48 protein-coding genes and 1 other RNA gene (2 of these 49 cut by a window edge) are annotated in these 57,671 nt (G+C 31.4%); 25 read left to right on the top strand and 24 right to left on the bottom strand.

All coding sequences use genetic code 11. The features are described from left to right. From ACFQ1O_RS02020 to ACFQ1O_RS01955, 14 genes are all read left to right on the top strand, one after another. A protein-coding gene (locus ACFQ1O_RS02020) for an ion channel (protein ID WP_377712780.1) crosses the window boundary here: on the top strand, nt 1-256 show its 3' portion. 662 nt of this gene lie to the left of the window's left edge; the window shows 256 of its 918 coding nt (coding positions 663-918); its start codon lies off the left edge, out of view; it ends in the stop codon at nt 254-256. Between the two features lie 163 nt (nt 257-419). Continuing rightward, nucleotides 420-1,241 (top strand): outer membrane protein assembly factor BamD, encoded by an 822-nt coding sequence (locus ACFQ1O_RS02015; protein WP_377712778.1) that lies wholly within the window; start codon nt 420-422, stop codon nt 1,239-1,241. A gap of 4 nt (nt 1,242-1,245) precedes the next feature. Continuing rightward, a complete protein-coding gene (locus ACFQ1O_RS02010) occupies nt 1,246-1,569 on the top strand; it encodes a DNA-directed RNA polymerase subunit omega (RefSeq protein WP_377712776.1) in 324 nt (107 codons plus the stop codon). Between the two features lies 1 nt (nt 1,570). Then, on the top strand, nt 1,571-2,779 hold the full coding sequence (gene coaBC / locus ACFQ1O_RS02005) for a bifunctional phosphopantothenoylcysteine decarboxylase/phosphopantothenate--cysteine ligase CoaBC (protein ID WP_377712774.1): 1,209 nt from the start codon (nt 1,571-1,573) through the stop codon (nt 2,777-2,779). Further along, nucleotides 2,772-3,659, top strand: a complete 888-nt coding sequence (porD, locus tag ACFQ1O_RS02000) for a type IX secretion system protein PorD (RefSeq protein WP_449301287.1) — start codon at nt 2,772-2,774, stop codon at nt 3,657-3,659. The genes coaBC and porD overlap by 8 nt, the downstream gene beginning before the upstream one ends. Before the next feature lie 60 nt (nt 3,660-3,719). Further along, a complete protein-coding gene (gene recN / locus ACFQ1O_RS01995) occupies nt 3,720-5,375 on the top strand; it encodes a DNA repair protein RecN (protein ID WP_377712771.1) in 1,656 nt (551 codons plus the stop codon). Between the two features lie 83 nt (nt 5,376-5,458). Beyond that, nucleotides 5,459-6,274 carry an enoyl-ACP reductase FabI gene (locus ACFQ1O_RS01990; protein WP_377712769.1) on the top strand — a complete coding sequence of 272 codons (816 nt, stop codon included), beginning with the start codon at nt 5,459-5,461 and terminating at the stop codon, nt 6,272-6,274. A gap of 185 nt (nt 6,275-6,459) precedes the next feature. After that, nucleotides 6,460-8,391: a choice-of-anchor J domain-containing protein gene (locus ACFQ1O_RS01985; protein WP_377712767.1), complete on the top strand. Its 1,932-nt coding sequence runs from the start codon at nt 6,460-6,462 to the stop codon at nt 8,389-8,391. A 254-nt stretch (nt 8,392-8,645) separates the two neighbouring features. Further along, on the top strand, nt 8,646-9,791 hold the full coding sequence (locus ACFQ1O_RS01980) for a T9SS type A sorting domain-containing protein (protein ID WP_377712766.1): 1,146 nt from the start codon (nt 8,646-8,648) through the stop codon (nt 9,789-9,791). A gap of 71 nt (nt 9,792-9,862) precedes the next feature. Then, entirely contained in the window at nt 9,863-10,864 is a 1,002-nt protein-coding gene (locus ACFQ1O_RS01975) for a glycosyltransferase (RefSeq protein ID WP_377712764.1), read from the top strand. Between the two features lie 18 nt (nt 10,865-10,882). Further along, nucleotides 10,883-11,809, top strand: a complete 927-nt coding sequence (locus tag ACFQ1O_RS01970; RefSeq protein ID WP_377712762.1) for a CdaR family protein — start codon at nt 10,883-10,885, stop codon at nt 11,807-11,809. Beyond that, entirely contained in the window at nt 11,806-12,387 is a 582-nt protein-coding gene (coaE, locus tag ACFQ1O_RS01965; protein WP_377712760.1) for a dephospho-CoA kinase, read from the top strand. Before ACFQ1O_RS01970 ends, coaE begins: the two co-directional genes overlap by 4 nt. Before the next feature lie 82 nt (nt 12,388-12,469). Further along, nucleotides 12,470-14,047, top strand: a complete 1,578-nt coding sequence (locus ACFQ1O_RS01960) for a sensor histidine kinase (RefSeq protein WP_377712758.1) — start codon at nt 12,470-12,472, stop codon at nt 14,045-14,047. A gap of 3 nt (nt 14,048-14,050) precedes the next feature. Beyond that, on the top strand, nt 14,051-14,755 hold the full coding sequence (locus ACFQ1O_RS01955; RefSeq protein WP_377712756.1) for a response regulator transcription factor: 705 nt from the start codon (nt 14,051-14,053) through the stop codon (nt 14,753-14,755). Between the two features lie 32 nt (nt 14,756-14,787). Here the strand turns inward: ACFQ1O_RS01955 and miaA are convergent, their stop codons facing one another. From miaA to ACFQ1O_RS01910, 9 genes are all read right to left on the bottom strand, one after another. Next, on the bottom strand, nt 14,788-15,699 hold the full coding sequence (miaA, locus tag ACFQ1O_RS01950; protein WP_377712753.1) for a tRNA (adenosine(37)-N6)-dimethylallyltransferase MiaA: 912 nt from the start codon (nt 15,697-15,699) through the stop codon (nt 14,788-14,790). A 34-nt stretch (nt 15,700-15,733) separates the two neighbouring features. After that, on the bottom strand, nt 15,734-16,525 hold the full coding sequence (locus ACFQ1O_RS01945; protein ID WP_377712750.1) for a hypothetical protein: 792 nt from the start codon (nt 16,523-16,525) through the stop codon (nt 15,734-15,736). Between the two features lie 22 nt (nt 16,526-16,547). Beyond that, a complete protein-coding gene (locus tag ACFQ1O_RS01940) occupies nt 16,548-17,366 on the bottom strand; it encodes an ion transporter (RefSeq protein WP_377712748.1) in 819 nt (272 codons plus the stop codon). Nucleotides 17,367-17,377: 11 nt separating this feature from the next. Continuing rightward, on the bottom strand, nt 17,378-19,327 hold the full coding sequence (locus ACFQ1O_RS01935; RefSeq protein WP_377712746.1) for a DUF3858 domain-containing protein: 1,950 nt from the start codon (nt 19,325-19,327) through the stop codon (nt 17,378-17,380). Further along, nucleotides 19,324-20,685, bottom strand: a complete 1,362-nt coding sequence (locus ACFQ1O_RS01930) for an exonuclease domain-containing protein (protein ID WP_377712744.1) — start codon at nt 20,683-20,685, stop codon at nt 19,324-19,326. The genes ACFQ1O_RS01935 and ACFQ1O_RS01930 overlap by 4 nt, the downstream gene beginning before the upstream one ends. 61 nt (nt 20,686-20,746) lie before the next feature. Then, a complete protein-coding gene (locus tag ACFQ1O_RS01925; protein WP_377713218.1) occupies nt 20,747-21,418 on the bottom strand; it encodes a YggS family pyridoxal phosphate-dependent enzyme in 672 nt (223 codons plus the stop codon). Between the two features lie 16 nt (nt 21,419-21,434). Then, nucleotides 21,435-22,667, bottom strand: a complete 1,233-nt coding sequence (locus ACFQ1O_RS01920; RefSeq protein ID WP_377712742.1) for a DUF1015 domain-containing protein — start codon at nt 22,665-22,667, stop codon at nt 21,435-21,437. 85 nt (nt 22,668-22,752) lie between these two features. Further along, the gene (locus ACFQ1O_RS01915) at nt 22,753-23,640 is read right to left on the bottom strand and encodes a 3-hydroxyacyl-CoA dehydrogenase family protein (protein WP_377712740.1); all 888 of its coding nucleotides are present in this window, start codon (nt 23,638-23,640) and stop codon (nt 22,753-22,755) included. Between the two features lie 16 nt (nt 23,641-23,656). Further along, nucleotides 23,657-24,622, bottom strand: a complete 966-nt coding sequence (locus tag ACFQ1O_RS01910; protein ID WP_377712737.1) for a Gfo/Idh/MocA family protein — start codon at nt 24,620-24,622, stop codon at nt 23,657-23,659. Between the two features lie 191 nt (nt 24,623-24,813). Between ACFQ1O_RS01910 and ACFQ1O_RS01905 the strand changes: the two genes are divergently transcribed. Further along, complete coding sequence (locus ACFQ1O_RS01905) at nt 24,814-25,458, top strand: protein-L-isoaspartate(D-aspartate) O-methyltransferase (protein WP_377712734.1); 645 nt, start codon at nt 24,814-24,816, stop codon at nt 25,456-25,458. A 7-nt stretch (nt 25,459-25,465) separates the two neighbouring features. Here the strand turns inward: ACFQ1O_RS01905 and ACFQ1O_RS01900 are convergent, their stop codons facing one another. Together ACFQ1O_RS01900 and smpB are read right to left on the bottom strand one after the other, a co-directional pair. Beyond that, entirely contained in the window at nt 25,466-27,946 is a 2,481-nt protein-coding gene (locus tag ACFQ1O_RS01900; RefSeq protein WP_377712732.1) for a DUF5686 and carboxypeptidase regulatory-like domain-containing protein, read from the bottom strand. Between the two features lie 70 nt (nt 27,947-28,016). After that, nucleotides 28,017-28,475, bottom strand: a complete 459-nt coding sequence (smpB, locus tag ACFQ1O_RS01895; RefSeq protein ID WP_377712730.1) for an SsrA-binding protein SmpB — start codon at nt 28,473-28,475, stop codon at nt 28,017-28,019. Between the two features lie 429 nt (nt 28,476-28,904). Between smpB and ACFQ1O_RS01890 the strand changes: the two genes are divergently transcribed. Together ACFQ1O_RS01890 and ACFQ1O_RS01885 are read left to right on the top strand one after the other, a co-directional pair. Continuing rightward, a complete protein-coding gene (locus ACFQ1O_RS01890; RefSeq protein WP_377712728.1) occupies nt 28,905-33,923 on the top strand; it encodes a CUB domain-containing protein in 5,019 nt (1,672 codons plus the stop codon). Between the two features lie 2 nt (nt 33,924-33,925). Continuing rightward, entirely contained in the window at nt 33,926-34,048 is a 123-nt protein-coding gene (locus ACFQ1O_RS01885) for a hypothetical protein (RefSeq protein WP_377712726.1), read from the top strand. 83 nt (nt 34,049-34,131) lie between these two features. Here the strand turns inward: ACFQ1O_RS01885 and clpB are convergent, their stop codons facing one another. Beyond that, nucleotides 34,132-36,714: an ATP-dependent chaperone ClpB gene (clpB, locus tag ACFQ1O_RS01880; protein ID WP_377712724.1), complete on the bottom strand. Its 2,583-nt coding sequence runs from the start codon at nt 36,712-36,714 to the stop codon at nt 34,132-34,134. Nucleotides 36,715-36,868: 154 nt separating this feature from the next. Here clpB and ytxJ point away from each other — a divergent pair, with 154 nt between their 5' ends. Further along, nucleotides 36,869-37,258 carry a bacillithiol system redox-active protein YtxJ gene (gene ytxJ, locus ACFQ1O_RS01875; protein ID WP_377712722.1) on the top strand — a complete coding sequence of 130 codons (390 nt, stop codon included), beginning with the start codon at nt 36,869-36,871 and terminating at the stop codon, nt 37,256-37,258. Nucleotides 37,259-37,594: 336 nt separating this feature from the next. On the opposite strand, the gene ACFQ1O_RS01870 is transcribed toward ytxJ, so the two are convergent. Beyond that, nucleotides 37,595-38,779: a hypothetical protein gene (locus tag ACFQ1O_RS01870; protein ID WP_377712720.1), complete on the bottom strand. Its 1,185-nt coding sequence runs from the start codon at nt 38,777-38,779 to the stop codon at nt 37,595-37,597. 135 nt (nt 38,780-38,914) lie between these two features. Then, complete coding sequence (fahA, locus tag ACFQ1O_RS01865; RefSeq protein WP_377712718.1) at nt 38,915-40,195, bottom strand: fumarylacetoacetase; 1,281 nt, start codon at nt 40,193-40,195, stop codon at nt 38,915-38,917. Between the two features lie 208 nt (nt 40,196-40,403). Here fahA and glyA point away from each other — a divergent pair, with 208 nt between their 5' ends. Continuing rightward, nucleotides 40,404-41,678 carry a serine hydroxymethyltransferase gene (gene glyA / locus ACFQ1O_RS01860; protein WP_377712716.1) on the top strand — a complete coding sequence of 425 codons (1,275 nt, stop codon included), beginning with the start codon at nt 40,404-40,406 and terminating at the stop codon, nt 41,676-41,678. Between the two features lie 53 nt (nt 41,679-41,731). Here glyA and ACFQ1O_RS01855 read toward each other — a convergent pair whose 3' ends face one another. The 6 genes from ACFQ1O_RS01855 to ACFQ1O_RS01830 all read right to left on the bottom strand — a co-directional run bounded on the left by ACFQ1O_RS01855 (nt 41,732) and on the right by ACFQ1O_RS01830 (nt 47,809). Continuing rightward, the gene (locus tag ACFQ1O_RS01855; protein WP_377712714.1) at nt 41,732-43,102 is read right to left on the bottom strand and encodes a hypothetical protein; all 1,371 of its coding nucleotides are present in this window, start codon (nt 43,100-43,102) and stop codon (nt 41,732-41,734) included. A 17-nt stretch (nt 43,103-43,119) separates the two neighbouring features. Continuing rightward, the gene (locus ACFQ1O_RS01850; RefSeq protein ID WP_377712712.1) at nt 43,120-43,680 is read right to left on the bottom strand and encodes a hypothetical protein; all 561 of its coding nucleotides are present in this window, start codon (nt 43,678-43,680) and stop codon (nt 43,120-43,122) included. Beyond that, entirely contained in the window at nt 43,664-44,215 is a 552-nt protein-coding gene (locus ACFQ1O_RS01845; protein WP_377712710.1) for an RNA polymerase sigma factor, read from the bottom strand. Before ACFQ1O_RS01845 ends, ACFQ1O_RS01850 begins: the two co-directional genes overlap by 17 nt. A gap of 139 nt (nt 44,216-44,354) precedes the next feature. Further along, a complete protein-coding gene (locus tag ACFQ1O_RS01840; RefSeq protein ID WP_377712708.1) occupies nt 44,355-45,863 on the bottom strand; it encodes a hypothetical protein in 1,509 nt (502 codons plus the stop codon). Nucleotides 45,864-45,934: 71 nt separating this feature from the next. Next, the gene (locus tag ACFQ1O_RS01835) at nt 45,935-46,660 is read right to left on the bottom strand and encodes a carboxypeptidase-like regulatory domain-containing protein (RefSeq protein WP_377712706.1); all 726 of its coding nucleotides are present in this window, start codon (nt 46,658-46,660) and stop codon (nt 45,935-45,937) included. A 114-nt stretch (nt 46,661-46,774) separates the two neighbouring features. Beyond that, nucleotides 46,775-47,809 carry a glutaminyl-peptide cyclotransferase gene (locus ACFQ1O_RS01830; RefSeq protein ID WP_377712704.1) on the bottom strand — a complete coding sequence of 345 codons (1,035 nt, stop codon included), beginning with the start codon at nt 47,807-47,809 and terminating at the stop codon, nt 46,775-46,777. 89 nt (nt 47,810-47,898) lie between these two features. On the opposite strand from ACFQ1O_RS01830, the gene ffs reads away from it, so the two are divergent. From ffs to fsa, 3 genes are all read left to right on the top strand, one after another. Then, nucleotides 47,899-47,997, top strand: an RNA gene (gene ffs / locus ACFQ1O_RS01825) — signal recognition particle sRNA small type. A 121-nt stretch (nt 47,998-48,118) separates the two neighbouring features. Further along, a complete protein-coding gene (locus tag ACFQ1O_RS01820; RefSeq protein ID WP_377712703.1) occupies nt 48,119-48,925 on the top strand; it encodes an SDR family oxidoreductase in 807 nt (268 codons plus the stop codon). Nucleotides 48,926-48,954: 29 nt separating this feature from the next. Further along, nucleotides 48,955-49,611 (top strand): fructose-6-phosphate aldolase, encoded by a 657-nt coding sequence (gene fsa, locus ACFQ1O_RS01815; RefSeq protein ID WP_377712701.1) that lies wholly within the window; start codon nt 48,955-48,957, stop codon nt 49,609-49,611. Between the two features lie 71 nt (nt 49,612-49,682). Here fsa and ACFQ1O_RS01810 read toward each other — a convergent pair whose 3' ends face one another. Together ACFQ1O_RS01810 and fumC are read right to left on the bottom strand one after the other, a co-directional pair. After that, complete coding sequence (locus tag ACFQ1O_RS01810; protein WP_377712699.1) at nt 49,683-51,557, bottom strand: T9SS type A sorting domain-containing protein; 1,875 nt, start codon at nt 51,555-51,557, stop codon at nt 49,683-49,685. Nucleotides 51,558-51,653: 96 nt separating this feature from the next. Then, nucleotides 51,654-53,051 (bottom strand): class II fumarate hydratase, encoded by a 1,398-nt coding sequence (gene fumC, locus ACFQ1O_RS01805; protein WP_377712697.1) that lies wholly within the window; start codon nt 53,049-53,051, stop codon nt 51,654-51,656. A gap of 160 nt (nt 53,052-53,211) precedes the next feature. Between fumC and ACFQ1O_RS01800 the strand changes: the two genes are divergently transcribed. Continuing rightward, a complete protein-coding gene (locus ACFQ1O_RS01800) occupies nt 53,212-53,382 on the top strand; it encodes a hypothetical protein (RefSeq protein WP_377712695.1) in 171 nt (56 codons plus the stop codon). Nucleotides 53,383-53,450: 68 nt separating this feature from the next. Here ACFQ1O_RS01800 and ACFQ1O_RS01795 read toward each other — a convergent pair whose 3' ends face one another. After that, nucleotides 53,451-54,083: a YceI family protein gene (locus tag ACFQ1O_RS01795; protein WP_377712693.1), complete on the bottom strand. Its 633-nt coding sequence runs from the start codon at nt 54,081-54,083 to the stop codon at nt 53,451-53,453. Between the two features lie 383 nt (nt 54,084-54,466). Here ACFQ1O_RS01795 and ACFQ1O_RS01790 point away from each other — a divergent pair, with 383 nt between their 5' ends. Continuing rightward, nucleotides 54,467-54,961 (top strand): nucleotide exchange factor GrpE, encoded by a 495-nt coding sequence (locus ACFQ1O_RS01790; protein ID WP_377713216.1) that lies wholly within the window; start codon nt 54,467-54,469, stop codon nt 54,959-54,961. A 56-nt stretch (nt 54,962-55,017) separates the two neighbouring features. After that, nucleotides 55,018-56,133: a molecular chaperone DnaJ gene (gene dnaJ, locus ACFQ1O_RS01785; protein WP_377712691.1), complete on the top strand. Its 1,116-nt coding sequence runs from the start codon at nt 55,018-55,020 to the stop codon at nt 56,131-56,133. Nucleotides 56,134-56,208: 75 nt separating this feature from the next. Here dnaJ and ACFQ1O_RS01780 read toward each other — a convergent pair whose 3' ends face one another. Next, on the bottom strand, nt 56,209-57,671 hold the 3' portion of the coding sequence (locus ACFQ1O_RS01780; protein WP_377712689.1) for an alpha-ketoacid dehydrogenase subunit alpha/beta. The gene runs 946 nt beyond the window's last position; the window shows 1,463 of its 2,409 coding nt (coding positions 947-2,409); the start codon falls outside the window, past its right edge — the gene reads right to left on this strand; the stop codon is at nt 56,209-56,211.

Genomic DNA, 57,671 nt, shown 5'->3' with positions numbered 1-57,671 from the left:
GGTTGTTCATGAAATAGATGAAAAAAGTCCGTTAAAAGATTATACAGATGAACAAATTTTAGCATTAAATGCTGAATTGTTAATATTAATAGAGTATTACGAAGATGATTTTGCCCAGAACGTTTATCAAATGCATTCATATAGTTTTGACGATTTAAAAGGAAATAGCAAGTTTGTTCCAGCGTATTATTTTGAGGAAAGTGGGCAAGCAATATTAGACCATAGTAAATTAAGCGAAATAGAAAAATATAATTAAAAGTTAAACTTTCTTAAAATAAAATATTGACTTGAAAAGGAAATGTATATTCGTTAAATCAAGTTCAAATTAGAATACTTTTCAATGTTTTATATGGGTTTGAAAATAAATAGTTTCAAGTTCAACTTAAAATCACTAATTTTGCAAAATCGTTTGATTTAATATGAAGAAATTACTTTACATTTTAACCGCTGCAATTTTTCTTATTTCTTGTTCAGAGTACCAAAAGGTATATAAGAATGAAGAGGTGGCTCCCAAGTACGCATTAGGAGAAAAACTGTACAATGAAGGAGATTACAAAAGAGCTCGTAATTTATTTGAACAAATAGTACCAGGTTATGCTGGAAAACCAGGAGCAGAAAAACTAATGTATATGTACGGTAATACCATGTTTTTAATGGAAGATTATATTACCTCATCTTATCAATTAGAACGTTTTGTAAAAAAGTATCCTCGAAGTGAAAAAATTGAAGAAATGTCTTTTAAGTCTGCAAAGAGTTATTATATGTTATCTCCAAGATTTAGCTTAGATCAAGAAGATACAAATAAGGCTATTTTAAAATTGCAAAATTTTATGAATACCTACCCTAAATCAGAGTACTTCAAAGAAGCTAGTGATTTGGCCTTAGAATTAGATGATAAATTACAATTAAAAGCGTACGATATAGCAAAAGGGTATCACCATAGAATTAGTAGTGGCACTCAATTTAGAGATGATTATTATGCAGCTATAGCAGCATTTAATAATTTTTTGAATGATTACCCAGGTAGCAAATACAAAGAGAAAGCTTTGTACTATAAATTCGATACTGCTTATTTGTTAGCGATTAACAGTACAGAAAGAAGAAAAGAAGAACGTTTAAAAGACGCTATAAAATATTATAATAAATGGAAGCAGTCTGCTGCCGAATCTGAATTTACAGAAGAAGCAGAAAAGCATATTGCAGAAGTGAATCAAGAATTAGAAAAATTCAACAATCAATAATAGTATGGATATTAAAAACAGTAATGCGCCAGTAAGTACTACCACTTACAACAGAAATCAGGTTGATGAGCAAACAGGTAATATTTATGAAGCAATTTCAGTAATCTCTAAGCGTGCTACGCAAATTAATACAGAGATGAAAAAAGAGTTGATTGAAAAGTTAGATGAATTTGCTACTTATAATGACAGTTTAGAAGAAATTTTCGAAAACAAAGAGCAAATAGAAGTATCTAAATTTTACGAAAAATTACCAAAGCCACATGCAATTGCAGTTCAAGAGTGGTTAGAGGAAAAGATTTATTATAGAGATACAAACAAAGCAGAATAATATGTCTGTTTTAAGTGGCAAAAATATATTGCTTGGTGTTACCGGTGGAATTGCTGCTTATAAAGCAACGTATTTAGTACGACTTTTTATAAAGGCAGGTGCTCATGTTAAAGTTATCATGACACCTGCTTCAAAAGATTTTGTAACACCACTTTCTCTTTCTACCTTATCTAAAAATCCAGTTTTGTCATCTTTTACAAATGAAGAAGATGAAAACGAAGTATGGAACAATCATGTAGATTTAGGTTTATGGGCAGATATTTTTATAATAGCCCCAGCTACCGCAAACACTTTGTCTAAAATGGCGAGTGGTAGATCCGACAACTTTTTGTTAGCAACTTACTTATCAGCTAAGTGTCCAGTATACTTTGCTCCTGCGATGGACTTAGATATGTATAAACACCCATCAACCAAAGCGTCTTTTACTACTTTAGAATCTTATGGAAATGTTATGATTCCTGCTGGTTCTGGAGAGTTGGCTAGCGGATTAGTTGGTAAAGGAAGAATGGCAGAGCCAGAAGAGATTATTTCTTTTATAGAGGCTGATATTATTCATAAATTACCTTTAAAGGGAAAAAAGGTTCTTATTACTGCAGGACCTACATATGAAGCAATAGATCCGGTTAGGTTTATAGGTAATCACTCTTCTGGAAAAATGGGGTTCGAGATAGCTAAGGTTGCAGCTAATCTTGGTGCTCAGGTTGTATTAATTTCTGGTCCGACTAAAGAAACTATTTCTCATAACTTAATAGAAGTTATTTCGGTGGTTTCTGCTCAAGATATGTATGAGGCAGCTCATCAGTATTACAATGAGGCAAACATAGCTATTTGCGCAGCAGCTGTTGCAGATTATAAACCAAAAAATGTTGCTAGTCAGAAAATAAAAAAGAAGACAGATACGTTTACTATAGAGCTAGAAAAAACAAAAGATATTTTAGCCTCACTAGGAGAGATTAAAAACAACCAGTTTTTGGTAGGATTTGCATTAGAAACGAATAATGAAATTGAAAATGCAAAAAGTAAATTAAAGCGTAAGAATTTAGATTTTATTGTTTTAAATTCGTTACAAGATAAAGGAGCTGGTTTTGGTAAGTCTACCAATAAAATTACCATTATCGATAAAAGTGAGAACTTAAAGTCTTTTGAGTTAAAATCAAAATCAGAAGTTGCTCAAGATATATTTAATGAAATCATCAAACTATATGCGTAAGTTAGTTTTCTTATTAACATTATTATTTACAAGTGTTATTACAGCACAGGAGTTAAACTGTTCGATAGTAATTAATGCTGCTCAAACTGGAAGGCAAAATGAGCAGATATTCAAAACTTTAGAACAATCATTAAATGATTTTGTTAATAAAACTACTTGGACAGACAAAGTTTATAAGCCCCAGGAACGCATTAGTTGTGGTATGGTAATTACAATAACAGAAAGAGATGTAGATCGTTTTAATGCGAGTATTCAAGTGCAATCTTCTCGCCCTATTTATGACTCTACTTATAGTTCTCCGGTATTTAACTATAACGATAAGGATTTTAATTTCACTTATGTTGAGTTTCAAAATTTAACTTTAAATCCCAATCAGTTTGATTCGAATTTAGTTTCTGTGATATCTTATTATGTATATATAATTTTAGGTATTGATGCAGATAGCTTTCAGAAAAATGGGGGAACAGAGTATTATAACAAAGCAAAGAATATAGTTAATGTTGCTCAAGGACAAAACTCTAAAGGATGGAACCCTACCGATGGGCAACAAAACAGGTATCAGCTTATCGATCAGTTATTATCACCAACGTTTAAAGAGTATAGAAACGTTATGTATGCTTATCATAGAAGTGCCTTAGATGAGATGAGTAAAAGTCCTGTTAGGGCAAAAGAACGTTTGGTATTAGTGTTAAATCAATTCAAGCGAATGCATGCTAAAAGGCCAAATTCGTTTATACAGAGAATATTCTTTGATGCTAAGTCTGATGAAATATCTCAAATTTTTAGTGAAGGTCCAAATGTAAGAATTACCGAATTGGTTGAAACTTTAAATAGAGTTTCACCAAATAACAACTCTAAGTGGAGTAAGATTAAGTTTTAACAAATTAGTTATTATTTAATACTGAATTAGTTTAAATTTGGGTTTCTAAAAAAGAATACATTGCTAACCCAACTTTCCATACAAAATTATGCATTGATAGATAAGATGTCTGTTTCATTTCAGAACGGATTTTCTATCATAACTGGTGAAACAGGAGCTGGTAAATCTATATTATTAGGCGGGCTAGGGTTAATTCTTGGTAAACGAGCTGATACATCTGTTATTAATGATATTACAAAAAAGTGTATAGTAGAAGCAGTTTTTCAGGTAGAGAACTATAAACTTCAAAAAATATTTTCTTCAGAAGATATTGATTATGAAGAAGAGACTATTATTAGGCGTGAAATACTCCCGTCTGGAAAATCCAGAGCCTTTATCAATGATTCACCAGTATCATTAAATTCGTTAAAAAGAATTAGTGAAAATTTAATAGATATTCACTCTCAACATCAAACTCTTCAATTAACAAATAATGACTTTCAATTTGAAGTAATTGATGCTTTAGCAAAAAACGATAAAAACTTAGAAACTTATAAGTCTCAACTTATGAGTTTAAGAAATGTTAGAAAAGAATTTGATGAGTTAAAAATTACTCAATCTAATTTTGGAAAAGAAGAAGAGTATAATAATTTTTTATTACAAGAATTGTTAGATGCTAATTTAGACGATATAGATCAAGAGTCATTAGAGCAAGAACTAGAGCAATTAGAAAACGTAGAAACAATTCAGGAAAAATTATTGCAAGCAAATCAGTTGTTATCAGATGAACAAATAGGAATTACTACTTTACTCCTTCAATTAAAGAATAGTTTAAAAGATATTTCAAGTTTTTCATCATCATATGCACAACTATATAATAGAGTTGAAAGTTCGCAAATAGAGTTGAATGATGTGTTTTCTGAAATAGAATCAGAACAAGAAAGAGTAGAGTCAGATCCTGAACGATTGCATGTCGTAACCTCTATTTTAAATCAGTTAAATAGTTTGCAGCAAAAACACCAAGTTAGTTCTTTAGAAGAATTACTTGTTGTTAGAGATGAGTTAGATAAAAAAGTGGGACAAGTAGCTAATTTATCTGAAGCAATTAAGTTATTAGAAGAAAAAATAAAAACGCTAACAGTAGAGTTAGATCAAATAGCGGGTATAATTCATGAAAATAGGTTAAAATCTATACCTAAATTAACACAGCAATTAGAAAAAATTGTAAAAAATTTAGGAATGGAAAATGCTCAGTTCAAGATAAGTCTTAAATCTGTTGACAGCTTTTTGAATAATGGTAAAGATGAATTGGCTTTTCTTTTTACAGCTAATAAGGGAGGTAGTTTTAATGAGTTGAAGAAAAGTGCTTCGGGAGGTGAATTATCTAGAATTATGTTAGGAGTTAAAGCTGTTTTGTCTAAATACAAAAAGCTTCCGAGTATTATGTTTGATGAAATTGATACAGGAGTCTCTGGAGAAGTGGCCGATAAAATGGGACTGTTAATGAAGTATATGAGTGAAAATATGCAGGTGTTTAGTATCACTCATTTACCTCAAATAGCTAGCAAAGGTCAACAGCACTTTAAGGTGTTTAAAGCAGATGAGGGAGGAGTAACTAAGTCTAATTTAAAAGAATTAACTCCTGAAGAAAGAATTGTGGAGATAGCAGAAATGCTGGGTGGTAAAGACTTGTCGGAAACCGCTTTAAATCATGCAAAAGAGTTATTAAAGATTTAAAAAATATTCTATTTGATTAACCATTTATTGAATAAGATATTTGTTACATTTGAATATTGAAAAATTAAGTAAAATAAGCAACTATGTATAACTTATTAAAAGGAAAAAGAGGAATCATATTTGGAGCTTTAGATGAAAATTCTATTGCTTGGAAAACCGCTGAACGTGTTCATGCAGAAGGAGGTAAGTTTGTTTTAACTAATGCGCCTATTGCTATGCGTATGGGGAAAATAAATGAATTGGCAGAGAAAACAGGATCAGAAATAATTCCTGCAGATGCTACTAATTTAGAAGACCTAGAAAACCTAATTGTTAAGGCTCAAGAGGTTTTAGGAGGTAAGTTAGATTTTGTACTGCATTCAATAGGTATGTCTGTAAACGTTCGTAAAAAACGTCATTATACAGATCAAAATTATGATTGGACTCATAAAGGTTGGGATGTTTCGGCAGTTTCTTTTCATAAAGTAATGCAAACCTTATACAAGCAAGATGCTATGAACGAGTGGGGAAGTATAGTTGCATTAACTTACATGGCAGCTCAAAGAACTTTTCCTGATTACAATGATATGGCAGATAATAAAGCATATTTAGAGTCTATTGCTCGTAGCTTTGGTTATTTCTTTGGTACAGATAAAAAAGTACGTGTGAATACAATTTCTCAATCTCCAACACCTACAACAGCAGGTCAGGGAGTTAAAGGTTTTGATGGATTTATAGCTTATGCAGATAAAATGTCGCCTTTAGGTAATGCTTCAGCTCAAGACTGTGCAGATTATACAGTGTCATTATTTTCTGACTTGACTAGAAAGATTACTATGCAGAATTTATTCCATGATGGAGGTTTTTCAAATGTTGGAGTGAGTAATGCTGTAATGGAGCAATTTGTAGGGGAAGAATAAAAAAATATTTTATTAAAAAAAAGCTCGATATGTTACATGTCGAGCTTTTTTGTTTTTAATCGATAATAAGAGAAATATTCTATAAAATAAGAGCTAGGACTGTATATTTGCCGGAAATTTAAAATACTCCCCTTAAAAAAAAATCCCAATTATTAATTTTTTAATCACAATTTTAAACCACGTTTATGAAGAAAATTACGTTTTTAAGTGCAATGCTATTATTTAGCATTGTAGGATTCTCACAATTTAATGAAACATTTGAAAGTGCTCTGCCAGCAGGATTTACCGTTGTTAATAATGGTAGTACAAACGGATGGGTATTTTTAGACAACCCAACTGGAGGAGCTCATGGAGGGACAGGTGTAGCAAGTATTACTTATGATGCATCTGTAGCACATGATGATTATTTAATAACATCACAAATATCAGTTACTGCTGGAGTAAGTGACCAATTAAGTTTTTGGATAAAATCTAGATCTGGAACATTTTTAGAACCATATGAAGTTTTATTATCTACTACAGATACAGCTCCTGGTTCTTTTACGACAACTTTGCAAGCATCTGAAGATGCTGCTGCAACTTGGGAAGAAAAAATATTTGATTTAACGACATATGTTGGTCAAAATATTTATATAGCTATTAGAGCTACAGGGACAAATGAATGGCAACTTTTTGTTGATGATATGGTTAATTCAGCAATACCAGCTTGTCCAAATGTTATGAATTTAGCTGCTGGTAATTTTACAAGTCCAGATTCTGCTGATATCACATGGGATGCGGTAACTGGAGCAACAATGTATAATTGGGAGGTACAGCCTCAAGGTGTTGCTCAAGGTACAGCAGGAGAGATTGCATCTGGCTCTGTTGCAGGAACTACAGCAACAACATCTGGTCTAGTAGGAGGTACAACTTATACAGTTTATGTACAGTCAGATTGTGGTGGAGCAGCTGGTGTTTATCAATCATTTGATTTTACTTTTATATTGCCACCTGCAAATGATGAATGTGCTAACGCAATTGCTTTAACAGTAAATTCTGATTTTGCTTGTGCTACAGTAACAGCTGGTACTACAGTAGGGGCTACAGCTTCCTCTCAAGCTGATGATGTAACTGGAACACCTAATACAGATGTTTGGTTCTCTTTTGTAGCTACAGGAACAAACCATAGAGTTACTTTAACTAATGTTGTAAATCAAGGGGGAGGAACTTCTACAAGTACAGATATGGGAATGGGTGTCTATGATGCAACAGGTGGTTGTGCTGGTTTAGTGTTTTCAGCAGATAGTGATCCTAATACATTAGATTTAACAGGTTTAACACCGGCAACAACTTATTATGTAAGAGTTTATGGATGGTTAACAACTATCCAATACAATAATTTTGATATTTGTGTAGGAACCCCACCAGCAGCACCAGCTAATGATAATTTATGTAACGCTATTTCATTAACAATAGATACGGCTGCTGTAGCTGGATCTTATACTAACGACTCAGCAACAGAAGAAGCGAATGAGCCTGCAGGGGCTTGTTATAGTGGTGGAGCCCAAGGTACTGTATGGTTTTCTTTTGTAGCACCAGCTTCAGGAGAAGTGCAAGTAAGTACAGATTTTGGAGGAACAATGACAGATTCTGAAATTGCAGTTTATGATGCAACAGGTGTTACATGTTCAGATTTATCAACTCTTTCTGCAGCAGTAGGTTGTGATCAAGATAGTGGAACAGTAGTTACTTATAACTCTATATTAAACTTAAATGCAGCAAATGGTAATGCACTTACTCCTGGTAATACTTATTATATTCAAGTTAGTGGGTATAATAATAACAGAGGAACATTTGGTATTCAAGTATTTGATCAAGTTACTTTGTCTGTTGATAATTTTGATATAGATGAAAACTTTAATTATTATCCAAACCCTGTACAAGATAAATTAGTGGTTTCTGCCAAAAACCAAATTGAAGTATTGTCTATTATAAATATGTTAGGTCAGACAGTAAAAACAGTTACTCCAAACATCAATAATTACGAGTTAGATTTTTCTGATTTAAAATCAGGAGTTTATTTTGTAAAAGCTACAATTAATGGTATTGATGGTACATTCCGAATCATAAAAAAATAATTAGTAAAATAATTTCTTTAAAGCCTGTGCTACTAGCACAGGCTTTTTTGTTAGAAAGATAGATAACTGCACTTAGTCTTTTTAATGAGCTTTTTGTCGTATTTATATAAGTATAGTTTAACAAATTGTTAAATTTGTATAACCGCCCTTCACGTCTTAATCGACAAATCTATTGTTTACTCATTTCTTAATTATTGTACTGGTAAAGTTAAAGTCCCAAATTGATTAAATTAATTAATTTAAAAATTATTATTATGAGAAAAATTACATTTTTATTATTTAGTATTATTAGCTTTAGTGTTTTTTCACAGGCAAATGATGATTGTGCTAATGCAATAGCATTAACATGTGGAACAACAACAGCAACCGATACTAGTGCTGCAACTTTAGATACAGATGATACAATTAGTTGTGGGCCAGCTTCAGCAGCAGGAAACATTTGGTATACTTATACAGGATCTGGAGCTGCCGAAGATATAGAGCTTTCTATGTGTAATGATACAGGAGCTACACCTGGAGATGCTGCTTATGATTCAAAACTTTATGTTTATGCTTCAGGAGATGGAACTTGTGGTACATTAACTTGTGTTGCTAATAATGATGACGGACCAGGTTGTTCTGGTTTTTCTTCTATTCTAAACTTTACATCAGATGGTACAACTACTTATTATATAGCGGTTAGTGGTTATAATACTAGTACCGGTACAGGTAATTTATCAATAGCATGTACTTCAGCTGTTCCACCAAATGTGGCTAATCAAGATTGTGGTACAGCAATAGCTGCATCTGTAGATGGAGTTGCCTTTGGAACAGATAATGGAAATGGTACTGCCAATGTAAATAATCCAACATGTGATGCTTTTGGAGTGATTCAAGACGTTTGGTTTACTTTTGTTGCACCAGCATCAGGAACAGTAACAGTAGATTCAATACTAGATGGTACAGCAACAGATGCTAATTTTGTTGTTTATAGCGGTACATGTGGAGCTTTAACAGAAGAAGGAACTTCTTGTCAAGATGTTGCTGCCTCAGCCAACACAGTAGATTTAACAGGCTTAACAGGAGGAAATACATATTATTTACAAGCTTGGAACGGTGGAGGTTCAGAAGAGGGAACCTTTAGTTTAAGACTATCAGATACATCTTTGAGTATTAGTGAATTGCAATTAGATGAAAACTTTAATTATTATCCAAATCCTGTACAAGACAAATTAATGGTTTCTGCTAAAAATAGCATAGAAGCATTAAATGTAGTTAATATGTTAGGGCAAACTATAAGAACAGTTTATCCAAATATGAATAGTTATGAATTAGATTTTTCTGACTTAAATTCAGGAATCTACTTTGTAAAGGCTACAATTAACAATGTAGAAGGTACATTTAGAATTGTTAAAAGATAATTTTATAATTTAACTTTATTTAAGAGCCTGTGCAACTAGCACAGGCTCTTTCTTTTTAGTATTTTTGTTGTATGCAGATATCCTACTCTTTTATTGTACCTGTATACAATAGACCCGATGAAATTGATGAATTACTTTTTAGTTTAACACAATTTTCTAGTACAATACCTTTCGAGGTTGTTATTGTTGAAGATGGATCTAATTTATCTTCAGAAGCTATATGCAAAAAATACAATAAGGACTTAAATATTAGTTATTATTTTAAATCTAATTCTGGCCCAGGTGACTCAAGGAATTATGGAATGAGAAAGGCTAAAGGCAACTACTTTTTAATATTAGATTCTGATTGTATTCTGCCTCCTGAATATTTAACAGAGGTAGATAAATCTCTTCAAGCAAATTACGTAGATTGTTTTGGAGGACCAGATAATGCTCATGAATCTTTTACAAACCTTCAAAAGGCTATAAATTATGTAATGACTTCTTTTTTTACAACAGGTGGGATTAGAGGAGGAAAAAAAAGTGTAGATAAATTTCAGCCTCGAAGTTTTAATATGGGTTTATCTAGAAAAGCGTTTGAAGCAACCAAAGGTTTTGGGAAGATTCACCCAGGAGAGGATCCTGATGTAACTATTCGTTTATGGAAAGCTGGATTTGAAACTAAATTAATACCTACAGCATATGTTTATCATAAAAGAAGAATTTCATGGAGTAAGTTTCATACTCAAGTACAGAAATTTGGTAAGTGTAGACCTATTTTAAATTATTGGCATCCAGAAACAAAAAAAATTACATATTGGTTTCCAACGTTATTTGTTATTGGTGTTTTACAATCGATTATATTTTGGGTTTTAGGAGTAAAAATATTTTTATATCTTTTATTAGCATATTTAGGACTAATATTTATTGATTCTAGCTTAAAAAATAAAAGCTTACTTATTGGATTTCAATCCATAATAGCTTTGTTTATTCAGTTTTTTGGATATGGGTTAGGTTTTCTAGAATCAACTATAAAAATCAATTGGTTGAAACAAAAACCTCAAGAGGCTTTTCCTTTTTTATTCTTTAAATAAAGTATCTTTATAAGGTCAATGAAATTTAAAAGTTCTTCATATAAAATAGTAAAGGAAAAACGTTTCAGAATGTTTATGTTAAGCTTATTAATAGCTGTAATTGCCTGGTCTATTATAAACTTGTCTAAAGAATATACAAAAACAGTAAGGGTGGTTTTACAACTAGTAAATATTCCTAAAGAAACACTAGTTAAAAATGAAAAAACAGTATTAGAAATAGAGGTTAAAGGAAGTGGTTTTTCATTATTAAATAATAAATTAGATGGACTAGTTTATGAAGTGAATATGAATTCTTTCCCAGAATATTGGATGTGGAGTAATAATGAGAGTCAATTTAAATCAATAATTTCTGAACAATTAAAAATAAAAAGTGTCATACCTAATAGGGTTGTATTTGATAAGGTAAAATTATTTAAGAAAAAAGTAAAAGTTTTGCCAAATATTAACGTTGATACCGAAACAGGGTTTGGAGTATCTGCAATGAAAATTGCTCCGAAAGAAGTTACTATTTACGGAGAAGAAACAATTATTAAAGAGATAGATAGCGTTGTTACAGAAACAATTACACTTAAAAATGTAAAAGATTCGATTAGTGGTGAATTACGCTTAAAAAATAATTTTAAATTAAAATATTCTACAAATAGTATTAAGTATAGCTATAAGGTAGAACGTTTCACTCAGGGAGAATTTACGGTGCCTATTTTAGTTAAAAACGCACCAAAAGATAAAGAAATAACTATTTTTCCAAAACATGTTACAATTCAGTTTCAATCCCCCATTTCTAAATATAGTTCTATAAAGTCTAATCAGTTTCAGGTTTATGTAGACGCTAATGAAATGGTGGGTGGAAAACTGTTAAAAATTAAATTGGCAAATACTCCTAGCAGCACAACCAATGTTAGAGTACTTAAAAAATCAGTAACATATTTACTTTTAAATAAATGATAGTTGGTTTAACAGGAGGAATAGGTAGTGGTAAGACTACAGTTGCTAAGTTGTTTTATAAATTAGGAGTGCCTATTTATGTAACAGATATTGAAGCAAAAAAATTAATGGTGACTGATTTAGGGCTTGTTCAAAAAATTAAATTCCTTTTAGGAGAACAGGCCTATGTAGACGGCGAGTTGAATAGAGCTTATATTTCAGATAAAGTATTTCTAAACAAAGAGTTATTAACTCAGTTAAATCATATTGTTCATCCAGCAGTAGCTTTAGATTTTTATAAATGGTATCAGCAGCAAGAATTTAATTATGTTATAAAAGAATCGGCTATTTTATTTGAGTCTGGTAGCTATAAAAAATGTGATTTAATAATTACAGTTACTGCCCCCATAGAAGAGCGTATAAAAAGAGTTGTGGCTAGAGATCTAGTTACAGAAAAACAAGTAGAAGCTAGAATAAAGAATCAGCTTAGTGAACAAGAAAAGATTTTAAAGTCTCATTATGTTATTTATAATGAAGATCTAGAAGAAACTAAACGTCAGGTTGTAAAAATTAACACGACCATTCTTAATAAAATGTGAAAGAATCATAAATTTTAACATTTTTGTTAAGTTTTGGTTAAAAAGAATTCACCCTGTTTCAGAATCTCTTATTTTTGAATCAATGAACAAGAAAATATTTATTGCATTAGTGGTGTTAATGAGCTTATCTCTTATAGGGATAATTTTTGTTCAAAGTTATTGGATTAATGCATCTGTAGAAGATAAAGAAGAGCAATTCTCTTTGCAAGTAAACCAAATTTTAGGAACTGTATCTAAAAAAATAGAAAAGCAAGAAAGAGTAAAGTATTCTCATCAATTACAAATGTTAATTGATAGCTTGGGACAGTTACCTAGCCAAACTGTTATAACAGAAATGTTTTTGGTTCAAAAAGATGCAGAAGCTAACGCAGCATTTCTGGTTAGAAGTGGTGTTGTTGAACAAAATTATAATGTTACAACAGCTGCAAAGTTCTTAGACATACCTGAAGGTGAAAATATTAATTTAACAAGTTTTGTAGGAAAAAGCGAAACTACATTTTTTGACGAATTAGGGTTAGATGAATCTCAGTTTACTTTGCAAGAGCAAATAGAAAGGGTCAACCAACTACCTCAGTTTAGTCAGATTGAGTTGGAGAAAGTTTATAAAAAAGTAGCAAAGAAAAAGCCGATACATAAGCGTTTAACCAATAAACAAATAGAACTTTTATTAGCAAATGAATTTAATCATCAAAAGTTAGATTTAGACTATGAGTACGCAGTATATAGTAAAGGTTTGGCTACTTCTGTCCATTCTGAAGATTATGAGTTGTTAAAAAATAGAGAGTATGATTATCCGCTATTTGAAGGAGACGGAGATAGTAAATTCCAACTAAGAATTACTTTTCCTAACAAGAAAAAATACTTATTATCCTCTATTTTGTCAATGGCTAGTTTATCGTTTATATTTACTATTATAATTGTTTTAGCCTATGCTGGGGCCTTATATCAGCTAATTAAACAGCGTCAAATATCGCAGATAAAAACAGATTTTATTAATAATATGACGCATGAATTTAAAACACCTATAGCTACAATTAATTTAGCTTTAGATGCTATTAAAAACCCTAAAGTTTTATCAGATGACGAAAAAGTAAAACGTTATTTAGGAATGATAGGTGATGAAAATAAAAGAATGCATGCTCAAGTTGAAAATGTTTTAAGGATATCTAAACTAGAGAAAAAACAGTTAGATATAGAAAAAGAACATTTAGATGTACATGATTTAATTGAAGACGCTATTCCACATATAGAGCTATTAGTAGAAGATAGAGGAGGATATGTAAAAACGCACTTAAATGCAAAAGAAACTTCTATTTTGGCTAATGAAATACATTTTACAAATATACTAGTTAATGTGTTAGATAACGCAATTAAATATTCACCTGAAGCACCAGAAATAGATGTGTACACAGAAAATGTTAAAAATTTCGTTCTTCTTAAAATAAAAGATAAAGGAAGCGGAATGACCAAATCTGTACAAAAAAAGATATTTGAAAAATTTTATAGAGAACATACCGGTAATATTCATAATGTTAAAGGACACGGTCTAGGGCTCGCTTATGTAAAGCAAATTGTAGATGACCACCAAGGAGATATCTATGTAGAGAGTGAGCGAGGAAAAGGAAGTACTTTCATTATTAAAATACCTTTAATTTCATAAGCCATGGAAAAAGAAAAGAAAAAAATACTATTAGTTGAAGACGATCCAAATTTCGGAACTGTGTTAAGAGATTATTTAGCACTGAATGATTACGATGTTACTCATGCTAAAAACGGAATGGAAGGATTCGAAAAATTTAAAAAAGACAATTACCATTTGTGTATTTTAGATGTAATGATGCCTTATAAAGATGGATTTACATTGGCAAAAGAAATTAGGGCTAAGGATGCGGAAGTACCTATTATATTCTTAACTGCTAAAGCCATGAAAGAAGATGTAATAAAGGGCTATAAAGTTGGTGCAGATGATTACTTAAACAAGCCTTTTGATTCTGAAGTATTGTTAATGAAAATTAAAGCAATAATGCAAAGAAAGGTAAAAGATTCTGTTGCAGATAGTGCAACATTTGAATTTAAAATTGGTAAGTTTCATTTAAACTCTAAATTGCGTTTTTTATCTATAGGTGACGAAGAGCCAATAAAATTATCTCCTAAAGAAAATGAATTATTACGTTTGTTAGCCTTGCATGAAAACGATTTAATGCCTAGAGAGTTAGCATTAACTAAAATATGGAGAGATGATAATTACTTTACATCTCGTTCTATGGATGTATACATTGCTAAATTGCGTAAATATTTAAAGAAAGATGAAAAAGTAGAAATATTAAATATTCATGGAGAGGGTTTTAGGTTAGTTGTAAACTCTTAAACTTCTGCATGCGTAAAAGAGTAAAAAGAGGCTTAATGGCCTCTTTTGTTATTTATATATTCAATAATATCATTTAAGTTGTATAAATAATCAAACCATTTTGTAGATTCATCTCGTTTAAACCAGGTAATTTGTCTTTTAGAAAATCTTCGGGTATTTTTTTTAATTTCAGAAACTGCAAAATCTAAGTTCCATTCGCCATCTAAGAATTTAAAAAGTTCTTTGTATCCAACAGTATTTAAAGCGTTTAACGTTTTGTATTTATATAAACTTTTAACCTCGTTTAACAAACCTTTTTCCATCATTATGTCTACTCGTTGGTTAATACGGTTGTACATTAATGCTCTATCTGCAGTTAGACCGATTGAAATTGGGGTAAAGTTGCGTTTACTGTCTTTTTTATTAAGAAAAGACGAATACGGTTTGCCAGATCCAATACAAATCTCTAGTGCTCTTGACAGGCGTTGCGGATTATCAATTGCTATTTTTTCATAGGATACAGGATCTAACTCTTTTAATTGCTTTTGCAAAGATTCTATACCTTCTTTCTCTAATCGTTGAGTTAAATTTTCACGAATTGAAGTATCTATTTTCGGAAAATCATCTAACCCGTTAATGACTGCGTTTACATATAAACCAGAGCCACCAACCATAATAACAGTATCGTGTTTTATAAAAAGTTCATTGAGCTTGTTTATGGCCTCTCTTTCAAAAGTGCCAACAGAATAATTTTCAGTAATCGAAATATTTTGAATAAAATGGTGTTGGGTAGCTACCAACTCATCAGGTTCTGGTACTGCAGTTCCGATAGTCATTTCCTTAAAAAACTGGCGTGAATCACAAGAAATAATTTCTGTATTATAATATTTTGCTAACTTAATACTTAAAGCTGTTTTACCTATTGCCGTTGGCCCTACAATACTAATGAGATATTTATTGTTCAAGAGTTGAGTTTTAAGTTGTCAAAGATATAAAAGATTATTTCATTTGTATATGAATGTGGTCATCATGTCTAACCGCTTTACACCCATGATACCTAATTTTAGAGCTGTTAATTTGTAAGCGTTGTTTTATATGTGGTTCGATAAAAACCTTTTCGATATTTTGATTATCTATGATAGCTTTAACCAGTTTTTTTGTTCCTTTTTTTGAGAATTTGAGGTGTTTGTTGATATGACCAAGCTTTAAATATTTAGTGAAATCATATTGAATATATCCTTTGGCTTTGCAATACTCTGTTTGATTTAATTCATTCTTGGTAGGCTTTTCAAAAACACCATAACCGCTAAAAGATTTTTGTTTTGATGAAATTACCCCCTTAGAGTCTTCGTAAACAAAGCTGATATCTAACTTTTTTCCATCATTATGACTTAAATGAGGGAGTAAAGGAAACGCATTTATAAAAGGAAAGTTTGCGTCTAAGTAATTTATATGAATATTTGTATGTGCTAATTCTTTCTCTACATTCAATAATAAAGAGTTTATTTTAGGTTTTACATAATTTCTGTTAAAAATAACTGTAAAATAATTTACAGGTTGTATTTTTTTTGAGTGAATAATAGGTTCTCTCCCAAAAAGGGGAGCGGTAATAGGAACAATTATAAAAGTAAAGAGTATATAAAGAACTAAGAAAGATGTTATTTTTTTAAACTTAAAATTAAGCTTTAATTTATGCAGAACGATAAGGTTTAAAATGTAAACAATTCCTCCTACTTGAGTAAGTAAAGTTAGAAGTATAAAGAGAAAAAAGTGTTTTAAAACACGTTTCATTTTTTTAACGGTTTATGTATAATTACATTTTATGGCCGCATTCATAACAAAAAATAGCATGATCTCTATGATTGTTAGCCGTGCAATTGGGACAACTTTGCGTATTTAAATGTACTTTTTTTTGATCTTTAGTCATTTCTGCAGAAACGATTCCGGTTGGAACAGCAATTACAGCATATCCTAAAATCATAATTATAGAAGCTATAAATTGTCCCAATGCTGTAACTGGAGCAATATCGCCATATCCAACTGTGGTCAAGGTTACAATTGCCCAATAAACACTACGTGGAATACTACTAAATCCGCTGTCTGCACCACCTTCAATCATATACATAATTGTGCCTAATATTATACAAAGCATAAAAATAGCTAATAAGAACACCGAAATTTTAGCTCTACTTGCTTTTAAAGCATTGATTAACTGGTTGCCTTCTCCTATAAATCGAGCAAGTTTTAAAATTCTAAAGACTCGTAATAAACGTAGAGCTCTTAAGGCTACAAAGGCACCTGTAGAACCAACAAGTATCAACGATAAATATTTAGGTATAGTAGAAAAGAAATCTACTAAACCATAAAAGCTAAAAATATATTCGCTAGGTTTTTTTATGGTGATAACTCGTGCAAGATACTCTATTGTAAATAAAATAGTAATAATCCATTCAGCAAGTCCTAATTCATATTCATACTGATCGCCAATTTCTGCCACGCTTTCTAGCATTACAACAGCAATACTTGTAAGGATTAATATAAGTAATATAATATCAAACCATTTACCAGCAGGAGTGTCTGCTTCATAAATAATTTCGTGTAATTTACTTTTCCAAGATTTGTTTTTATTCAAAATAAATTGATTTAAATTTCTTTTAATATTATTGGGTTTGAGTTAGTAATTGAAATTAATTTGTCAAAGAAAACCTTAAGTTCATGATAATTTTCTGGAGAAAAATTATACTTATTTATAGTAATTCTTAATGATATATTTATTGAATGTTCCTTTTCTTGAATATTCAGGTTAATACTCCCAGCGTTATTACTAATTGAATGTTGTTGGCTTTTTGGTAAATCAGTCACTTTTACTCCTTTAGGGATTTGAATATTAGTAAGATAATTAAGCTTGAAAGGATAACCAAAATCTACAGGATAGCTACGTTTTTTTAATTTAAAAGGATTGGATTTAAGAATGTCTATTAAAAATGGATAAATAATTATGAAATCGTTCTCTTGTTCTTCGAATTCAAGAGAAATTTGTTCAATAATATTATATTTTTCAGTAATATTATTTTCAAATGAATAAGAAGTTATGTTGATATCATTTTTAGGGTTTTTTAAGAACTCAAGATATTCTTCTCGAGTATTATTTTTAATATTCTTAAACTGATTGGTAGCATAATAACCAGTATTAATATTTTTTATTTCTGCTAATATGTTATTTGTTGAATCGATAACTATTTTACTAATAACATTAGTAGAACTTTTGGTGTAAGGAGGTATATTTATCCAATAACTACCTTGGTCAAAATCCATGACTCTTCCCATATAATTTAAACATTTATAAGGTAATACTCCAAATTTGTTATGTTTTGAAGAGGCATCTAAAAGGTAGTTTTCATTGTTTATTTTTAATAAAACTATTAAATAATTAAAATCTGTAATTACCGGATATTTTTCAGTCGGTAAACCATTATTACGGGTAGATAACAAAACAAAGTTAGTTTGTAAGTTAGCGGCAGCTAAGGCATTTAGTAAAGAAAGGTTAATTTCACTACTATTACCTGTTTTTTCTTCAAAAGCTTTTTTTACTCTTGAATTTTTGAAAACACCATTATTACCATTCCAATTATAATGGCTTTTAATATACTCATAAACTTCTTTAGCTTTTTCTAGTTCATTAGAATTATTAAGAATTTTTTCGGGGATTCGTTTTTTAAAATAACCTTTCTTATTTGATTGTAAACCTATATTCTTATCATTCTTAAATTCTTTATCAACATCTTTCCAAGATTTAGAAAAACGAGTTTTTTCGCCAATAAAATTCATATATTCAGAAAGCTCGAATTTAATGGTAGATATATAATTACTGCTAGCTAACATATGATCTTCTTTTATAAATGCTGGAACATTATTCATCCCATATTTCAAAACTTCGCAGTCTGCAGAATTTGAACTATTGGGTAAATAGAAGCAATTTTTTTTAAGCGATGCATCATTTAAGTCTAGACTTAAATAACCTTTTAACTTTCGATTGTATTTATAATTACCAGGTATTTCTGCTGTAAATAAAGTTTTTACTTTTGGAATATCAGATTGAAAATCCCAACCAGATAGATTAAAGAAAAACGGAGATGTTATAGTGTATTCATATTCTATAATAGAGTTTTCTTTAATATTTGGAAAGGTAAAAACGATTTCTTCCCAATTTTCATTAATTTTTTTTGAATAAACATTTTTTTGATCAAGGTAAGTCTTTATAGCTCCATTATGTGTTATTGCTCTAAGATCAGAAATTTGTTCTCTACTATTTTTACCTACATATAAAGGAATGCTAATGTTACTTTTATTAAAAGCTTCTTTATTAAAAATCTTAATTTTAAAGTAGTTCTTTTTTATAAGTCTAACGTAATTATTAACAACTTTAAAGTAGTTTCTCCCTTCTTCATATAAGACAACAGCATTAGCTGTTGTATCTTCTTTATATTTTATTAGAGAGGTTTCTTTAGTACTAATTTTTCCAAACTCATATTGTTGCTTTGTTTGTGAAAATATTATTATTGGAAATATTAGAATGAAAAGGTTAAGTTTCATAAATCGATAATTTTCTTTACTTTTTTACGACGTAAATGACTTTGGATAATATGTTGAGTATCTCTGTTATCTTCCATAGGAACTATAATATCTTTTAAAATATCGATATTGGTTACCTGATAGTTTAAATTGTAAAAACCATAACCTTTGTACTCTCCGTTTTCAATTAAAATAGCCGAACGCTCATCGTGGTTCCTACCTCTATCTATAATAATTTTATTACTATTTTTATAAGAGTAGTTGGTAATAAAATTATTAACTCTTTTGTTGTAATCTTTACTTGTTTCTTTACCACAACAGGCTCCTTTGCAACCTTTTGTTTCATATAAAAAACATGGTTTTTGCTCTAAAGACAAACCATTTATATATTGACATAAATGAAATTGCTCGGTAATTTTAAATAGAAAATTTTTCGCTTCATTTATAGATACAAATGAAGTAAGCGCTTTTTTTCGGGCATCTAATTTTCCAATGTATAAACTATTGTAACCATTATCTTTTTTTCTTTGATATAAGGCAAATTGAAAATGTTTGTGTTTTTGTGATCTATTGTATTTTGGGTTATTGTGTTTTATTTCTTGACTTTCTTTTAACAAGGCAATAAGTTCACTGCCGGTTTCTTCATAAGTTACAGCAGCTACTTCTCTTTGTATGCTTTTAGACTTTCGGTTTTTACCTGTAAAGTGCTGATTGATTCTTTTTTTTATGTTTTTACTTTTTCCAATATAAATAATTGTACCGTCTGTTTTATGTATATAATATACTCCGGTTTTAGTTGGTAAAGTATCTAATATATCTAAAAATTTTTGAGGTAGTTTTCTTTTTATCTCAGCCTTTATGGTTTGAGTAACTATTTTCTTGTCTAAATCTTTAGTAAGTAAAAGCTTGAATAATTTTACAGTAGCCATGGCATCTCCAGAGGCTCTATGCCTGTCGCTCATTGGTATACCTAATGCTCTAACCAATTTCCCTAAACTATACTTTTCTTGTTCTGGTAATAGTTTTTTACTTAATTCAACTGTACAGAGGTTCTGACGTTTATAATCGAAACCTAATCGTTTAAATTCTATTTGTAAAATTCTATAATCAAAGCTTGCATTATGTGCTACAATAATACAGCCTTCGGTAATTTCAACAATACGTTTTGCTACTTCGTAAAACTTTGGAGCATTGCGAAGCATTTTGTTGTTAATACCAGTTAATTTAACAACAAATGGTTGAATGTCTTTTTCTGGGTTGACTAATGAAATAAATTGATCTATTACTTCATGGCCGTCAAATTTGTATATGGCAATCTCGGTAATACCCTCTTCATTGTATTTACCTCCTGTGGTTTCTATGTCTATAATAGCGTACACTAAATAGTATTTGAGTTTGGCTTATGTTTTAAAGATAGTAGTTTCATCTGATAACTAAAAGTTATATATTATAATTTCTTGAGCCAAAAATACTACTTCCTACTCTTATCATATTACTGCCATTTTCTATGGCTAATTGATAGTCTCCACTCATACCCATAGAAATGGTTGTTGGGTTAAAGTTTAGAGTAGTATAATTTTTAAGTTTGTTAAAAGTGCTTTTCAGAAGTTTAAACTCTTCATCAACTTGTTTTTGGTCATCTGTAAAAGTAGCCATTCCCATTAAGCCTGTAATGTTAATGTTTTTTAATGAAGCTGTTTCTTTTGAGTGTAGCAACTGATAAGCTTCCTCAGGTGTCATTCCTGCCTTAGTATTTTCTTGAGCTATTTTTATTTGTAACAAACAGTTAATAACACGACTATGTTTTTCGGCTTGTTTATTAATTTCTTTAAGTAACTTAAAACTATCAACCCCATGTATAAGCGAAACATATTCTGCCATATACTTCACATTATTGCGTTGTAAATTACCAATCATATGCCATTCTATATCTTTTGGTAATTCTTGCCATTTCTGAGTCATTTCTTGGACTCTATTCTCACCAAAAATACGCTGTCCAGCATTATAGGCTTCTAAAATATCCTCTACAGGTTTGGTTTTAGAAACGGCAACTAAAGTTACGTTTTCTGGGATTTCCGATTTTATTTGTTGTAAATTTTGAGCAATACTCATTGTTTTCTTTTCAGAATTAGAATTCATAAATGGTTAAACCACTTCTTAGTTTAGGTTCTATATAAGTACTTTTTGGAGGCATTTGCAAACCTTCATCGGCAATTCGTTTCATTTGATTTACATCTATAGGTAACATACCAAAAGCTACTTTAAAATCACCGTTGTCCACTTGATTTTTTAACTCAACTATTGTTTTATTTCCAGGTAAATAATCTATTCGTTTATCATTACGCAAATCAGTGATTCCTAATATAGGTTGTAATACTAAATTATATAGAATTTGAGCATCTAAAGTATCTAAAGTATTATTAAATTCTTGGTAGCGAGAGCGTAAGTGTAATTGATAAAACTCACCATCTAAATACATATTAAAATGGTGTAATTGTTTCAGGTTTTGTGGTTGTAAACCACAGTTTTCAATAGTAAACACTTCGTCTAAAGCAATTAAGAACTCTTTTTTACTTAAGCCATTAAGGTCTTTTACGAGTCTAAAGAATTCATAAATTTTTAAATCTTCTTCAGGAATTAAAAAGCTCATAAAATAATTTTGTGAAATGCCTTGAACGAATTGCCCATTCTGTTTATAATCTTGAGCTAAAAGTGCAGAAGAAGCACATCTATGATGTCCATCAGCTATGTATAAGCTATCTATTTTAGTAAATTCATTCTGAATGGTATTTAAGATATCTTCATTATTAATAAGCCATACATGATGAGCAATTCTATCTGTAGTAGAAAACTCATATTCAGGACGCTCTTTCATAATGTCTAGAAATAATTCATCTAAAATATTGTTCCTAGGGTAGGTTAGTAATACAGGTTCTGTATTGAATCCAACAGTGTCTATATACTCTTTAAAAAGTTGTTCTCTTTTTTCTAGAGTGTTTTCATGTATTTTAATGACATTTTTTTCATAATCTTCTACAGCTGTAGCACCTACTATACCTATGAAAGTATGTTCTCGGGTAATCATTTTATAAAGATAAAAGTTGGGTGTGTTATCTTGAGTGAAAAAACCTTCATCTTTAAATTCTAAATACCTATTTCTAACTAAATTAAATTCTTTTTTTCCGTTAATTTCTTGATCGTATTTATAACCAGGGTTTAAAATTTGCAAAAAAGAATACGGATTGTTTTTTAATCTAAACTCTAAACCTTCTTTAGAATAGATATGATAAGATCGAGAAACAACTAAATTAGCTTTATCTCTAGTAGGTCTTACTGCTTTAAAAGGTTTTAGGATAGCCATAAATTTGTATAATCTAGTTACAAGGTACTAAAAGACCTCTAAAGTATAAAAACTAGAGAGGTCAATATATTTTTTTTATTAAATGTTAAGCAAACATTTTTGCTACTTTCTCTGCTTTTCTGCTTTCTGAGTAATCGTAGAAACCTTCTCCAGATTTAACTCCTAATTTACCTGCCGCAACCATATTTACTAGTAGCGGACAAGGTGCATATTTGGGGTTTTTAAATCCGTCATACATTACATTTAAAATTGATAAACACACATCTAAACCAATAAAATCAGCTAACTGTAATGGTCCCATTGGGTGAGCCATACCTAACTTCATTACTGTATCTATTTCTTGTACTCCAGCTACACCATTGTACAATGTCTCTATAGATTCATTTAACATTGGCATTAAAATTCTGTTTGCCACAAAACCTGGATAATCATTTACTTCTGTAGGAATCTTTTTAAGATTTCTAGACATTTCCATGATCGTATTGGTAACTTCATCTGTAGTATTGTATCCACGAATAATTTCTACCAATTTCATAATTGGCACTGGATTCATAAAATGCATGCCAATTACTTTTTCTGGTCTAGAAGTAACTGCTGCTATTTGAGTAATAGATATGGATGAGGTGTTAGTAGCTAAAATGGCATTAGCTGGGCATAATTCATCTAAATCTTTAAATATTTTTAATTTTAAATCTAAATTTTCTGTAGCAGCTTCAACAACTAAGTCAATGTTAGATACTCCATCTTTTAAAGAAGTATAAGTAGTAATGTTTCCTAAAGTTTCAGCTTTATCAGCTTCAGATATTTTTTCTTTAGCAACCATTCTATCTAAATTTTTAGAAATAGTAGCCATCCCTCTATCAATAGCTGCTTGAGAAATATCTATTAAGTTTACATTGTATCCGCATTGAGCAAATGTATGAGCAATTCCGTTACCCATTGTTCCAGCTCCAATTACTGCTATATTTTTCATAATTATAAGTTAAGGTTTAGTTTTTAAAACAATCAATTATTTGGTGAGCTATTCTTAGTGCTTCTGTGCCATCTTCAAGAGTAACTATTGGTTGAGTATTATTGTTAATAGCATCAGCAAAAGTTTCTAATTCATCTAGAATAGCATTGTTAGCTTTTACTTCAGGATTGTTAAAGTAGATTTGTTTTTTAACTCCTTCGGCATTTTGTAAAATCATATCAAAATCTCCAGGGTTTTCTGGGGCATCTTTCATTTTAACCACTTCACATTTCTTAGTTAAGAAATCTACAGAGATATATGCATCTTTTTGGAAGAATCGTGACTTACGCATATTTTTTAATGAGATTCTACTCGATGTTAAATTTGCTACGCAACCGTTTTCAAACTCGATTCTTGCATTGGCAATATCTGGTGTGTCGCTAATAACCGAAACACCACTAGCAGAAACAGATTTTACTTTAGATGGTACTACACTTAAAATAGCGTCTATATCATGAATCATTAAATCTAAAACTACTGGTACATCAGTTCCGCGTGGGTTAAACTCTGCCAAACGATGTGTTTCAATAAACATAGGAGAATCAAACTGATCTTTTACAGCTGTAAAAGCCGGATTGAATCGTTCTACATGTCCTACTTGCCCTTTTACGTTGAATTCTTTTGCCAATTGAATAATTTCTTCAGCTTCTTCAACAGAGTTAGAAATAGGCTTTTCGATAAAAATATGTTTTCCAGATTTAATGGCTTGTACAGCGCAATCATGGTGAGAAAGTGTAGGAGTAACAATGTCTACTACATCTACAGCATCAATTAAATCTTGAATAGAATCAAAAGCAGTATAACCATATTCAGCTGCTACTTTTTTGGCATTTTCTTTGTTAGGGTCGTAAAAACCAACTAGTTTATATTTATTAGATTCGTTTAGTAAACGTAAATGGATTTTACCTAAATGGCCAGCGCCTAAAACACCTGCTTTTAACATATTAAAGTCTATTTTTTGTGATGCAAACAAAAATAAGATTATTTAGTAAAAAAACAGATAAATTAAATATTTTTACAACCGTTAGGTAATTAGATAAGGTTCCGACTGCGCTCGACCTGACACGAAATATTAAATTTATCTCTTCGAGTGCAGTCGAGAGGTTTTTAAACTACTTTTTTAAAGATTAAAACATGTTTCAGGATACGTTTAAACATCAGGGTTTGCGACAGCAATTAATTAATTTGTTGAGAGATAAAGGAATTAAAGATGAAAACGTACTGAAAGCTATGAACAAAGTACCTAGGCATTTGTTTTTAGATTCTAGTTTTGAAGCTCACGCATATCAGAACAAAGCTTTTCCTATAGGAGCAGATCAAACTATATCTCATCCTTTTACAGTGGCTTTTCAGACTGAATTGTTACAGTTAAAACCTGGACATAAAGTATTAGAAATTGGTACTGGGTGTGGATATCAGACAGCAGTTTTATTAAATCTAGGAGCGAAAGTTTATTCTATTGAAAGACAGCAAGAACTATTTAAAAAAACACAATTGTTTTTGCCTAAATTAGGTTATAGGCCTAAACGCCTCATTTTTGGAGATGGCTATAAAGGGTTGCCTAAAGAAGCCCCTTTTGATAGTATCATAGTTACAGCTGGAGCACCGTATGTGCCGAAACCTCTTTTAGCTCAAATAAAAATAGGAGGTAGGTTGATTATACCTGTAGGCGATGACCCTCAAATAATGCACTTATATATTAGAACTTCTGCAACTGAATTTAAAAAAGAAACTTTTGGAGAGTTTCGTTTTGTACCGATGTTAGAGGATAAGAATTGATAAATTCTTAATTCAAATTCAATAAATCTAAAAACTTCAATCCAAAAAGAATTCCGTGATCGGTATTTCCGCTATAATTACTCCAAGTATAGTCTAGTCTAAAAAATCTAAATTTACCCCAGCCCAAGTTTTCTAAACCTACACTGTATTCTGTATAAGGTTTGTTATTGTGAGTAGCAGCTATATGTGCGCCTACAACTAAGAAATAGTTTAATTTTTTGAAAACCGGAAGCCTGTTTAAAACATAACCTTGAAAGTTGTGTTCTACATGTCCTTCAAAATAATTTTGATTGGTACTAAATTGGTAATAAGGCATAATGTTAAACCTATTTACATATATATCGTCAGAACCAATATGAGTAAGGTTACCGTTAAAATGTTTATAATCTACAAAAGAAATATTTTCTGCATTTAAAAATATTCCTCCTTTTAAATTGTACACAAAACGTCCTTTATTTTTAAAATTTACATTTTGAAAAACTCTAGCTTTTAATAGTCCATATTGGTAATTTTTATGAGAAGCAGTTAAAACAGATTCTGCCCCTAAATACAATTCGGGTAGTTTTCTTGAATACTCGTTAAACTTACCATCTGGATATGTGTAATACTTTTGATTAAAGCGAATTCTAGAACTAAGATTTAATCTTAAGACAGAATGATTATCTATTATACTGTTATTGTAATTGTTTTCAAATATTGGATTATTAGCTGTGTAAACATCATCTTCTTGATTCATTAAAACATAATCTGTAGTATTAAATACGGGAGATCTATCTTCATAAGCTATTTTGGAATATAAGTGAATACCATTCCAGAATTCGTTACTAAAATCTAATTGCACAAATTTCTTATCAAAAAACTTAGCGTAATTATCTTCAAAAAATAAAGTACTGAGTGAGTTAATAGTGGATGAAATAGGTGGACTTTCATTAAACTGACTGAGTTTTTGACCTCCAGATAATTTAAGGATAGGTTTAGAAAAATTGTTGAATTTGAAAGCGATTAAACCACTAAGTCTTAATTTTTTATCAGATAAACCGTAATTAACGAAGGCTTTAGTTTTATACCATGTATTTTTTTCTTTATTAACTTTTCCATAAGATAAGCTGAGATTAGTATTCCAACCTTGTACGGTATTGAACTGAATGGCTTGTAAAGGAGAAGATATACTGAATTGATTATTTTTAAATGAGTTGTTATAAGTATATCCACTTAATAAATTATTAAATTTAAATTTATTTTTAATGCGGTCTGTTGAATCTAAATACGATTTAGATTTCCTAATAATTTGAATACTATCTTTTAATTGATAATCATTTTTTTCTTCTCGAGTAAGTTGTAATGGCCTAGAAGTATTCCAAAATCCCTCATTTTTCTTACTGGCTTCTTTTTCAAAAAGTAACACTTCGTTAGTAAAATCTTTTTGATTAAGTTCTGGTTTAAAGTTATAATCTTTATATACAGCAGAAAAAATACCATCTCCTTTAATTCCAAAATACTGGTATTTAAAATCAAAAACTTGAGAAATAAGAATCCAATTATTGGTATCTGTATGGTATTTAAAATTTTGTTTGATATTTAAAGTGTCAAGTGCTGGAAAAAAAACATCAATACCGGTTAGGTTTAAATCAACACCATATATTTCCCAACTGTCGTCTACAATATATATATATCCGTCAAAACTTCTGTCATCTGGTCTTTTTGGAATTACTTTTATTTTATTAATGGTAAATTCTCCAGAATAGATAACACCTTCTAGTTGATATTTATAATAATTGAATGCAAAATCGGCGATAGGAGATACGGCTTCTTCTATAATATTAATAGTGTTATTATAAAAATTAAAATTTACAGATGAAGCTGTGTTAAAACTAAATCCACTATCATTACCACTTACTTTAGAAGCTAAAATATGTTCTTTAAATAAATCAGGGCTTTGGTGGCTAATTTTAGAAATGGTTTCAGATAGATAAACTATCCCTGTTCTAGTAGAGTCTAACCCTCCTCCAAGGTCACCTACCTCTTGTCCTAATATTTTTTTTGGAGCATTTTTTATTTTGTATAAGCTTTTAGAATAGAACTGACATTCATATTTATCAATAGTATTTAAATGCTCAATTCTTTTAGAAATAGCTTTTTTTATAATTAGATTGGCTGGGTTTTCTTTTACAGAAAGTTCAACTTCTTCTAATGAAACTTTTTCTTCTTTTAATTGGATATTTAAAACATAAGGAAAAGAGTTAATTTGAACTTCTTTTTTTAAAGTTTTATAACCTAGATATTGAAAAACAATAGTGTATGTTCCTTTTTTATTTATGTTTACTTCATAGAAACCCTTTTCATTACTTGTAGCTCCTTTAAGAGTGTTTTTTGCATGAATATTAACAAAAGCAAGAGAGTTATTATCAATGTCTGTAATAATTCCTTGGATTTGACCATAAGAATAAAAGCAACATAAGAAAGTAAACACTAACAGAAGTTGTTTCATGTAAATAATTTAAGGGATAAACAAATGTATAGTTTATATGTTTTACGACAGCGCTTACTGTTGTAAGTTTTTATCTAAAGTTTTTTTTAATTCTATCTAAATTACGCTTATTGTCTCTATCTTTTAGAGTATTGCGTTTATCGTGTAGCTTTTTACCTCTAGCTAGTGCAATGTTAATTTTAGCATATCCTTTATCACTTAAAAACAAACTTAAGGGAACAATAGTTAAACCAGAGTTTTTTACTTCTTTGTTGAGTTTTTTAAGTTCTTTTTTATTTAAAAGTAATTTACGTTCTCTACGTACTTGATGATTAAAATAAGTAGCATGAGAATACTCATCAATATACATATTAACTATAAAAAGCTCACCTTGCTCATTAAATTCACAGAAACTTTCTGTGATAGTTGCTTTACCATCTCTTATAGATTTGATTTCTGTTCCTACTAGTACAATACCAGCAGTATACTTATCTAAGATTTCATATTCAAATCTAGCTTTCTTATTTTGTATATTTATTTTTTTCTGCATGAGGAGCAAAAATAGTATATAAAGCTTAATCTATAATAATCTTAATAAAAAAAACTATAACTAGACTAAGTTGCTATTGTCTATATGTTATATAGAAATTAGTTGTTAGTCTGATGTTTATGCGTTTTAACGATTTTTATGGTAGATAATCTAATAATATTAGTTAACACTTGTTAGTTATATAACAATACCTATATTCAACCCCATATTAACCCGATTATAATAATTATGAAACCCACTACACCCAATTTCGTTAAAGAAAAGTCATTAATCTTTCAGCGACATTTCATCATTTAGTATTTCACATACATAATATTTTACGGATAACTTTTTTTTAGAGCATATTCTTAGGGCTTGGCTATTGGTGGTTTTTAGTCAGTTGTTGAATATAGCATATCGACATATTGTCAAATTTTATCCAATTAAAAAATGAAAACACGATTATTTATATTATTGTTGATGATAGGCTATACTAGTTATTCTCAATATAATATAGCAACAGAAAACGGTAACACAATTAATACTTGTACAGGAGTATTTGTAGATTCTGGAGGAACAGCCGGTAATTATTCTAATAATGAAAATTATACGGTAACTTTTTGTTCTCCAATACCAGGGCAAACTATTCAACTAGATTTTACTTCTTTTGATACTGAAAGTATTGATGATTTTAGAGTGTATGATGGAAATTCTACAGCCGCTTCATTATTAGCAGAGTATAACGGAACAACACTTCCTGCTGCAGTAGCCGGAACTACTGCCAATGCAACGGGCTGTATTACAATAGAATTCGTGTCTGATAGTTCCGTAATAGGTACTGGTTGGGAAGCTAATATTAGTTGTGTAACACCTGTTACAGCACCTATATTAATGACTAATGGAAGTAGTAGTGTTTGTTCAGGAACTTTTTTAGATTCTGGAGGTGTAGCAGGAAACTACAGTTCAAATGAAAACTTAGTATATACTCTTTGTCCGTCATCGGCAGGGCAAGCAATAGAGTTAGATTTTTCAGATATATCTATTGATTCAACAGATACAATGACCATTTATGATGGTAATTCAACTGGAGCATCAGTTTTGGCAACTTTTAGCGGATCTTTTCTAACGAATGTTATAATTACAGGAACAACCGCTAATGCTACTGGTTGTTTAACAATTCAAATAGTATCAGATGCAACATGGGAATCTTCCGGTTGGGAGGCTAGCATTAATTGTGCTGCACCTGTGGCACCTCCTTACTTAATGCAAGATGGAACAATTAATACTTGTTCAGGGCAGTTTACAGACTCAGGCTATTTTGGAAATTATAGTGATAATGAAAGTTATACCATGACTATTTGTCCAGATACAGCAGGGCAAGCAATACAATTAGACTTTACCAGTTTTGCAACAGACCAAGAAGATTATATGGTAATTTACGACGGTAATGTGGTAGATTATAATACTGTTTTAGGAACTTATAATGGAAATAGTGTTACTACACCATTTACAGTAGCAGGAACTATTGCTAATTCTAGCGGATGTTTAACAATTACATTTAATTCAAATAGTGCATTTACACAAGCAGGTTGGTCTGCAGATATTAGTTGTGTTACGCCAGTAAACCCTCCAGCTTGTCAAGGGCCTGGAAATGGTGTGTCATCAGCAGGTTGTGCAGCGGTAGTATCTGGAGGATTAGGTTTAGGAAATGTAGATGTTACTCCTATTAGTTGTACATCTGGATCTACATGTACAGATATAGAAGCTACCTATTTAGATATCGGAGATACTTCAAGTTATAGAGTTGAATCAATACCGTACATTCCTCCCTACCAATTTGACTGTTTAAAAGTTCCGGTAAGTGCTAATACAGATGATGTTTGGTCTCCACCCGTTAATTTGCCATTTGATTTTTGTTTTTACGGAAATACCTATAGTCAATGCTTAATAGGGTCTAATGGTGTAATTACTTTTGATACAACAACTAACTCACCAGGAGGAGGCTCTGGTTATTCTTTCTCTGATGATTTACCTAGTACAAATAATTCATTAGTTGCTAATGCAATATTCGGAGCTTACCACGATATAGATCCTGGAGTGTCAGGTGAGGTAGGATACGAATTAATTACATTAAATACAGGTTGTAGAGCTTTGGTAGTTGCTTGGCATGATGTAGCAATGTTTAGTTCATCTTGCAATAGCCAATTGTATACAGGTATGATTGTATTATATGAAAATACCAATATCATTGAAGTATACTTAGAAGAAAAGAATGTTTGTTCTACTTGGAATGATGGTAATGCTATTGTTGGTGTTCAAAATATAGGAGCTACGCAAGCTGTAGTAGCACCAGGAAGAAATGGATTGGATGCAGATTGGACTGTAACAAATGAGGCTTGGCGTTTTGTTCCAGATGGGGCATCAATAACATCTTTGTCTTGGTATGAAGGTCCAACTGCAACAGGGCCTGTAATAGGAACTACTCCCGTTTTAAATGTATGTCCAACAACATCGACAATTTATACAGCTGAAGTTACTTATACTTTATGTGATGGGTCTGTTATTACAGATACCGAATCAACTACTGTTGCTATAGAAAGTTGTGCAACAGATATAGATTTTGACGGTAATAATGACTTTATAGATGCTTCTTCTTTTATGGGGGGATATGGTGCTGCAACTCAAATGTCTTGGGTACATTTAGATGTTAATTTTGGAGTACCAGTAGCAGTTAACGGAAACGCTAATGCAGCCGTAGGAGGATTGAATGGAACAAATGCTACAGGAGCGATTAACGCAGCTGGAACAGACGCGTCTCTAGGAGGAGTTTCAGCTAGGCTAAATAGTGCTAATACTACAATGAATCTAACTTTAGATCATACAGTACCTATAGGAACTAGCATAACAGTTTCTTTAGCAAGAGATGATGCATCTAGTAATATTAATATTTCTGATGGAGCAAGTATTATAGGAAGTAATAATACAGGAACACAAGATCAATTAAAACATATCACAATAGTTACTACTCAAGCAACTAACACCTTAACATTTACCAGAGTAGGAGGTAGTACTTGGATAGATGGAGTTAGTTATAGCTATATGTCTGGCGGAGACGGAATGGTTATGGGACAACCAAATAATAAATTATGGGTAGACGCAGCAGGAACTTTAAGTGGTTCTGTGGTAACCGATACAGGTTCTTTTGCAGTTACAACTACAACAACTATTCCTAAGGAAATATGGACACATGTTAGCTCAATTTATGACGGAACTAATCTAAAGTTATACATAAATGGAGTAGAGGAAGCTAGTGTTGTTACAGGTGGTACAAATTTAGATGTAGACACTTATCGTTATGCTATAGGAAGAGATGCAGAAAATGATAATAAATTTTTCAACGGATTTATTCAAGAGTCAAGAGTGTATAATGTAGCTCTTACAGAACCTCAATTACGAGAACAAATATATCAACCAATCCAGAATAATGCAGGAAATGTAAGTGGTGTTATAATACCTAAAGATATAGATGGAGGTTCTTTGGCTTGGAATAATTTAGTGCTGTATTTAGAAATGAATACAGTGACTGCAGGAGTAACAGCAGACAGCTCAGGATCTGGAGTATTAGCTACTGTTTATAATGTAGCTACGGTTCAGAATAGAACCGCACCACTTCCATATGTAGCTAATGCATCAGGTGATTGGTCGACAGTAGGTACTTGGCAAAATGGTTCTGTTTGGGATATTACAAGTTTACCAAACAAAGATTGGGCAATAGTACAGATAACCAACAACTCTAAAGTCACTACTACAGCTAGTCATACTCATTTGGGTCTTTTGGTAGATTTGGGTTCAGAATTAGAGATTCAGAACGATCAGTTATTACAAAATACTAGTTACCTAGAGTTAGATGGTGAAATAGATTTAGTAGGTGAGAGCCAGTTAATTCAGACATCAAACTCAGATTTAGCTATATCAAGCTCAGGGTACATAGAGAGAGATCAAGACGGAAAGAGTAATTTGTATCATTATAATTATTGGTCTTCACCTGTAAACCCTATAAATACAACGGCTAATAATACCTCTTACACAGTATCTGATGTGTTGAGAGATGGAACAACACCTTCTAGTCCTCAGGCTATTAATTGGATAGCTGGTTATGATGGGGCTACAGGCAACCCAATAAGTTTAGCTGAATTTTGGATTTTTAAATTCGAAAACAGTCCTGACGCTTATGCTAACTGGACACACCCACAGTCTACAGGAATATTTAGTGTAGGGCAAGGATTTACTTTAAAGGGTTCAGGAGCTGCAACAGCAACACAAAACTATACATTTGTAGGAAAGCCAAATAACGGAGTTATTCAACACAGTATAGGAGGGAATAATATGTCTTTATTAGGAAATCCATATGCGAGTGCTTTAGATGCCCATGCGTTTATAAATGATAACATAGGAGGAAATCCGTCTACCACAGGGGCCTTGTATTTTTGGGAACATTGGGGAGGTAACTCACATAATTTAGATGCTTATGAGGGAGGATACTCATCATTAAATTTAACAGGTCATGTTATGGCAGTATCAGATCCTATGGTGTCAAGTAATGGTTCAGGAACGGTAGTTCCTAAGCGATACATTCCAGTAGGTCAAGGTTTTATGGTATATGGTGATTCAGATGGAGGAACGGTAGAGTTTAACAATGGTCAGCGAGCATTCGAAAAAGAATCAGGAGGAAACTCAACCTTTGTAAGAGCATCAGAAGAAGTATCAACATCAGAAGAGTCAATAGACAGAGTTTATTTTCATTTTACGACTCCAGAAGGAACAGTAAGGCAATTGTTATTAGGAGTAAAAGAGGGGTTAACACAAGAGGTAGATTATGGTTATGATGCCAAACGATTTAATGAGCAACATACCGATTGTGGTTGGAAAATAACAGAAGAGTCATATGTAATACAAGGAATAGGTTTAATTCATGAGGGATTAGAGTTACCACTGAGTATTAATGTGGGAACATCAGGATTATGTAAGTTTAATGTATCTAGTTTAGCTGATTTAGATGAAAATATAGATGTATATTTTAAAGATTCAGAACTACAAACAGAAACAAGGTTAGAACAAAATATAGCTGCCGAGTTTACTTTAGATACTGGAGTGTATACCAATCGTTTTTCTGTAGTGTTTAGAACATCAGAGATATTAAATATTGATGATGAAGAGTTTACTCCAGAAGATATGGTAGTGTATTACAATGCACAATTAGGAGCAATAAGTATTAATAATTCTAAACCATTTAATGCTTCAAATATTAAGGTATATAATATACTGGGTCAAGAAGTATTGAAAAGTAATAAGCAATACCAAGGAGTTACCGATTTGTTGTTACCAACACAAGTATCATCAGGTTCTTATTTGGTTCAGTTTAGTTATAACGATAAAGTAGCAGTAACGAAGAAAATAATTATTAAGTAATTATGAGTGCTTTTACAATAGGAGTTATATCGGTTATAATACTAGGTTTGTTAATTAAGTATTTTAAGAAAAGAAAAAGAAGAGAAATACAACGTTATTACGGAATAACTAAAAAAAGGTATTAAAAGGAACACATGTTATTTGGGAAATAAAACATGTTATTTTGGGTCGAGAGGGTTAACTGGGGAGTTAACCCTCTCTTTTATATTTATGAGTTTCTAAAAACAAGCTCACCATCAAAAGCATCTAATAATATATTACTATTGGTAGTAACTTTTCCTGCTAAGATCTCTTTAGATAATTGATTTAAAACTAATTTTTGAATTACTCTTTTAACGGGTCTGGCTCCAAATTGAGGGTCAAACCCTTTTTCAGCTAAAACACTTATTGCTTCTTCCGTTATACCTAAACTGATATTTTGCTGATCTACCATCTTTTTAACTAATTCTAATTGTAATTCAACAATTGTTTTTATGTTGGTTTTAGTTAACGGTGTAAATAAAACAATATCATCAATTCTATTAATAAACTCTGGTCTAACAGTTTGTTTTAATAAGCCAAGTACTTCAGTTTTTGCAGCTTCAGTTGCAGCATCCATATCGGGTATGTTTTTAAATTTATCTTCAATAATGCTACTTCCCATATTTGAAGTCATAATAATAATGCTGTTTTTAAAGTCTGCAATTCTACCCTTATTATCTGTAAGTCTTCCTTCGTCTAATACCTGTAATAAAATATTAAACGTATCTGGGTGAGCTTTTTCAATTTCATCTAATAATATCACCGAGTAAGGTCTTCTCCTTACGGCTTCAGTTAATTGCCCGCCTTCATCATATCCAACATAACCAGGAGGAGCACCAACTAGCCTACTTACAGAGTGTCGCTCTTGGTACTCACTCATATCTATTCTAGTCATAGCATTTTCATCGTCAAATAGGTATGAAGCTAATGCTTTGGCAAGTTCGGTTTTACCAACACCAGTTGTTCCTAAGAAGAGAAAGGATCCGATTGGTTTTTTAGGATCTTGCAAACCAGCTCTAGATCTTCTTACAGCATCAGAAACAGCAGTAATTGCTTCTTCTTGACCAACGACACGTTTATGTAATTCTGTTTCTAACTGCAAAAGTTTTTCTCTTTCAGACTGTAACATTTTGGTTAACGGTATACCAGTCCATTTAGCAACTACTTCTGCAATATCATCATACGTTACTTCTTCTTTTATAAGAGCATTTTCACTTTGTTTATCAAGTGTTTTTTGATGTTCTTCTAAAGCTTCCTGAGCCTCTTTAATTTTACCATATCTTAGTTCTGCTACTTTTCCATAGTCCCCTTCGCGTTCTGCTTTTTCTGCTTCTAATTTATATGTTTCAATATTTTCTTTGGTTAATTGAATAGCGTCTACTATAGATTTTTCACTTTCCCATTTGGCGTTAATATTGTTTCTCTCTTCTTTTAGATTAGCTAAATCAAGGTTTAAACCTTTTAATTTTTCAGTGTCATTTTCTCTTTTTATGGCTTCAATTTCTATTTCTAGTTGCATGATTTTTCGGTCTAAAACGTCTAATTCTTCAGGCTTAGAATTAATTTCCATACGCAATTTAGAAGCCGACTCATCCATTAAGTCAATGGCTTTATCTGGTAAAAAGCGATTGGTAATATATCGTTGAGATAATTTTACAGCAGCAATAATAGCCTCGTCTTTTATACGAACTTTGTGATGTACTTCATATTTTTCTTTAATACCTCTTAAGATAGAAATGGCACTTTCTGTATCTGGCTCATCTACAACTACCTTTTGAAAACGACGCTCAAGTGCTTTGTCTTTTTCAAAGTATTTTTGATATTCATCTAGTGTAGTAGCACCAATAGCCCTTAATTCACCTCTGGCTAAAGCAGGTTTAAGAATATTAGCAGCATCCATAGCTCCTTGACCACCACCTGCACCAACTAGAGTGTGTATTTCATCTATAAATAGTACAATATCTCCATTAGAAGAAGTAACTTCTTTAATTACTGCTTTAAGTCGTTCTTCAAACTCTCCTTTAAATTTAGCTCCAGCAATTAAAGCTCCCATATCTAATGAAAATATAATTTTTTCTTTTAGGTTTTCTGGTACATCGCCTTGAACAATTCTATGTGCTAAACCTTCTGCAATAGCTGTTTTACCAACTCCAGGTTCTCCAACAAGCATAGGATTGTTTTTGGTTCTTCTAGATAAAATTTGAAGAATACGTCTTATTTCTTCATCTCTACCAATAACAGGATCTAGTTTACCAGTTTCTGCCAAATCGTTAAGGTTTTTTGCATATTTGTTTAACGAATTATAAGTTTCTTCTGCAGATTGTGAAGTTACTCTTTCTCCGTTTCTCAATTCATTTATAGCAGCTTCTAATTCCTTTTTTGTAACCCCTTGATCTTTTAATATTTGAGCAATTTTACTTTTAGAATTAAATATAGCTAATAATAAATGTTCTATAGTAACAAAGTCATCTTTCATCTTTTTAGCAATACTATGTGCATCGTTTAAAGTTTGACCGCTAATTCTAGAAAATTGTAAATTACCACCTGTAACTTTAGCTAAGCTATTTAATTGACTATCTACTAGTTTTTTTACTAGTGAAAGATTGATATTTAATTTTTTAAATAGAAAAGGGGTAACGTTTTCGTCTACATTTAAAATAGCTTTAAATAAGTGCGAATTGGTTACTTCATTATGAGTTAATTCTTGAGCGAGCATTTGAGCTTGCTGAATAACTTCTTGAGATTTTATAGTAAAATTATTAATGTTCATAATAATTGATTTTATGTTTTCATGTAGAAGGTATCAAGTATTAGTCCATTAGTAAAACAGGTCATTTTGTCTGTAAAATCATTGTTTTTGAGTGACTTTTTGGCGTTTTAGTAAGTTTTTTAAGTTATTTTTGACTGAATTATAAAAATAAGAAATGGGATTATTAGATAATTTTTTTAAAGGAAACTCTAAAACTAAAAAGGAAGAGAAAAAACTACCTTGGCAGCAGTTAACTCAAGTAGGTGAGTTACAAAAAATAAAAGAAGCTTCTAAAGAAAAGCTTCAAGTAATATTTAAACACTCTACTCGATGTGGTATTAGTAAATCTGTTATTAATAGATTTGTTAGTGATTATGATTTAAATATTGATGCTGATTTATACTATCTAGATTTATTAAATTATAGAGAAGTTTCTAATGAAGTAGGGCATGAGTTTCAAGTAATTCATCAATCACCTCAATTAATTCTTGTAAAAGGAGGTAAAGTAATACATCATGCCTCTCATCATGAAATTTATGCAAACAAGGTATTAGAATATATTTAATAGTTTATAGTCGTAATAGTATTAAACGGTGTGATTTGTAAAATATTGTATATTAGTTAATTAAGTTTTTTTTAAGCTAATTCAATTTTTTTTATATGTATATTTGTATATACTTAAACTAGAATAATTGCATGAGTAGCGGTAGCTACTTGTGCTTTTTTAGTTTTAGAAATATATTTGACTTTAGTTTATTTTAATGAAGATTTCTTATGCTATATAGTATAATGAAGTAGAAACAGATGGAATTCTAGAGTTTATCTGATTCTACCCCAAATCTACATATATATCTAGAATAAGAAAGCGACCTACGCAGGTCGCTTTCGAATTTTTATACATTTACCTAAAGGCTTGTCGTGTAATAATTTCTTTTAATTTAGCTTTTAAATCTTCTCCGGAATCAAAAATCATTTGTTCGTTAGAAGGAAAAGGAACAGCTCTTAATCGTATTAAGTCGTTGAACGTTGCGTCTAAAGCATTTCTATCTCCGTTATACGTAGCATAACTGTGTTCAAAAATAAATTCACTTTCTAACGGAAATGTATCTATTAATTGTTTAGTTACTAGGTCTTTGTATTTAACTTGTCCTTTTACTTGAGTAGCTTTAAACTGTGTAAATTGAGTTACATCACAAACAATAGTCTTGTATCTATCTACTTGAATTACATTTCCTAAACTATCTTTAACAACATTACCATTGCTATCTAATAAATCTTTTTTACCATCGAGAATTTGTTTTTCTCTAACAATGTGTTTTTCTCGGATTTGTTCAGGAGAGATATTGATTTCACGTAATTCTATATCCATACTAAAATCATATTGTAGAGATGCTTGTTTGTTGTTATGATATACAGTCCATAAGTCGTTTAAACCATAAGTGCTAAAGTTTAATAAATCTTCTTCTAATTTTTTAGGAATTACCTTTCTAGTTTGATTTTTCATATCAACAATTACAAAGTCTGTTCCTTTTATATGTGCTTGCTCTATTAGAGAACGAGTGTCTTTATAATTAGGACTAATTTTATCTAAGTATTTAAAATCTTCATAAGCTTGTCTAAAACCAAATTTACTAGTAGAACTCATTAATTCACTAGCATTATTATATAAGTACTCGGCTAATTTACCTTGAGTCTCTATAATGGCTTGATTGTAGTTTTCAAACTGAAAATTAGCGTTTCTACCTTTCTCAAGAATTCGTAAAGGCAATAACGGCTTAATTCTTTCTTGCCTATTTTTTAATTGATTGTAAATATTGAAGATCTCTTCTAAGTTGGCTCCGTTTCCAGTTTTAGATAAAAAAGCTATACGCTCTTTATCTCTTGTTTTAGCTTTGGCAAAGGCTTGTTCTAGCATTATAATATACTCTTGCTTTCCTTTTTTATGCTTATTAGTACTTAGATTTTTGAGAGCTATACCAATTGCTTGATCATAGTTACCTGTGTTTAAAGCTTCTTCTGTTTGTTTAACAGAACTACAAGCTATAATAAAAGCGGAACTTAAAAATAATAGTAATAATTTTTTCATAAGGATTAAGTTTTGTGTTATAGAATATGATTTTCAAACACAATGCCAAAGTTAAAAAAATAAGCCGCAAATTAGCGGCTTATTAAAAGTATGTTTTTTAATTGTTTGAATGCGAGTGAATAAAAATGACTAAGGTTATTTTTTCCAAACAGGTAGAAGCTTAGTGCTCACTTCTCCAAAACCAATTTTAGTAACTCCGTTATCACAGTAACCTGTCATAATAACGGTGTCATTGTCGTTAATAAATTTACGTTCAGTACCATCGTTTAATTTAACTGGTTTTTCTCCTCTCCATGATAGTTCTAACATAGACCCATAAGAATCTGGAGTTTTTCCAGAAATGGTTCCAGATCCCATCATGTCTCCAGAGTTAACAGGGCAACCATTTACAGTATGATGTGCAAGTTGTTGAGACATATTCCAGTACATGTACTTAAAGTTAGATTTGGCAACTGTAGTAGGAGTCCCATTTTCTGGTTGTATAGCTACTTCTAGTTTAATATCAAAACTCTTATCTCCGGTATATTGTAAATATTCTAATTGAGGTTTTAATGGTTCAGGACCAGCACAACGATATGGTTCTAAAGCATCTAAAGTTACTATCCATGGTGAGATTGAAGAGGCAAAGTTTTTAGCTAAGAAGGGACCTAAAGGTACATACTCCCACTTCTGTATATCACGTGCACTCCAATCATTAAATACAACCATACCAAAAATATATTCTTCAGCTTCGTTAACAGGAATAGGCTCTCCTAAATGATTGGCAGCAGTGGTAATAAATGCAGTTTCTAACTCAAAGTCAACTAATTTTGAAGGTCCAAATACAGGAGTGTCACTATCTGCAGGAATTGTTTGTCCTTGTGGTCTGTGAATTGGTATTCCAGAAGGTATAATAGACGAACTTCTTCCGTGATATCCTACTGGTATGTGTAACCAGTTTGGTAATAAAGCATTATTAGGATCTCTAAACATAGTACCTACGTTTGTTGCATGTTCTATACTCGAATAGAAATCGGTATAGTCTCCAATGGCAACTGGTAGTTGCATTTCTACGTCTTCCATTCTAAAAATAACCTTGTCTTTATGGACAGGGTTATCACGTAAAGCACCATTTCTAGTATCAAAAATTTCAGCAATTCTGTTACGTACCAACCTCCATGTTTTTCTACCGTCAGCAATAAAATCATTTAAAGTATCTTGTAAAAAAATATCGTCTGTTAAAGGAATTCCGTCAAAATAACCTAATTGATGTAAAGCTCCTAGGTCTATCGCATAATCACCAATACGAGTCCCAATAGTTATAATATCATCTTTAGTAATAAATACACCAAATGGGATATTTTGTATAGGAAAATGTGAATTTTTATCAACATTTAACCAACTAATTCTTTTCGGATCGTTAGCTGTAATTTGCATGTTATATTGTTTTAGTTCTGTATAATGTTATAATATCCAAAACTACGTAAAAATCTTATAGCTAAAAACTAAAAGTATATGAAAATTAGCGATTCAAATTATTTGTAATTTAGTAGTTAAAATATGCACATTATTTGTTTAATAAAAATACATTTATAACTATTTGATTTCCTATTTTTGCACATATTTTTAAATACAACTAAATAGTATGCAACGCGACGAACAAATCTTTGAATTAATCCAGGAGGAAAAAGAAAGACAAATCCACGGATTAGAATTAATTGCTTCAGAAAACTTTGTTAGTGAACAAGTTATGGAAGCTGCAGGATCTGTGTTAACCAATAAATATGCTGAAGGATACCCGGGTAAACGTTATTACGGAGGGTGTGAAGTAGTAGATGAAGTAGAGCAGTTAGCTATAGATAGAGCTAAGGCTTTGTTTGGTGCGGCATATGTAAATGTGCAACCACATTCAGGTTCTCAAGCTAATACAGCTGTATTTTTTGCTTGTTTAAAACCTGGCGATAAAATATTAGGATTCGACTTATCTCATGGAGGTCATTTAACACATGGTTCTCCTGTAAACTTTTCGGGTAGATTATACAATCCTGTTTTTTATGGAGTAGAGGAATCAACTGGAATGTTAAATTACGATAATATTGAAGCAATAGCTGTAAAAGAGCAACCAAAATTAATTATTGCTGGGGCATCTGCTTATTCTAGAGATATCGATTTTAAACGTTTTAGAGCTATTGCAGATAAGGTAGGAGCTTTGTTGTTAGCAGATATTTCTCATCCAGCCGGTTTAATTGCTAAAGGTATATTAAACGATCCAATGCCGCATTGCCATGTTGTAACTACTACAACTCATAAAACATTAAGAGGTCCAAGAGGAGGAATGATTATGATGGGGCAAGATTTTGAAAACCCATTCGGTATCACTTTAAAGTCTGGTAAATTAAGAATGATGTCTTCGTTATTAGATTCTGCTGTATTTCCTGGAAATCAAGGAGGACCTTTAGAGCATATTATTGCTGCTAAGGCTATTGCTTTTGGAGAAGCATTATCTGATGAGTACATGCACTATATGTTACAAGTACAGAAAAATGCTCAAGCTATGGCTAAGGCTTTGGTTTCTAGAGGTTATAAGGTTATTTCTGAAGGAACAGATAATCATATGATGTTAATTGATTTACGTAATAAGAATGTTACTGGTAAAGATGCTGAAAATGCATTAGTAAAAGCAGATATTACTGTTAATAAAAATATGGTTCCTTTTGATGATAAGTCACCATTTGTAACTAGTGGTATTCGTATAGGTTCTGCAGCGGTAACTACTAGAGGGTTAGTAGAGGCAGATATGGAAACTATTATTGCTTTAATAGACGAAGTTATAATGAATTGGGAAGATGAAGCAGTTTTAGAAGCAGTTGCAGTAAAAGTAAATAACTTAATGAGCGATAAACCTTTGTTTAAAGCTTAATAAAATATTTAATTTAGTATCAAAGCGGCTAATTATATCAATTAGTCGCTTTTTTAGTGCATATCAATAATACTGTATTTTGCATTGACAATAATTTTTTTGGGATGATTAATGTTTCCAGATGAAAACGAATTTGTCTTTTGAGTATTGTTATTTTTTGGGTGTTTTAATTTAGTTTGAGTTCCAACAAATTGAAATGTGTGTTCAGTATTGGGCAATTTTATAATTGCATTACTGTTTTCTAAGGTTACATTTATATTGTTGAATAAATCACTTAAGTTTAAAATTTTGATATCTCCAAAACGACTATTGATAATAGCATTATCAGTTAAGTTGTTAACTTGTACATTAGATGAATTGGTAGATAATAAAATATTTTTAACGTTATCTAACGAAGCATGGTCAACATAGTTTAAGTCTAACTTACCATAATTCCAATTGCTAATATTAATTGGGGAATAGGAAGCATTAATGGAAGTGTTATTTCCATTAATGCTATTAGCTATAAAGTTAGTATAAGCAATAGTAGCGTTTAAGTTTTCTACATTAGAAGCTAGGTTTAATTCTCCATGACGAACATTAACTTTTACTTTAACTTTTTTAGGTAAACGTATTTTAATTGTTTTTTTAACATCAGAACTGTTATAAAATAGATTAGCTCTATTTGAGTGTCGTTTCTCAATTAAGACTTCTTTTTTTCTATTAAGCTCTTCTCTCTTTTTCATTCTTTCTTCTATTAAAGCAGCTCTTTTTTCTGCAAGCTTTATACGCTGTTCATTTTTTTGTTCAAATTTCTTTTCCCAAGCTTTCATCTTTTCTTCATATTTCTTACTCCAAGCCTCCATTTTTTGTTCGTATTCTTTTCCGAATTTTTGTTCAAATTTTTGAGACCATTGCTCTAAATATTTGTCACTATCTTTTTTGTAAGCATCGTAGTCAAAGTTAATATCACTAATTCCTTCTGGTATAGCTGGAAGCTCAGGCAACTCTGTTAGTTCTGGTAGTTCAATTAATTCTGGCAATTCTGCTAATTCCGGAATATCAGCTAAGTCATGCTTTAATTCTTGAATGATTATAACATCATGTGGAGAGTTACTATTTTGGTAACTCCATAGGTTCTTTCTATTTCCTTTAGAAGTTATAGAAACATTCTTTGAATTGGCTTCTACTTTTAAGTTCCAATTTTTTAAAGCTTCTTGTAGTTCTTCTTTTGAAAGTCTTTCACCTTCTATATAAGCTTCAATTTCTATTTGATCTTTGTTCCAAGTATCTAGCTCAATAGTGCAATAATCGGTGTTAAGATCTAAAGTCACATTTTTATCGACTTTAATTGTTTGAGAAGTTTTTTCAAGTTTTGTTTGTGCAAAACTAAACCCAGCTAAGAATAGGGTGCAGGCTAATAATTTGTGCTTAATTGTTTTCATCTGTTCTGTTTTTTGATTTAGATTGATTGTTTTTCTTCTGAGTGATTTTTTTCAGAAACAGCTAATTCTTTTAATTGTTTTTTTAATCGGTATAAAAGATTTAAACGTAGTTTTAGATTGTCGATTAAGGCATTAATTGTTGACTCATTTGGACCATTATTGGTTAATTCAATAGATAATTGTTCGTACTCTGTATTTAATTCATATAATTGCTCTATATAACCATCAAAAAGTGATTTTGTTTCTGAAGTATATGAAAGCTTAGAAAGTTCTAGGTTAATACTAGCTAAATAATAATCTTCTACTTTTTTTAAGCTAGGAGAAACATCACCTAAAGTTTTGGTTTTTATTTGATCTACTGGATCTTCTATTTTATTAGAATTAAAATAATTGAAACTTCCATAAGCTATACCAATTAATAAAATAATACTAGCAGCTTTGTTGATCCAAGTATATTTAAGAGTTTTTCGCTTAGGTAAATTAGTGTCTAGTTTTTTAATAAATCTAGCTTCATGATTTTTAGGCATAATTATATCATGCTCTTTCTTTTTCAATAGTTGTTTAAGATCTTGCGACATGACGTATAGGTGTTAACTTTTTTTGTAATTTTTGTTTTCCTCTAGATAGTTGAGTTCTAGACGCAGCTTCAGAAATTTTTAATATTTGAGCTATTTCTTGATGATCATAACCTTCAATTAAATAAAGCATCAAAACGTATTTGTATTTATCTGGCAAAGCATTAATGGCTTCTATTGCTTGATGATATGTAACAGATTCATCAACAAGCCATTCATTTTCATCAGGTTTATTAGCAATAGTTAAGCTAGATTCATTTAAATCAATGAACTGAGCTTTTTTAGTTTTTATAAAATCTATGCTCTTATTTATAACTATTCGTTTTAACCAAGAACCAAAAGAAACTTGAGCGTTGTATTGCTCTAACTTAGAAAAAGCATTTATAAAAGCTTCTTGTACTATGTCTTCTGCTTCGGTTTCATTTTTTACAAATCGATAAGCAACAATGTACATACCATTGCAGTATTGATTGTATAGCTTTAGTTGAGCTTTACGATTGTTTTGTTTGCATTTTTCAATAATGTCAATTTGAAACACGCTTCGATTTTTTAGTTAGTGCTTTATTTAAATACGAGAAAAAAAATGAAGTGTTACAAAAAAGTTTACTTACGCTTAAAAAAAAAGCGAACCATATGATTCGCTTTTGTATAAATTGAAGTTTTTTTTTGAAAAAAAATTAATCATCAGTAGGAAAAACATCAGCTTGATAAGCTCCCATATCTGTATTGCCAGAACTACGAGTATTTCCTAAAATATCTTCGGTTAAACCAGTAAGTACTCCGGTATCATCTGCTGGGGAATTTCCTAATTCTATTAAAAACTCATTGTTGCTTTGGTTCAAGAAATTAGGATTGTTATTATAAATATTCATGCTATATTCTCCGCCACCTAAGGTATTTGAAAAATCATATAGTGGATTATTTGCAAATTGCTGGTTAGTATCATTAAAGCGTAATAAACAATTGGTGAAGTTGTAATTAAATGCTGCCGAATTATTTTTTTCTAAATTAAACTCTAAGTTTTCATTACCATAAACAATAGTGTTGGTAAAGTTAGCAGCCAATAAATCTCCAACTATTAGTGTTTCTCCAGCTTGAAGTTGGTTACTTACTAATAATGTTGGAAAAGATCTGAAACCATTTGTCCAGTAATTAGTTAGTGTACAATGATTAAAATTATAGGTGCCTCCAGCAGTTAGTGCAACAGTAGCTTGTCCGCAATTACCAGCTATTAAATTATTAGCTTCTATGTTTCCGCCAATAGCTAATATAGCATTAACAGAGTGATTGTATAATTGTACGTTGTTTAAGGTGGTGGTTAAATTTCCATCATTTAAATCGTTTCTTAAGCCTATTGTTCCGTTCTTAATAGTAACGTGGTCAAATAAATTGTTGGTACTACCTTCTTGTAACCATATAGTACCCCATTGTCCGGGTATATCACTATATAAAGGTTCTAGTCGATCTCCTTCAAAAATAATTTCCTTTTCTAATAAATCTTGATCAGAACTAATATCACCATCTGCAGTAATAGTAGCTCCGTTAGATACAATTAAACCAGAATTTCTATGAAAATGAATACGTGCACCTTCTTCTATGGTTAATGTTTCTCCGTTAGGTACAGTTGGGTAACCATAAATAACATAAGGTTTTTCATTAGTCCAATTTAATTGAGCAGGTGTTAAGTCGAAATTATTTAACTCTCCATCGTTTAGAGCAGCTGGATAAATAAACTCGGCATCTTTTACTAAAGTAACTAACTTAACGTCTTGGTAATTTCTAACTCCGTCAAAAATGATAGAGTCTTTATATAAAAACTCAGTAGCTGTCGTTGTTTCGTCTAAAATATCAACTGTAGTCTCTATAAAAATAAAGATACTGTCTTTAGATTTTATTTCAATGTTTTCAAAATATTGTCCTGCAATACCATCTACATTCAATCTAAAGTTAGAATTGGTTCCTCTACCTAATTCTATTGTAGGTATATGAATATCGTCTCCGCTATTGTTGTATACTTTTAAATTATAAGTACTAGAGCCTATATTGGTAAAAACGGTATCTAAATACACCGTGTCTTTAGAAAAGGTAAGGTTTCCAGAACTTGCAGAAGTGCTAAAGTCTTTTCTACAAGAACTAATAGCTACAATAAAAAGAATACTTAATAAAGTTAGTATTGCGTTTCGCATATTGTGTAAAATTTACGTGACGTAAATGTATAACTTTTTTAAGGAAGTTTTATTGTATAATAAAGGCTTCTTTATCTGAATTTTGGGTTCTTTTTCTCTTTTCTAAAAATATTGGTAAAGCGAGTAAATAAATTGCCACCTATCCAGCGTTTTTTTACGCTGATTCCTCCAACAATAACAATTACTTCATCTAAAGTATTGTCAGGGTTTAATGTTATAGAATCAATTTGTGTAGTTTTAACGTATTTCGTTTCATAGCCTACATAACTAATTTTTATAAGGTCATTTTTTTTACATTTTAAAGAAAACACCCCATCAAAATCTGTTGAAGTTCCAGTTTCGCTTCTTTTTATCAAAATAGTTGCTCCTGGTAAAGGATAGTTATTCTCATCTAAAACAGTTCCAGAAACTGTAATACTATCTTTAGCCAAAGTGTTGATTAAAGGTATAGAAATATATTTTTTATCTGTTTGTTCCGTTTTTGGTTTTTCTTGTGCTTTAGTACCATTAGAATTGAATAAGAATAAAGAGAATAAACCAGCTGTTACAAAAGAAGAAAAGCTACTACGATTTTTTCGATCTAAAACTAAATCACGGTTTAACTGTTGTTTGTTAAACCTGCCACATAAATGTTGTTCTCTATTTAAATGTTTTATGAGTTGTTCATCAGAAAAGCTTGTAAAGTCTACTACTTCTTTGGTACAAACTCCACAAAATCTCCCTTTTTGTGTCGGTGTCATGTTGTTCCAGTCTTCATGACAAGGTTCAGGTATAGATATGTTTATTTTTTGTTTCATAAATGCTTGAGTTAGTTTTAAGAATATCTTTAGTCAAAGAAACCTATTAAAAAAGAAACCCGCTAGTTAGAATGAGTTAACTAGCGGGTTTAATATGTTAAGTAGTCGTTTTGTTTAGTCTACTATTTTAATTTCAAATAATTTATCCCAATTTTTACCCGTAACAAAAATGGTTTCGGTCTCTGGGTTATAGGCTATACCATTTAAAACATCTAATTCTGGATGCTGAGTTACTTTGTTTTTTAGAGAACTACCATTTAATACACCTTCCACAGCACCAGTTTCAGGGTTGATAACAGCAATTCCATTTTTTTGCCAAATGTTAGCATATATTTTTCCGTTTATCCATTCTAACTCATTTACACGATTAATTTTACTTGTATTGGTGTAAATTTCAATAAAATCTTCTTCTTCTAGTGTGTCATTGTTAAGTGTCCATATACGCTGAGTTCCATCAGACTTGTATAAGGTTTTACCGTCGTTACAGATACCCCAACCTTGGTTACTTTTTTTGTATTTAAAAGTTTTAATTTTTTTGAAATCTTCAGGGTTGTAAACAAAACCAATGCCAGCCTGCCATGTTAATTGGTAAATTTCATCATTCATCACAGTTAGTCCTTCACCAAAATGATTATCATCTAATTTGATTTTCTGGATAACATTTCCTGTTTTATAGTCTACTTTTCTTAAAGTAGATTTAGTTCTTTGTCCAGTACTTTCGTATAATTCACCTTTGTAGAATTCTAAACCTTGAGTATAAGCATTTTGGTCATGTGGATATTCGTTAACAATTTCGAATTTTATGATTTTTGGCTTTTTACTAGCAACTTGTTCAATTACTTTTTTTAATACAACAAGCTGATCATTATATTTAAAAGAAGCCTCTACTAATCGTTGACCTAATTTTTTATCAGTAAAAGTATATTTATTTCCAGAAATATCTTTCCCGTTTATACTATAGGTAACTGTTCCAATTTCTTTATTTTTTTTGTTTTTTATAGAGAATGAAGTGCTTTCTCCGGTAGTAAATTGGGTTTTGTTGTTGCTTATTTCGAGCTGAAATAATTTATTAACATCTTTTTCTTCTTCTTCGCAAGAAACAAATAGGATGCTTAAAAAAGTGATTGCTAGTAGCTTAGCTATTTTCATGGTTGAGAATGATTTTTGAAGCAAGATAAATCAATTAAATCAGAGAAAAAAATGGTTGTGTAAACATAAAAAGGTTGTATATTTGCAGCGGGCAAGTCCTACACAACCAGCTCCTGTTGAATCCTCCAGGGCGGGAACGCAGCAAAGGTAGACGGTTGTAGCGGTGTGATGTAGGTCGCTTGCCTTTTTTTGTACCCAAAAGTTAAATTAACTTACCTGTTATAATTCCAGCAATATTTTATTTAGAATCGGTTTCAAAAGTGTATTTTTGATCGGAATTTACAATTATTAAATCATAGAATTACTTGAATGTCTAAAGTTGTATTAATTACTGGTGGATCATCTGGAATAGGTAAATCTGTAGCTACTTATCTAACCAACAAAGGTTTTATTGTTTATGGTACAAGTAGAAACCCATCAAGAATAACTGAAAAATTATCGTTCAATTTGGTAGCTTTAGATGTATCAGACGAGAAGTCAATTCATGAAGCTGTAGCAACAATTATAGAAAATGAAGGGCGACTTGATATATTGGTAAATAATGCAGGAGTTGGAATTACAGGCCCATTAGAAGAGACTCCAGACCAAGAAATAAAAAATGCTTTTCAGACGAATGTTTTCGGACCTATAAGTGTTTGCAAAGCAGTTTTGCCGCAAATGCGTAAACAAGGAGGGGGAAAAATAATAAATGTAACTTCGATAGCAGGATATATGGGATTGCCATACAGAGGTATTTATTCAGCCACAAAAGGAGCGCTAGAAATTATTACTGAAGCATTTAGAATGGAAATTAAAGATTTCAATATTCAAATGACCAATGTAGCTCCGGGAGATTTTGCAACTAATATAGCTGCTGGGAGGTATCATTCTCCAGTACTAGATAACTCACCCTATAAGAAACCCTATGGCAATACATTGGCTTTAATGAATGAACATGTAGATGAAGGAAATGATCCTGTGGAAATGGCTGAGGCAATCTATAAGATTATAAATACATCTAAACCTAAAATACATTATAAGGTTGGAGCTTTTATGCAAAAATTCTCTATAGTATTAAAGCGCATTTTACCTGATACTATGTACGAAAGATTATTATTAAATCATTATAAATTATAAACGCCTAAAGTGGCAAAACAATTAGAACTATGAAATTTTTTATTGATACAGCAAATTTAGATCAGATTAGAGAAGCTCAAGCTTTAGGAGTATTAGATGGGGTTACTACAAACCCTTCTTTAATGGCTAAAGAAGGAATTACTGGAAAAGAAAATATCATTAACCATTATAAAGCCATTTGTGATATTGTTGATGGAGATGTTAGTGCAGAAGTAATCGCTACAGACTTTGAAGGAATGATAAAAGAAGGAGAAGAGTTAGCTGCTTTACATGAGCAAATAGTTGTTAAATTACCAATGATAGCCGATGGAGTTAAGGCAGCTAAATACTTTAGTGATAAAGGAATTAAAACGAACGTTACTTTAGTATTTTCAGCTGGACAGGCTTTATTAGCTGCAAAAGCGGGAGCAACTTATGTGTCTCCTTTTATTGGTCGTTTAGATGATATTTCTACAGATGGTTTGAATTTAATAGCAGAAATAAGACAGATTTTTGATAATTATGGATTTAAAACAGAAATTTTAGCTGCATCTGTAAGACATACTATGCACGTTATAGATTGTGCTAAGATTGGAGCAGATGTTATGACTGGACCATTGAGTTCTATAAAAGGATTATTAAAACACCCTTTAACAGATATAGGTTTAGAGAAGTTTTTAGCAGATTATGCCAAGGGAAACGAGTAATTAAGTAACCAATTAATTCATAAAAAAAACCGAGCAATTAGCTCGGTTTTTTTTATGATACTAAGAGTTGTTTAAAGCTTTACAAACTTTAAAGCTCCATCTATATTCTTAAATTTCACTAAATATGTTCCGTTTGATAAGTTTGAAACATTTATAGAAGTGTTATTTTCATTGATTTGAGTAGCGATAATTTTCTGTCCTAATAAATTAAAAACCTCAACTTCATAACTTTTATGTACGTTTTTAAAGTTTAAATTATTATTTGTTGGGTTAGGGAAAATAGAAATGTTATCCACTAATAAAAATTCATCTGTGCTTAAAGTAGTACAATTTAATGCTGGTAGGTTATATCCTCTAGCATTGAATCGAGCAGTCATAGCATCAACATCTGCACAAGTCATTCCAAAACGTCCAGCAATTACCATATCCATAGCGGCTTGTCTTACAGCTGTTGCTGCTTGAGGCTGGTTTGTAGAACTATTAGTCATTCCTAAGCCTTCTAAAAAAGCGGCGTCAATCTTTGTTTTGCCTATGATGTCGTAAATTTCCATTAATACAGTAGCCCATATTTGACCATCAGTATGAATTTGTCCAACTAAACCACCAGGGTATTGTGCGCTTACATCAGAACGTCTTCCGTTCCAAGTAGAGTTTCCGTCCCATTTAAAAACTTTGTTGTATAAATTATGAGGATCGTTACCTGTTGTCCAGCCATTTACACTTCTGCTATATGATTGAGCCCAGTAATCGCCAGATCCTTCACTTAGTCCGTTCTCTTGTGAAAGACCACCATTGGTAACCCAATCGTGTAAACCATGTCCTAATTCATGTAAAATTACATCGGTACATTCACCATCATCAATACCACCTTCACCAAAATTTAATTCACCACCACCATAGGTAGATTGGTCAGCACCGTTATGGGCATGCGGATCGAATTCTACAACACCGTTATTAAATCTAGATACCAATGTTATTCCTAAAGTTTGATTTATGTATCTAATACTTTTATCTACATGATAATATACTTGTGCAGCTTCAAAACCTTGTTCGTTTCTTGTAAAATGAAAAGCATTAGAAGCTTGTGTAAATAAACCTGTACTTGGATTCTGTAACGATGCAATTTCTGCATAAGTGCCTTTTAGTCTATATGTTCCTCCTGAAAATTCAATATCTGGTAAGTTTACCTGTGTTCTAGTTGCGCTTAATGATGCATTGGTAGCATCGTTATTGTCTACATATTGACCACCATAAGCAACTTGAGCTACAGAAAGGGGATCTGGATCGAAAACCATTGCTGTACCTGTTGCCATAACTGCCGCAGTATTATTTCCGGCAGATATTTTAGTTTCGTGATTTTTTTCTTTATCAGATTTTTTCTCTTTTTCGTTGTTATGGCGTTTGTGGTATAAAGCGATGTCTTTAGAACTAATAATATCACCAGAATTAGCATCAACAATAGTTTCCCAGTAGCCATTTAAGTTTTCAGATGAAGTTTTAAAACTATATACTAATTTAGTTTCACCATTAAGAGGGTAAACAAATAATCCTTCTTCTTTCTTTCTTGTAAAACCAGGATTGTTTAAATTTCTTATTGCTGTATTATAAGCTTCGTCTGCAGAAATGGCAGGATTGGTGTTTATTGCATCTACATCTCTATTGTATGCATTAGCCACATAACTAACATCACCAATTGTATTAATATGTATGGTTAGTTCGGCGTTATATACACGTACACCATTTACCATTTGATAATAACGCAAAGTTTCGCCAGAAGGTCCTTTACGGTTAAATAACATTTTAAAGCTATGGTGATCTTGGATTTTTAACTTGCTTTTATTTTGTTGAATCCAATTTTCAGCTATTTGTTCATTTGGGCTTTGAGCTTGTATAGGTTGAAAAGAAATAGTTACTATACATAATAGCAAAAGTAGTTTTTGTTTCATAGGGTATGATTTAAATTTGATTAAAGTACCTAATATAACAAAAAAAAACGAGCTTTGTAAGAAAACTCGTTTTTAGTATACTGTTTTGTTATATTATTACTTCATAGATCCCGTCATATCGGCAGGAACAACCCATTGGTCGTATTCTTCTTCTGTAACATAACCTAACTGTACAGCCTCATGTCTTAATGTAGTACCATTTTGGTGAGCTGTGTTAGCAATTTCTGCAGCTTTATAATAACCTATTTTAGTGTTTAGTGCGGTAACTAGCATTAAAGAGTTGTTTAAAAGTTCTTCAATTCTAGTATGATTAGGTTCAATACCTTGAGCACAGTTTATGTCAAATGAAGCACAAGCATCACCAATTAATTGTGCTGATTCTAGTACGTTTGCAGCCATCATTGGTTTAAATACATTTAATTCATAATGTCCTTGTGTACCACCAATGGTAACGGCAACATCATTACCCATAACTTGAGCGCAAACCATTGTAATAGCTTCACACTGTGTTGGGTTTACTTTACCAGGCATAATAGAGCTACCAGGTTCGTTTGCAGGAATAATAATTTCGCCAATTCCAGAACGAGGCCCAGATGCCATTAAACGAATATCATTAGCAATTTTATTTAAAGAAACAGCTAGTTGCTTTAATGCCCCATGTGTTTCAACTAATGCGTCATGAGCGGCCAAAGCTTCAAATTTATTTTCAGCAGTTACAAACGGAAGACCAGTAAACTCAGCAATGTATTTTGCAACTAAAACATCATAACCGGTAGGAGTATTTAAACCTGTACCTACAGCTGTACCTCCTAAGGCTAATTGGCTTAAGTGAGTTAGAGTATTGTGCAATGCTTTTAAACCAAAATCTAGTTGAGCAACATAACCAGAAAATTCTTGACCTAGAGTTAAAGGAGTAGCATCCATTAAGTGCGTACGTCCAATTTTTACTACATCAGCAAAAGCTTTGGCTTTTGCATCAAGTGTATTTCTTAATTGCGTAACACCCGGAATGGTTGTCTCAACAATTTTTTTGTAAGCTGCGATGTGCATTCCTGTAGGGAAAGTATCATTAGATGATTGTGACTTGTTTACATCGTCATTAGGTAGAATAGTTTTTTCACCTTCACCAATTACTTTACCAGCTAATTGGTGTGCTCTATGAGCGATTACCTCATTACAGTTCATGTTAGACTGCGTTCCTGAACCTGTTTGCCATATAACCAAAGGAAACTGGTTATCGTGTTTTCCTGCTAATATTTCATCACAAACAGCACCAATTAAATCTCTTTTTTCGGTACTTAGCACTCCTAAATCACAATTTGTAAAAGCTGCGGCTTTTTTTAAATATGCAAATCCATAAACTACTTCTAAAGGCATAGAAGCAGGAGCGCCAATTTTAAAATTATTTCTAGATCGTTCTGTTTGTGCTCCCCATAATTTATCTGAAGGAACCTTTACTTCTCCAATAGTATCCTTTTCAATTCTATATTCCATGTTATAAATAACTTAAGTGTTGTTTTTAAGATGCGCTAATTTAGGTAATTATTTTTGTTCTGAATAGTAATAAGAAAGACTCTTAATAAAAATACTTTTAGTGTAGGTAAATTAGTTTATTCCTGTTATATTTGACACGAATTCGAAATTTCCGGAAATTATGTTTGAATTTGATCAATACTTAGGATTTTTAGCCTTTTTAACCATTGCAACAATGGGATTTTGGTTGTTGATTTTTATCGCAACTTTTGTAGTTCCTTATTGGATTGGTGGTTCTTTAGTTGAAAGACTTAAAGAGTTAAAAGAAGAAAGAGACGCTAGAAAAAAGTAATCAAAAATTACAAAAAGCAAAAAGCAACCATTTTAGGTTGCTTTTTTTATATCAGTAACTATTGGTTTTTATGATTTAGAAGCCTTAACATCTATTTTTATTTCTACATCATCTTTTATTAAGTAATCTCCTAACTCAGCAGGATCTGCTATTTTACCTGAGTTATATTCTATACCCCATAGTGTTCTGTCTATCGTGAACTTATTACTAGATACTTGTACAAGATCTTCTGAGTGGGTTATAATAGCATCGAAAGAAATACTTTTTGTAATTCCTTTTAAGTTTAGGTTCCCAGTTATTTTATTTCCCTCTACATTGGTAATTTCAAATGTTGCATTTGAGTACTTTTCCATGTCAAAAAAGTCAGGACTTAATAAATGCCCGACTAATTTTCCGTAAGATTCTTCTGTTTCAGGTATATCGGTTACTTTTAAGGTTTTTATGGGAAATGTTACTTTACCTCCTTTTAAATTTTCACCTTCGAATTTTAAGATACCTTCTTCTGCAGAAAATGAACCAGTATGACCTCCAACAATTTTATTTGCTTGCCAAAAAATTTTTGAATCTGGTTTAATAGTGTAGTTGTGAGTTGTTACGATTTCTTTTACTTCCTTAGCATCTTCTACTGCTGCTTTTGGCTCATTTTTACAAGCTAATAATAAGCCACATGTTAAGAAAGCAATTGCAATGTTCTTTTTCATGGTATAAATTTTTATAAATTGGTATATAATCATATAAAAATACAAAAAAATAACCGGTATGCGTTTCAAACTATGAAGATAAAAACAATGCATACCGGTTTCTCACCTTAAATAAAATTCTTAGTAAAAGTACCTTTTTGCATTTGATTCAACTCTTAAAGAAAAGCTAAATAATGTTAAATAAATTAATGACAAATTGGCATTTGTAAAGAATTGGCAATACTTTTGTCAACTTTAAAAATGAAAGTGATTTTTGAATATTCACTTATTAATAAAGTTACATTTGAATTAATATATGTCTTGAAGCTAAAGACAATAAATATTTAGTTGAATATATGAGCACAAAAGAAGAGCAACCAGAGGCAATAGAAGAGAACAAAGAAATGGAGAATGAAGCTACACCAACTAATGAGGCAGAGGTAGAGCTTTCTGTTGAAGAAAAGTTACAAGAAGAACTGGCTAAGGAAAAAGATAAGTTTTTACGCTTATTTGCAGAGTTTGAAAATTATAAAAAGAGAACTTCTAAAGAGCGTATAGAATTGTTTAAAACAGCTAGTCAAGGTGTTATGCAAGCTATGTTACCAGTGTTAGATGATTTTGACAGAGCCTGGATAGAGATAGAAAAAAGTAATGATGAAAACTTGATTACAGGTGTAGAGCTAATAAGTAATAAGTTTAAGACAACATTAAAAGATAATGGTTTGGAGCAAGTTGAGGTAACTCAAGGAGATGTTTTTAATGCCGATTATCATGAAGCAATTACGCAAATTCCAGCACCATCTGATGATTTAAAAGGAAAAATTATTGATGTAGTTGAGAAAGGTTATAAGTTAGGTGATAAAATAATTCGTTACCCTAAAGTGGTAATAGGGCAATAATATTTAAGGATTAAAAATCTTTAATGTTTTAATTTTAATCTTTGAATTAAATAACAATGGCAAAGCAAGACTATTATGAAACGCTAGGAATTTCTAAAGGAGCATCAGCTCAAGAAATTAAGAAAGCTTATAGAAAAATGGCAGTAAAGTATCATCCAGATAAAAATCCAGATGATAAAGAAGCTGAAGAAAAATTTAAAGCTGCGGCAGAAGCTTATGAGGTATTGAGTGATGAGAATAAGAAAGCTCGTTATGATCAATATGGACATGCTGCTTTTGAAGGAGGAGCAGGTGGAGGCTTCGGAGGAGGCGGAATGAATATGGATGATATCTTTAGTCAGTTTGGAGATATTTTTGGTGGAGCTTTTGGCGGCGGCGGTTTTGGCGGTGGCGCAAGACAACGTAGAGCTAAAGGAAGTAACTTGCGTATTCGAATTAGCTTGACACTAGAAGAAATAGCTAATGGTGTTGAGAAAAAAATAAAAGTAAAGCGTAAAGTTCAAGCTCCTGGAACAACTTATAAAACGTGTACTACGTGTAATGGATCTGGTCAAGTAACTCGTGTTACTAATACCATTTTAGGTCGCATGCAAACAGCAGCTCCATGTAATGTATGTGGAGGTTCAGGACAACAGATAGACAAGAAAGCTCCTGATGCAGATGCTCAAGGTTTAAAAGTAACTGAAGAAACCGTATCTGTAAAAATTCCTGCAGGTGTAGTTGATGGAATGCAATTAAAGGTTTCTGGTAAAGGAAATGACGCTCCTGGAAATGGAATTCCAGGTGACTTATTGGTGGCTATTCAAGAAGAAGATCATCCTAATTTAAAGCGCGAAGGAGATAATTTACATTTCGATTTATACATTAGTTTTTCTGATGCTGTTTTAGGGACTTCTAAAGAAATAGATACCGTTTCAGGGAAAGTACGTATTAAACTTGATGCTGGAATTCAATCAGGTAAAATATTGCGTTTAAGAGGAAAAGGTATACCAAGTATAAATGGATATGGTAAAGGGGATTTGTTGGTACATGTGAATGTATGGACTCCACAAGAGTTGTCTAAAGAACAAAAGGAATTCTTTAAGACCATGCAAGATGATGATCATTTTGCTCCAGACCCTAAAGATCATGACAAGTCTTTTTTTGATAAAGTAAAAGATATGTTTTCTTAAAGATTAGAAATGTATAATAAAAAAATAGGCAACTTAATTAAGTTGCCTATTTTTTTATTGTTTAATGAACAAACCTTACATTAATTCTGGATATTGTTTAGGGTTCGCTTCATTCATTATAGCGTAAACTTTTTCAAAAATATCTTCTGCAGAAGGTTTAGAGAAATAGTCTCCATCTGTACCATAAGCAGGTCTATGCTGCTTAGCGGTAAGTGTGTGTGGTTTGCTATCTAAAAACCTATAGGCATTTTGATTCTCTAGAATCTCTTGTAATATAAATGCTGAAGCTCCACCAGGTACATCTTCATCGATTACTAAAAGACGGTTAGTTTTTTGAATACTTTTTACAATATCATGATTGATATCAAAAGGTAATAAAGATTGAATATCAATTACTTCAACATCAATACCAACTTGAGCTAATTCTTTAGCCGATTCTTCAACAATTCGTAAAGTAGAACCATAAGATACTAAAGTAATATCGCTACCTTCTTTTATGGTTTCTACAACTCCAATAGGTGTTTTAAACTCACCTAGATTATTAGGCATTTTTTCTTTTAATCGATACCCGTTTAAGCATTCTACTACCAACGCAGGTTCGTCACTAGCTAATAAGGTATTATAGAATCCAGCAGCTTTTGTCATGTTTCTAGGTACTAAAATATGAATACCTCTTAACAAATGAATTAAACCACCCATTTGAGAACCTGAATGCCAAACTCCTTCTAAACGGTGACCTCGTGTACGAACAATAAGTGGTGCTTTTTGTTTTCCTTGAGTTCTATAATGTAGAGTAGCTAGATCATCAGACATGATTTGTAAGGCATACAAAATATAGTCTAGATATTGAATTTCTGCTATTGGGCGTAACCCTCTCATAGCCATACCTAAACCTTGACCTAAGATAGTAGCTTCTCTAATACCTGTATCAGATACTCTTAATTCGCCAAATTTTTCTTGTAAACCTTCTAATCCTTGGTTAACATCTCCAATATGTCCTGCGTCTTCACCAAAAATTAAAGCTTCAGGGTATTTTGTAAATATGGCATCAAAATTATCTCTTAATATTACACGAGCGTCTACCATATCGCTATCAGAACTATATTCTGGAGCAACTTCTGAGATATCTTCTGTTTTGTTTTGTTCTGTGTATAAGTGAGAGCTGTATTTTGGTTGAATTGTAGCTTTGTAATTATTAATCCAATTAATTAAATTGTTCTTAGCATCAGATTCCTCATTAATAACATAGCGTAAAGTTTTTCTAGTAGCCACTAATATTTCTTTACGTATAGGTTCATCTTTACTGGCTAATTCTGTTGCTAGTTTTTGGATAAAAGTTTTGTTAGTCGAGCTTTCTGCTACTTGATTTATAATAGATACAGCTTCTGTCTGTTCGTTTAAAAGTGGCTTTATAAAAGCGTTCCAAGCAGCTTTTTTACCTTCTCTAACTTGTTTTTTAATATCCTTATCTATGGTTGCAGCTTCTTCTGCAGTAAAGATATTGTTGTTAATCATCCATTCACGCATTTTAGCAACAC

Origin of the sequence: Pseudofulvibacter geojedonensis (assembly GCF_042675745.1) — a bacterium.
GTDB classification, from domain to species: domain Bacteria; phylum Bacteroidota; class Bacteroidia; order Flavobacteriales; family Flavobacteriaceae; genus Pseudofulvibacter; species Pseudofulvibacter geojedonensis.
The sequence above is the reverse complement of the archived record's forward strand: the minus strand, read 5'-3'. Positions and strand labels throughout refer to the sequence as shown.

What these genes read in the sequence shown, in the direction of transcription:
- ACFQ1O_RS01885 (WP_377712726.1), top strand. Translation starts at nt 33,926, where the DNA reads ATGAGTGCTTTTACAATAGGAGTTATATCGGTTATAATACTAGGTTTG.
- fumC (WP_377712697.1), bottom strand. Translation starts at nt 53,051, where the DNA reads ATGGAATATAGAATTGAAAAGGATACTATTGGAGAAGTAAAGGTTCCT.
- ACFQ1O_RS01835 (WP_377712706.1), bottom strand. Translation starts at nt 46,660, where the DNA reads ATGAAACAAAAAATAAACATATCTATACCTGAACCTTGTCATGAAGAC.
- ACFQ1O_RS01820 (WP_377712703.1), top strand. Translation starts at nt 48,119, where the DNA reads ATGTCTAAAGTTGTATTAATTACTGGTGGATCATCTGGAATAGGTAAA.
- ytxJ (WP_377712722.1), top strand. Translation starts at nt 36,869, where the DNA reads ATGGGATTATTAGATAATTTTTTTAAAGGAAACTCTAAAACTAAAAAG.
- smpB (WP_377712730.1), bottom strand. Translation starts at nt 28,475, where the DNA reads ATGCAGAAAAAAATAAATATACAAAATAAGAAAGCTAGATTTGAATAT.
- ACFQ1O_RS01975 (WP_377712764.1), top strand. Translation starts at nt 9,863, where the DNA reads ATGCAGATATCCTACTCTTTTATTGTACCTGTATACAATAGACCCGAT.
- ACFQ1O_RS01955 (WP_377712756.1), top strand. Translation starts at nt 14,051, where the DNA reads ATGGAAAAAGAAAAGAAAAAAATACTATTAGTTGAAGACGATCCAAAT.
- ACFQ1O_RS01790 (WP_377713216.1), top strand. Translation starts at nt 54,467, where the DNA reads ATGGAGAATGAAGCTACACCAACTAATGAGGCAGAGGTAGAGCTTTCT.
- ACFQ1O_RS01960 (WP_377712758.1), top strand. Translation starts at nt 12,470, where the DNA reads ATGAACAAGAAAATATTTATTGCATTAGTGGTGTTAATGAGCTTATCT.
- clpB (WP_377712724.1), bottom strand. Translation starts at nt 36,714, where the DNA reads ATGAACATTAATAATTTTACTATAAAATCTCAAGAAGTTATTCAGCAA.
- ACFQ1O_RS01800 (WP_377712695.1), top strand. Translation starts at nt 53,212, where the DNA reads ATGTTTGAATTTGATCAATACTTAGGATTTTTAGCCTTTTTAACCATT.
- ACFQ1O_RS01890 (WP_377712728.1), top strand. Translation starts at nt 28,905, where the DNA reads ATGAAAACACGATTATTTATATTATTGTTGATGATAGGCTATACTAGT.
- ACFQ1O_RS01925 (WP_377713218.1), bottom strand. Translation starts at nt 21,418, where the DNA reads ATGAGTATTGCTCAAAATTTACAACAAATAAAATCGGAAATCCCAGAA.
- ACFQ1O_RS01855 (WP_377712714.1), bottom strand. Translation starts at nt 43,102, where the DNA reads ATGAAAACAATTAAGCACAAATTATTAGCCTGCACCCTATTCTTAGCT.
- porD (WP_449301287.1), top strand. Translation starts at nt 2,772, where the DNA reads ATGCGTAAGTTAGTTTTCTTATTAACATTATTATTTACAAGTGTTATT.
- dnaJ (WP_377712691.1), top strand. Translation starts at nt 55,018, where the DNA reads ATGGCAAAGCAAGACTATTATGAAACGCTAGGAATTTCTAAAGGAGCA.
- ACFQ1O_RS01850 (WP_377712712.1), bottom strand. Translation starts at nt 43,680, where the DNA reads ATGTCGCAAGATCTTAAACAACTATTGAAAAAGAAAGAGCATGATATA.
- ACFQ1O_RS02010 (WP_377712776.1), top strand. Translation starts at nt 1,246, where the DNA reads ATGGATATTAAAAACAGTAATGCGCCAGTAAGTACTACCACTTACAAC.
- fsa (WP_377712701.1), top strand. Translation starts at nt 48,955, where the DNA reads ATGAAATTTTTTATTGATACAGCAAATTTAGATCAGATTAGAGAAGCT.
- ACFQ1O_RS01870 (WP_377712720.1), bottom strand. Translation starts at nt 38,779, where the DNA reads ATGAAAAAATTATTACTATTATTTTTAAGTTCCGCTTTTATTATAGCT.
- ACFQ1O_RS01985 (WP_377712767.1), top strand. Translation starts at nt 6,460, where the DNA reads ATGAAGAAAATTACGTTTTTAAGTGCAATGCTATTATTTAGCATTGTA.
- coaE (WP_377712760.1), top strand. Translation starts at nt 11,806, where the DNA reads ATGATAGTTGGTTTAACAGGAGGAATAGGTAGTGGTAAGACTACAGTT.
- ACFQ1O_RS01945 (WP_377712750.1), bottom strand. Translation starts at nt 16,525, where the DNA reads ATGAAACGTGTTTTAAAACACTTTTTTCTCTTTATACTTCTAACTTTA.
- ACFQ1O_RS01840 (WP_377712708.1), bottom strand. Translation starts at nt 45,863, where the DNA reads ATGCGAAACGCAATACTAACTTTATTAAGTATTCTTTTTATTGTAGCT.
- ACFQ1O_RS01990 (WP_377712769.1), top strand. Translation starts at nt 5,459, where the DNA reads ATGTATAACTTATTAAAAGGAAAAAGAGGAATCATATTTGGAGCTTTA.
- coaBC (WP_377712774.1), top strand. Translation starts at nt 1,571, where the DNA reads ATGTCTGTTTTAAGTGGCAAAAATATATTGCTTGGTGTTACCGGTGGA.
- ACFQ1O_RS01810 (WP_377712699.1), bottom strand. Translation starts at nt 51,557, where the DNA reads ATGAAACAAAAACTACTTTTGCTATTATGTATAGTAACTATTTCTTTT.
- fahA (WP_377712718.1), bottom strand. Translation starts at nt 40,195, where the DNA reads ATGCAAATTACAGCTAACGATCCGAAAAGAATTAGTTGGTTAAATGTT.
- ACFQ1O_RS02015 (WP_377712778.1), top strand. Translation starts at nt 420, where the DNA reads ATGAAGAAATTACTTTACATTTTAACCGCTGCAATTTTTCTTATTTCT.
- ACFQ1O_RS01935 (WP_377712746.1), bottom strand. Translation starts at nt 19,327, where the DNA reads ATGAAACTTAACCTTTTCATTCTAATATTTCCAATAATAATATTTTCA.
- ACFQ1O_RS01795 (WP_377712693.1), bottom strand. Translation starts at nt 54,083, where the DNA reads ATGAAAAAGAACATTGCAATTGCTTTCTTAACATGTGGCTTATTATTA.
- ACFQ1O_RS01910 (WP_377712737.1), bottom strand. Translation starts at nt 24,622, where the DNA reads ATGTTAAAAGCAGGTGTTTTAGGCGCTGGCCATTTAGGTAAAATCCAT.
- ACFQ1O_RS01905 (WP_377712734.1), top strand. Translation starts at nt 24,814, where the DNA reads ATGTTTCAGGATACGTTTAAACATCAGGGTTTGCGACAGCAATTAATT.
- ACFQ1O_RS01830 (WP_377712704.1), bottom strand. Translation starts at nt 47,809, where the DNA reads ATGAAAATAGCTAAGCTACTAGCAATCACTTTTTTAAGCATCCTATTT.
- ACFQ1O_RS01920 (WP_377712742.1), bottom strand. Translation starts at nt 22,667, where the DNA reads ATGGCTATCCTAAAACCTTTTAAAGCAGTAAGACCTACTAGAGATAAA.
- glyA (WP_377712716.1), top strand. Translation starts at nt 40,404, where the DNA reads ATGCAACGCGACGAACAAATCTTTGAATTAATCCAGGAGGAAAAAGAA.
- ACFQ1O_RS01980 (WP_377712766.1), top strand. Translation starts at nt 8,646, where the DNA reads ATGAGAAAAATTACATTTTTATTATTTAGTATTATTAGCTTTAGTGTT.
- ACFQ1O_RS01970 (WP_377712762.1), top strand. Translation starts at nt 10,883, where the DNA reads ATGAAATTTAAAAGTTCTTCATATAAAATAGTAAAGGAAAAACGTTTC.
- ACFQ1O_RS01900 (WP_377712732.1), bottom strand. Translation starts at nt 27,946, where the DNA reads ATGAAACAACTTCTGTTAGTGTTTACTTTCTTATGTTGCTTTTATTCT.
- ACFQ1O_RS01915 (WP_377712740.1), bottom strand. Translation starts at nt 23,640, where the DNA reads ATGAAAAATATAGCAGTAATTGGAGCTGGAACAATGGGTAACGGAATT.